This is a genomic window from Bdellovibrio sp. HCB2-146 (genome assembly GCF_047345725.1).
In the GTDB taxonomy this organism is placed as follows: domain Bacteria; phylum Bdellovibrionota; class Bdellovibrionia; order Bdellovibrionales; family Bdellovibrionaceae; genus Bdellovibrio.
The window spans coordinates 457,121-514,408 of record NZ_JBLEQP010000002.1 but is presented as its reverse complement, the minus strand read 5'-3'; the positions used below and the strand labels follow the sequence as shown (position 1 = coordinate 514,408).

55 protein-coding genes and 1 tRNA gene (2 of these 56 only partly in view) are annotated in these 57,288 nt (G+C 44.2%); 41 read left to right on the top strand and 15 right to left on the bottom strand.

What is annotated here, in order from left to right:
- A protein-coding gene (locus ACLWOR_RS13410) for a lytic transglycosylase domain-containing protein (RefSeq protein ID WP_413941260.1) crosses the window boundary here: on the top strand, positions 1-160 show its final stretch. 596 nt of this gene lie to the left of the window's left edge; the window shows 160 of its 756 coding nt (coding positions 597-756); its start codon lies beyond the left edge, outside the window; its stop codon occupies positions 158-160.
- On the opposite strand, the gene ACLWOR_RS13405 is transcribed toward ACLWOR_RS13410, so the two are convergent.
- Complete coding sequence (locus ACLWOR_RS13405; protein ID WP_413941259.1) at positions 150-578, bottom strand: VOC family protein; 429 nt, start codon at positions 576-578, stop codon at positions 150-152. The two genes, ACLWOR_RS13410 and ACLWOR_RS13405, sit on opposite strands and share 11 nt — an antisense overlap.
- Positions 579-794: 216 nt before the next feature.
- Here ACLWOR_RS13405 and ACLWOR_RS13400 point away from each other — a divergent pair, with 216 nt between their 5' ends.
- Positions 795-998 carry a hypothetical protein gene (locus tag ACLWOR_RS13400; RefSeq protein WP_413941258.1) on the top strand — a complete coding sequence of 68 codons (204 nt, stop codon included), beginning with the start codon at positions 795-797 and terminating at the stop codon, positions 996-998.
- A 3-nt stretch (positions 999-1,001) separates the two neighbouring features.
- On the opposite strand, the gene ACLWOR_RS13395 is transcribed toward ACLWOR_RS13400, so the two are convergent.
- From ACLWOR_RS13395 to ACLWOR_RS13385, 3 genes are all read right to left on the bottom strand, one after another.
- The gene (locus ACLWOR_RS13395; protein WP_413941257.1) at positions 1,002-1,550 is read right to left on the bottom strand and encodes a hypothetical protein; all 549 of its coding nucleotides are present in this window, start codon (positions 1,548-1,550) and stop codon (positions 1,002-1,004) included.
- 117 nt (positions 1,551-1,667) lie between these two features.
- A complete protein-coding gene (locus ACLWOR_RS13390; protein WP_413941256.1) occupies positions 1,668-2,501 on the bottom strand; it encodes a hypothetical protein in 834 nt (277 codons plus the stop codon).
- A gap of 81 nt (positions 2,502-2,582) precedes the next feature.
- Positions 2,583-4,763 (bottom strand): patatin-like phospholipase family protein, encoded by a 2,181-nt coding sequence (locus ACLWOR_RS13385; RefSeq protein WP_413941255.1) that lies wholly within the window; start codon positions 4,761-4,763, stop codon positions 2,583-2,585.
- A 124-nt stretch (positions 4,764-4,887) separates the two neighbouring features.
- On the opposite strand from ACLWOR_RS13385, the gene ACLWOR_RS13380 reads away from it, so the two are divergent.
- Positions 4,888-6,327, top strand: a complete 1,440-nt coding sequence (locus ACLWOR_RS13380; protein ID WP_413941254.1) for a YiiX/YebB-like N1pC/P60 family cysteine hydrolase — start codon at positions 4,888-4,890, stop codon at positions 6,325-6,327.
- Here ACLWOR_RS13380 and ACLWOR_RS13375 read toward each other — a convergent pair.
- Positions 6,324-7,592, bottom strand: a complete 1,269-nt coding sequence (locus tag ACLWOR_RS13375) for a phosphoribosylamine--glycine ligase (RefSeq protein WP_413941253.1) — start codon at positions 7,590-7,592, stop codon at positions 6,324-6,326. The genes ACLWOR_RS13380 and ACLWOR_RS13375 overlap by 4 nt on opposite strands.
- 157 nt (positions 7,593-7,749) lie before the next feature.
- Here ACLWOR_RS13375 and ACLWOR_RS13370 point away from each other — a divergent pair, with 157 nt between their 5' ends.
- The 4 genes from ACLWOR_RS13370 to ACLWOR_RS13355 all read left to right on the top strand — a co-directional run bounded on the left by ACLWOR_RS13370 (position 7,750) and on the right by ACLWOR_RS13355 (position 10,556).
- Positions 7,750-8,484: an extracellular solute-binding protein gene (locus ACLWOR_RS13370; RefSeq protein WP_413941252.1), complete on the top strand. Its 735-nt coding sequence runs from the start codon at positions 7,750-7,752 to the stop codon at positions 8,482-8,484.
- Complete coding sequence (locus tag ACLWOR_RS13365) at positions 8,484-9,035, top strand: dihydrofolate reductase family protein (protein WP_413941251.1); 552 nt, start codon at positions 8,484-8,486, stop codon at positions 9,033-9,035. The genes ACLWOR_RS13370 and ACLWOR_RS13365 overlap by 1 nt, the downstream gene beginning before the upstream one ends.
- Positions 9,036-9,158: 123 nt before the next feature.
- Positions 9,159-9,767, top strand: coding sequence for a DUF4337 domain-containing protein (locus tag ACLWOR_RS13360; RefSeq protein ID WP_413941250.1), 609 nt, complete (start codon positions 9,159-9,161; stop codon positions 9,765-9,767).
- Positions 9,768-9,860: 93 nt separating this feature from the next.
- Positions 9,861-10,556, top strand: coding sequence for a substrate-binding periplasmic protein (locus tag ACLWOR_RS13355; RefSeq protein WP_413941249.1), 696 nt, complete (start codon positions 9,861-9,863; stop codon positions 10,554-10,556).
- On the opposite strand, the gene ACLWOR_RS13350 is transcribed toward ACLWOR_RS13355, so the two are convergent.
- Entirely contained in the window at positions 10,553-11,275 is a 723-nt protein-coding gene (locus ACLWOR_RS13350) for a hypothetical protein (protein ID WP_413941248.1), read from the bottom strand. The two genes, ACLWOR_RS13355 and ACLWOR_RS13350, sit on opposite strands and share 4 nt — an antisense overlap.
- Positions 11,276-11,478: 203 nt before the next feature.
- On the opposite strand from ACLWOR_RS13350, the gene ACLWOR_RS13345 reads away from it, so the two are divergent.
- Positions 11,479-11,781, top strand: coding sequence for a hypothetical protein (locus ACLWOR_RS13345; RefSeq protein ID WP_413941247.1), 303 nt, complete (start codon positions 11,479-11,481; stop codon positions 11,779-11,781).
- Here the strand turns inward: ACLWOR_RS13345 and ACLWOR_RS13340 are convergent, their stop codons facing one another.
- A complete protein-coding gene (locus ACLWOR_RS13340) occupies positions 11,782-12,198 on the bottom strand; it encodes a hypothetical protein (protein ID WP_413941246.1) in 417 nt (138 codons plus the stop codon). It lies immediately after the preceding gene.
- A 279-nt stretch (positions 12,199-12,477) separates the two neighbouring features.
- On the opposite strand from ACLWOR_RS13340, the gene ACLWOR_RS13335 reads away from it, so the two are divergent.
- The 7 genes from ACLWOR_RS13335 (at position 12,478) to ACLWOR_RS13305 (ending at position 22,299) form a co-directional block, all read left to right on the top strand.
- On the top strand, positions 12,478-13,128 hold the full coding sequence (locus ACLWOR_RS13335) for a hypothetical protein (RefSeq protein ID WP_413941245.1): 651 nt from the start codon (positions 12,478-12,480) through the stop codon (positions 13,126-13,128).
- 140 nt (positions 13,129-13,268) lie between these two features.
- The gene (locus ACLWOR_RS13330; RefSeq protein ID WP_413941244.1) at positions 13,269-13,982 is read left to right on the top strand and encodes a hypothetical protein; all 714 of its coding nucleotides are present in this window, start codon (positions 13,269-13,271) and stop codon (positions 13,980-13,982) included.
- An 85-nt stretch (positions 13,983-14,067) separates the two neighbouring features.
- Positions 14,068-14,622: a cysteine hydrolase family protein gene (locus tag ACLWOR_RS13325; RefSeq protein ID WP_413941243.1), complete on the top strand. Its 555-nt coding sequence runs from the start codon at positions 14,068-14,070 to the stop codon at positions 14,620-14,622.
- Positions 14,623-14,900: 278 nt separating this feature from the next.
- A complete protein-coding gene (locus ACLWOR_RS13320; RefSeq protein WP_413941242.1) occupies positions 14,901-16,115 on the top strand; it encodes a trypsin-like serine peptidase in 1,215 nt (404 codons plus the stop codon).
- A gap of 12 nt (positions 16,116-16,127) precedes the next feature.
- Positions 16,128-17,180 (top strand): J domain-containing protein, encoded by a 1,053-nt coding sequence (locus ACLWOR_RS13315; protein ID WP_413941241.1) that lies wholly within the window; start codon positions 16,128-16,130, stop codon positions 17,178-17,180.
- Positions 17,181-17,324: 144 nt separating this feature from the next.
- A complete protein-coding gene (locus tag ACLWOR_RS13310) occupies positions 17,325-19,838 on the top strand; it encodes a hypothetical protein (RefSeq protein ID WP_413941240.1) in 2,514 nt (837 codons plus the stop codon).
- A gap of 226 nt (positions 19,839-20,064) precedes the next feature.
- Entirely contained in the window at positions 20,065-22,299 is a 2,235-nt protein-coding gene (locus ACLWOR_RS13305; RefSeq protein WP_413941239.1) for an RCC1 domain-containing protein, read from the top strand.
- On the opposite strand, the gene ACLWOR_RS13300 is transcribed toward ACLWOR_RS13305, so the two are convergent.
- The 3 genes from ACLWOR_RS13300 to ACLWOR_RS13290 all read right to left on the bottom strand — a co-directional run bounded on the left by ACLWOR_RS13300 (position 22,300) and on the right by ACLWOR_RS13290 (position 24,286).
- On the bottom strand, positions 22,300-22,785 hold the full coding sequence (locus ACLWOR_RS13300; RefSeq protein WP_413941238.1) for a hypothetical protein: 486 nt from the start codon (positions 22,783-22,785) through the stop codon (positions 22,300-22,302). It lies immediately after the preceding gene.
- A gap of 89 nt (positions 22,786-22,874) precedes the next feature.
- Positions 22,875-23,387: a hypothetical protein gene (locus tag ACLWOR_RS13295; protein ID WP_413941237.1), complete on the bottom strand. Its 513-nt coding sequence runs from the start codon at positions 23,385-23,387 to the stop codon at positions 22,875-22,877.
- The gene (locus ACLWOR_RS13290) at positions 23,384-24,286 is read right to left on the bottom strand and encodes a TIGR02147 family protein (protein ID WP_413941236.1); all 903 of its coding nucleotides are present in this window, start codon (positions 24,284-24,286) and stop codon (positions 23,384-23,386) included. The genes ACLWOR_RS13295 and ACLWOR_RS13290 overlap by 4 nt, the downstream gene beginning before the upstream one ends.
- A gap of 337 nt (positions 24,287-24,623) precedes the next feature.
- On the opposite strand from ACLWOR_RS13290, the gene ACLWOR_RS13285 reads away from it, so the two are divergent.
- Complete coding sequence (locus ACLWOR_RS13285; RefSeq protein WP_413941235.1) at positions 24,624-25,670, top strand: hypothetical protein; 1,047 nt, start codon at positions 24,624-24,626, stop codon at positions 25,668-25,670.
- Between the two features lie 21 nt (positions 25,671-25,691).
- On the opposite strand, the gene ACLWOR_RS13280 is transcribed toward ACLWOR_RS13285, so the two are convergent.
- A complete protein-coding gene (locus ACLWOR_RS13280) occupies positions 25,692-26,570 on the bottom strand; it encodes a LysR family transcriptional regulator (RefSeq protein WP_413941233.1) in 879 nt (292 codons plus the stop codon).
- A 188-nt stretch (positions 26,571-26,758) separates the two neighbouring features.
- Here ACLWOR_RS13280 and ACLWOR_RS13275 point away from each other — a divergent pair, with 188 nt between their 5' ends.
- From ACLWOR_RS13275 to ACLWOR_RS13265, 3 genes are all read left to right on the top strand, one after another.
- Positions 26,759-27,034: a hypothetical protein gene (locus tag ACLWOR_RS13275; protein ID WP_413941232.1), complete on the top strand. Its 276-nt coding sequence runs from the start codon at positions 26,759-26,761 to the stop codon at positions 27,032-27,034.
- Between the two features lie 24 nt (positions 27,035-27,058).
- Complete coding sequence (locus ACLWOR_RS13270; protein ID WP_413941231.1) at positions 27,059-27,493, top strand: hypothetical protein; 435 nt, start codon at positions 27,059-27,061, stop codon at positions 27,491-27,493.
- 230 nt (positions 27,494-27,723) lie between these two features.
- Entirely contained in the window at positions 27,724-29,214 is a 1,491-nt protein-coding gene (locus tag ACLWOR_RS13265) for a sensor histidine kinase (protein ID WP_413941230.1), read from the top strand.
- Here the strand turns inward: ACLWOR_RS13265 and ACLWOR_RS13260 are convergent.
- Positions 29,211-30,761 carry a pentapeptide repeat-containing protein gene (locus ACLWOR_RS13260; protein ID WP_413941229.1) on the bottom strand — a complete coding sequence of 517 codons (1,551 nt, stop codon included), beginning with the start codon at positions 30,759-30,761 and terminating at the stop codon, positions 29,211-29,213. The genes ACLWOR_RS13265 and ACLWOR_RS13260 overlap by 4 nt on opposite strands.
- Positions 30,762-30,969: 208 nt before the next feature.
- Positions 30,970-31,052 (bottom strand) — tRNA-Leu (locus ACLWOR_RS13255).
- Between the two features lie 251 nt (positions 31,053-31,303).
- Between ACLWOR_RS13255 and ACLWOR_RS13250 the strand changes: the two genes are divergently transcribed.
- The 3 genes from ACLWOR_RS13250 to tsaA all read left to right on the top strand — a co-directional run bounded on the left by ACLWOR_RS13250 (position 31,304) and on the right by tsaA (position 35,658).
- Entirely contained in the window at positions 31,304-31,435 is a 132-nt protein-coding gene (locus tag ACLWOR_RS13250) for a hypothetical protein (RefSeq protein ID WP_413941228.1), read from the top strand.
- Between the two features lie 304 nt (positions 31,436-31,739).
- Positions 31,740-34,913: an isoleucine--tRNA ligase gene (gene ileS, locus ACLWOR_RS13245; protein WP_413941227.1), complete on the top strand. Its 3,174-nt coding sequence runs from the start codon at positions 31,740-31,742 to the stop codon at positions 34,911-34,913.
- Between the two features lie 7 nt (positions 34,914-34,920).
- Positions 34,921-35,658 carry a tRNA (N6-threonylcarbamoyladenosine(37)-N6)-methyltransferase TrmO gene (gene tsaA / locus ACLWOR_RS13240; RefSeq protein WP_413941226.1) on the top strand — a complete coding sequence of 246 codons (738 nt, stop codon included), beginning with the start codon at positions 34,921-34,923 and terminating at the stop codon, positions 35,656-35,658.
- Between the two features lie 129 nt (positions 35,659-35,787).
- Here the strand turns inward: tsaA and ACLWOR_RS13235 are convergent, their stop codons facing one another.
- A complete protein-coding gene (locus ACLWOR_RS13235; protein WP_413941225.1) occupies positions 35,788-36,477 on the bottom strand; it encodes a hypothetical protein in 690 nt (229 codons plus the stop codon).
- A 278-nt stretch (positions 36,478-36,755) separates the two neighbouring features.
- Between ACLWOR_RS13235 and ACLWOR_RS13230 the strand changes: the two genes are divergently transcribed.
- Complete coding sequence (locus ACLWOR_RS13230) at positions 36,756-37,220, top strand: hypothetical protein (protein ID WP_413941224.1); 465 nt, start codon at positions 36,756-36,758, stop codon at positions 37,218-37,220.
- Between the two features lie 360 nt (positions 37,221-37,580).
- Here the strand turns inward: ACLWOR_RS13230 and ACLWOR_RS13225 are convergent, their stop codons facing one another.
- Positions 37,581-37,790 (bottom strand): CsbD family protein, encoded by a 210-nt coding sequence (locus ACLWOR_RS13225; RefSeq protein ID WP_413941223.1) that lies wholly within the window; start codon positions 37,788-37,790, stop codon positions 37,581-37,583.
- Positions 37,791-38,028: 238 nt separating this feature from the next.
- On the opposite strand from ACLWOR_RS13225, the gene ACLWOR_RS13220 reads away from it, so the two are divergent.
- From ACLWOR_RS13220 to queC, 18 genes are all read left to right on the top strand, one after another.
- Complete coding sequence (locus ACLWOR_RS13220; RefSeq protein WP_413941222.1) at positions 38,029-38,733, top strand: MotA/TolQ/ExbB proton channel family protein; 705 nt, start codon at positions 38,029-38,031, stop codon at positions 38,731-38,733.
- A 20-nt stretch (positions 38,734-38,753) separates the two neighbouring features.
- A complete protein-coding gene (locus ACLWOR_RS13215; protein ID WP_413941221.1) occupies positions 38,754-39,209 on the top strand; it encodes an ExbD/TolR family protein in 456 nt (151 codons plus the stop codon).
- Positions 39,210-39,224: 15 nt separating this feature from the next.
- On the top strand, positions 39,225-39,722 hold the full coding sequence (locus ACLWOR_RS13210) for an ExbD/TolR family protein (RefSeq protein ID WP_413941220.1): 498 nt from the start codon (positions 39,225-39,227) through the stop codon (positions 39,720-39,722).
- 63 nt (positions 39,723-39,785) lie between these two features.
- A complete protein-coding gene (locus ACLWOR_RS13205; RefSeq protein ID WP_413941218.1) occupies positions 39,786-42,776 on the top strand; it encodes a tetratricopeptide repeat protein in 2,991 nt (996 codons plus the stop codon).
- On the top strand, positions 42,776-43,024 hold the full coding sequence (locus tag ACLWOR_RS13200) for a hypothetical protein (protein ID WP_413941217.1): 249 nt from the start codon (positions 42,776-42,778) through the stop codon (positions 43,022-43,024). The genes ACLWOR_RS13205 and ACLWOR_RS13200 overlap by 1 nt, the downstream gene beginning before the upstream one ends.
- Positions 43,021-44,157, top strand: a complete 1,137-nt coding sequence (locus tag ACLWOR_RS13195) for an AgmX/PglI C-terminal domain-containing protein (RefSeq protein ID WP_413941216.1) — start codon at positions 43,021-43,023, stop codon at positions 44,155-44,157. Before ACLWOR_RS13200 ends, ACLWOR_RS13195 begins: the two co-directional genes overlap by 4 nt.
- Before the next feature lie 3 nt (positions 44,158-44,160).
- The gene (locus ACLWOR_RS13190; RefSeq protein ID WP_413941215.1) at positions 44,161-45,315 is read left to right on the top strand and encodes a hypothetical protein; all 1,155 of its coding nucleotides are present in this window, start codon (positions 44,161-44,163) and stop codon (positions 45,313-45,315) included.
- Positions 45,312-46,022 carry an outer membrane beta-barrel domain-containing protein gene (locus ACLWOR_RS13185; RefSeq protein ID WP_413941214.1) on the top strand — a complete coding sequence of 237 codons (711 nt, stop codon included), beginning with the start codon at positions 45,312-45,314 and terminating at the stop codon, positions 46,020-46,022. Before ACLWOR_RS13190 ends, ACLWOR_RS13185 begins: the two co-directional genes overlap by 4 nt.
- Positions 46,022-47,611, top strand: a complete 1,590-nt coding sequence (locus ACLWOR_RS13180; RefSeq protein WP_413941213.1) for a tetratricopeptide repeat protein — start codon at positions 46,022-46,024, stop codon at positions 47,609-47,611. Before ACLWOR_RS13185 ends, ACLWOR_RS13180 begins: the two co-directional genes overlap by 1 nt.
- A 3-nt stretch (positions 47,612-47,614) precedes the next feature.
- On the top strand, positions 47,615-48,625 hold the full coding sequence (locus ACLWOR_RS13175; RefSeq protein ID WP_413941212.1) for a VWA domain-containing protein: 1,011 nt from the start codon (positions 47,615-47,617) through the stop codon (positions 48,623-48,625).
- Positions 48,626-48,943: 318 nt separating this feature from the next.
- Positions 48,944-49,615 (top strand): hypothetical protein, encoded by a 672-nt coding sequence (locus ACLWOR_RS13170; protein WP_413941211.1) that lies wholly within the window; start codon positions 48,944-48,946, stop codon positions 49,613-49,615.
- Positions 49,616-49,715: 100 nt separating this feature from the next.
- On the top strand, positions 49,716-50,738 hold the full coding sequence (queA, locus tag ACLWOR_RS13165; protein ID WP_413941210.1) for a tRNA preQ1(34) S-adenosylmethionine ribosyltransferase-isomerase QueA: 1,023 nt from the start codon (positions 49,716-49,718) through the stop codon (positions 50,736-50,738).
- 2 nt (positions 50,739-50,740) lie between these two features.
- A complete protein-coding gene (gene tgt / locus ACLWOR_RS13160; protein ID WP_413941209.1) occupies positions 50,741-51,877 on the top strand; it encodes a tRNA guanosine(34) transglycosylase Tgt in 1,137 nt (378 codons plus the stop codon).
- A 106-nt stretch (positions 51,878-51,983) separates the two neighbouring features.
- Positions 51,984-52,319 (top strand): preprotein translocase subunit YajC, encoded by a 336-nt coding sequence (gene yajC, locus ACLWOR_RS13155; RefSeq protein WP_413941208.1) that lies wholly within the window; start codon positions 51,984-51,986, stop codon positions 52,317-52,319.
- The gene (secD, locus tag ACLWOR_RS13150; RefSeq protein ID WP_413941207.1) at positions 52,319-54,013 is read left to right on the top strand and encodes a protein translocase subunit SecD; all 1,695 of its coding nucleotides are present in this window, start codon (positions 52,319-52,321) and stop codon (positions 54,011-54,013) included. Before yajC ends, secD begins: the two co-directional genes overlap by 1 nt.
- A 17-nt stretch (positions 54,014-54,030) precedes the next feature.
- Positions 54,031-54,966: a protein translocase subunit SecF gene (secF, locus tag ACLWOR_RS13145; protein ID WP_413941206.1), complete on the top strand. Its 936-nt coding sequence runs from the start codon at positions 54,031-54,033 to the stop codon at positions 54,964-54,966.
- Between the two features lie 6 nt (positions 54,967-54,972).
- A complete protein-coding gene (gene recJ / locus ACLWOR_RS13140; RefSeq protein WP_413941205.1) occupies positions 54,973-56,703 on the top strand; it encodes a single-stranded-DNA-specific exonuclease RecJ in 1,731 nt (576 codons plus the stop codon).
- Positions 56,700-57,288, top strand: the 5' portion of a protein-coding gene (gene queC / locus ACLWOR_RS13135; protein WP_413941204.1) for a 7-cyano-7-deazaguanine synthase QueC. It continues 104 nt past the right edge of the window; the window shows 589 of its 693 coding nt (coding positions 1-589); the start codon lies at positions 56,700-56,702; its stop codon lies beyond the right edge, outside the window. Before recJ ends, queC begins: the two co-directional genes overlap by 4 nt.

Here is a 57,288-nt window from a genome sequence, read left to right as displayed (position 1 = left end):
AATTGAAAAGCGCCGTAAGAAGTTAGCCATTAATAATCACTACCTCAAACGCGGTTATTCTCAACGTGTCACCAGCAATTACTCGAAAATCTATGCTGATATTTACGAGCAAAAGAAAAATCGAGAAATTGCTGGCGGCAATTCCGAAGCTACCAAGTGATCTTAACAGACTCGGCAGATTTCTTGGCTGGTCCATGATAGACAGCTTCAATATTATTCCCATCTGGATCAATTACAAATGCAGCGTAATAGCCTGGGTGATAGGGGCGTGGTCCCGGAGCACCATTGTCTTTACCGCCGGCTGCCATCGCGACTTTGTAAAATGCATCTACGGCTTTTTGGTCTTTTGCTTGAAAAGCGAGATGCACTCGTCCTGTTAGTTCGCCTGCAGAGGCTTGGCTTTTCTGTGACGAGACGAAGAGTTCATCAACCCAGAAGTAGTCATCTGCTTGTCCACCAATTGGAATGTTAAGAGATTCAAAAATAGCGAAGTAAAACTTCTTGCTCGCCTCAATATTGCGAACGACAAGTTGTATATGGTCGATCAAGCGACCGCGATGCATTTCATTGATTTCCATGCAAAACTCTCCTCTGTTTAACTATCGAAACAGACGCCTTCGGGATTGTCACCAAGGAAACTAACAGAATTGAATCTGAGAAAGCTGTCTCAGGCTGAAACAGTCCTTCGAAAAAATTCTTCTTTTTTGTATAAGATTTTTTCAAACAAGCCTTTAATCTAGGGTGTTTCAGGCCGATAAGTTCCATAGCTGTTAGTAACGGGTAAGGACATTCAAATGATTCAAAAAACTCTTTTATTCGCACTATGTCTTGGTTTCTGTGGATCTATTGGTCACGGAACTTTCCAAAAACAATCACAAGAAGACTTTGTCATCGGCCCCGCTGAAGAAGTGTCGATGCAAATGGAAGGTCAGTGCATTCCTGCACGCTTGATGAAAAAACCAATGATCCTTCCAAAGCAAAAATGTCGGTTTGGCTAAGCTTTAATCCGCAGACTGGCAATCGCTGCGGCGGCTGTTTGCGTCCCAAGCGATTTCCGTGACTTTGCCTTTAGCTACGACGTGATTTTGCAAATCCACTAATTCAATTTCGAGGCGACAGCTTTCTTTGTCGCCTTTTTTATTTAGATCTTTTTGTGAAATTTCCGTGAGGCGAAAGCGCATCCCAATATTCTGTCCTGAGTGTGTTGCCATCACTTCAAGTTTGGGCAGATCGCGCACTTCTTGGATGCCTTCTAAGTTACCAATGACTTTAAAAACAGCAGCTTTATTGCTTTGAGTGTTGAGCCAAATATAGTTTCCAGATTTATCCAGTTTTGCAGTGAAGGATTTCATTTTTTCGCTGGGAGTCTGGCTTTCCGAAGAAGCGAAAGTCAGCACGGACCGATCAATCGCGCGAAGGTTGAAATTTGTGACGACTGTCGATTCGTTGATCAATTCATTCTGGATTTTTGCAATACTTTTGCTCATCGCATGAGCAGTTGTGCCGCAGATAGACGTGATAGCGAGAAGAAGTAAGAGTGCTGATTTCATGTTGATCCCCCGTTAATGAATAGCAATAGGGGATGCAGCAAGTGTCGTACCAAGTATGCGGTGGCGAAGTGATACTTCAAGTGATGGATTATGATGGCGGTGCAGCAAAGATTCGAACTAGAAACGTCCGCTCAAGAATACCTGGGGACCCCAATATTGGTAATTAAAATTTCCATTCCATTTTGCTCCAGCGACATCGACATCAATTGCAAAAGCATTGATGGCCAGACCCGCACCAACATATTCACTGAACCAGTAATCGGTGTTGATCGCCGCTGAATAAACATTTCCCTGCATGGTCATATTGCCCGCGCCAACTTTGTAAGCGAAGGCTCCGATATTACCACCGACACTCCAAGTGGGAAAAATATAGTATTTTAAATCCACACCCAACAACGGCAGTGGCGCGCTGGCATCGGCTCGAGCTTCTCGGTTGCCATCCAGATTTCCTGCCGAAGCACTTCCTTCGATATCTAAAGTGATCACCGACCACTGAAGACCCAGTCCCGCACCAAATTCCAATTCATCCGATTTATAAAAAGAAAAATAGTACGAAATCGGAATCACGGTGAAGTTGAAGTCGGTGTCGAGTGTTGCTCCAACCGGATAGATTTCATCGCCGATTTCAATTTCTTTATCGATTGTGCGTGTACCGGTTCTTCCAAAGTTGAAATATCCTAGAGTCAGACGATTTCTCGGCGAGATCCGCCATGTGACATCTCCACGGATAATGGTTTCTTGACTGTCGAGTCCCAAATCATCTTCGGCGTTCACATCATCGCCTTGCCCGGCGTCGTTGTTGACACGAAGTTTGGTATCAAAGGAAGGTAAGAAGTAACCTAGATGGAAGATAAACATTTCTTCACCGGGTTCTGGATCTGCATGGCCCAGTATCGGCGAAAGAATCAAAGAAAAAAGAAGCACAAGTTTGACGACGCTTTTATTTTTCATGAGACCATCTTGGCGGAACGCTTACCGAAATCAATTTAAAAAGAGTGACATGCAAAATTGCAGAATGACTCTTTGGTAAAATTAAAATTGCTTTCCGAGCATAAAATAAAACGAGAGTTGGTAGTTGTCACCGTAAGCACCCGCAAGATACATCGGTCCTAAGAAGCTATCATAGGCAAGATAAGCTGTTCCTGAATAATGCCAGTGATCGGCGAGATCTTTTTCAAAGTGGTCGAAGACGCGTCCTGACTCAGCTGCAAGTCCCCAATATGTTCCGCCAATTGTTCCGGTGGGGTGATAGTATTGTAAAGAGCCGTAAGCGAGCTGGTCGCCTATTAATTCTTGATAACGATAACTTGATAAATTTAAGAAACCGCCGAGCCAACTGACATCTGCCAATGTTTCATTATCACCTTCCGTATTTTGCCCGCGTAAGGTGAGTTGAAACGCGCCCGTTCCTAAGCGCATCCCGTTGCGAAAGAGCAGTCCATAAATTCCATAGTTGTCGATTTCTTCTGATCCTCCGATTGAGTAATAGGCATAGGCATAAGCATACATACCTTCCGTCGGGAAAAAATAATTGTTTAATTGATCGTAAAACAAACTCATACGAAGACCGTAATCGTAAGTGTGAGAGTTCGGCAAAATCGAAGAGCCAATTTCTCGGCGAGCTTTATAATCATGGTAGGCGGGACCAATGCGTAACTCTCCGTACTTGGTCCAACCAGATCCTAGATCAATACCCAATGCGTTTTTTGCGTACTCGTATTGGGCCACTTGGTCGCCATCTTGGTACAAAGAAAGCGGGTCTCTTTTAAAATAATAATAAGGTGACACGAACGTGGCGCCACTGAGCTGCAAAGGTTGATAGAATTCGGTAAAAATAAACGATGAGCTTCCGGCTTGCAGAATTGTTTTCCATTCTGCCCCGAGGTCATTAATCCAAGTGCGGCGATACATGGCGGTCAGATTCCATGGGTAGGAGTTGACGAAATCAGTTCCTAGACTCAATCCGAAATTTAAATAATTCGGTCCCCAGCTTTTTTGCACAGGCAGAATCGAAAGACTTTGTCCGTTGCTTGCGTCAATCAACTCATAGTCAAGCTGACTAAAGTCTCCTCGTGCATAAAGATTCGTCAGACGTTTCGCGAAGTCATCACTCGGGAGCTGTTCACCAACTTTGACATCCAGTGATTTTTTTAAAACCTCTGGATTCACCCAGCCACTGGATCCGACCGTCACCCTGGTAATGGGTTTAGGCTTTAGACGTTTGTTTTTTCTGTTTTCAACCCAGGCAGCATATTCGGCGGGACTTACTGAATATCTCTGCAGCTCAGTTAATTTTCCCTTTGCCGCCTTTTCGCCGACAGAAAAAAGATCCTGGCCGCGACCAAAATCAGTCGAACCTAATTCATTAAAGGTGGGAGTTATCAAAGTGTCTTTCGGTGTGAGAGTCGTGGTCTGAGGTTTTACGTTTTGAATCATCATCAAACGCGTGTATTGGTCGGCGACAGAAAAAATATTGGTGATTTCTTCTTGAGTCATGGGGGCAGCGCCAACGTCGACAGCAATCACCACGTCTGCACACAACTGGCGCGCCACATCGACTGGGAGATTGCGCACCAATCCTCCGTCGACTAAGACTTTGCCTCCAGTTGGAACTGCGGGGAACACTCCTGGGACCGCCATGCTGGCTCTCATAGCCGTCACCAAATCTCCGTCTTTAAGCACCACCATATCTCCGGTGACAAGATCCGTGGCAACCGCGCGATAAGGAATGGGAAGCTGATCAAAATTAGCAACCGTTCCACCAAAGGTCAGGGAACGCAAAAATAGTTCGATTTGCTGTGTGCTAATGGCAGAGTGAGGAAGTTTGACCTTACCCTGATCTGACAAACCAACTTCAATATCTAAAAGAGAGAGAGCATCGTCTTGTTTTCGGCGAAAAGGAAAGGATTGGCGGGGGGCTTGTCTATAAAATATTTTGTTCCAGTCTGCTTTGTTGATTTCGTCTTCCAGTTCAGCTGTGGTGCGACCGGCGGCATAGCTGGCTCCGACAAGCGAGCCAATGCTAGTTCCAACGATGCAATCAACTGGGATGCGATTTTCTTCCAGGACTTTTAAAACGCCGATATGTGCAAAGCCTCGCGCACCACCTCCACCAAGTACCAGGCCCACCTTGGGACGTTGAGGAGCGGCATGCGAAGCTTCAAAGATGAATACAAAAGTAAGAGCGATTAAAATGAAAACGATTTTAATCATAGTCAAAGCACAGCATTGCTTTTCTATGACGTCTGCTTGTTTCTTGGATTTCTGCGGATTTACACAAAACGCATAGCTTCTCAGTTACCACGTATTTTGTGACAATAAATTCGAGGGATGAAATATGCTTAAAATCTTAGGGAGTGCACTGTCTGTCTTGATTTTTTCTGTGGCCTGTTTTGCAGAAAAAGATGCCGTGAAGGTCGATCCGTTAAATTCCGGTATTGATAAGATCTATGCTGATCTAGCGAATGCAAAAATATTCAATGCAGAAACTTGCCCTCATTATATCAATTCCGTCACCGATTTTATGTTTAAGCAGCCCGCTGATTATTTTATTCCCAAGACGCTGGATCAAACGGCGGAGTTCAAAAAAAATGGCGATAGTATGATCAAAAAGATCTTTTTAATTCGGCTGCGATTGCGAGATAAGGCCTTGCAGTTTGATAAGCAGGGAAATCTCTCGAATGAGTGCATGCTAAAAGTCCGTGAGGGTTTACAATATGCGCGTTTTACAGAGGAATATCTGCTCGAATGGTTGGTGCATCATAAAGCCGTCACTTATAAAAAATCTCTTATCTTAGAGGGCCCTGAACCCTTTGTTATGCGTAATCCCGAGTTTCCGGATCTGCGTATTTACCCGGGCGATGTATTTCTGATTCGCGGTAAAAGTACCGTATCAGCGATGATTGCACGGATTGGTGATGAGGAAGGAAATTTCTCACATGTCGCCATGGTCGGGCAGAATGAAAAAGGTGAACTTTTTGTGGTTGAATCCTTGATTCAATATGGAGTTGTCATAACTCCACTTGAGGAATGGCGTAAGGCCCAAGACGCGAGGGTCGCCCTCTATCGCTTTCATGATCCCGAGGTCGCCGCGAAGGCCGCAAAAATGCTGTATGCATGGGGACAAGGGCACGCACGATATGACTTTGCGATGAACGATGATGACTATTCTGAGGTCTTTTGCAGTGAGGTTGTGCGTTTTGCTTTTGATGAGGCCACCGTGGGTGCTGTGAAGCTTCCCAAGTACCGTAGCCATGTTTCAAAATTTAAGGGCGGAGCTTATCCCAAGTCTCTGGGAGTTATGGGAAGCAGTTTGTTTGCACCCTATGATTTGGAAGTAGAACCACATTTTAGCTTTGTGGCAGAGGGACGATATTATCCTTTGCTGCGACAAGTTCGCATGCAGGACTCAGTTTTACAAAGCGTATATGAATGGATGATTGGGAAGGGTTATGTCTTTTACGATTCGGCGTGGGTGACGACGCAGGCCTATTTGGGAAAAGGAATTCGTTATTTGGGCTTTATGTCAGAGGATTTTCCGACCTATATGCCAATCAAAACGATGAAATCAGTCTTGCAATTTGAAACTGTGGCCGACGCATTGGAAGCTCATCTTAAAAAAAAGGAAGATGAGTATTATAAGGCCAAAGGTTATCTGCCTTCATTTATGGATATGATGGTCTGGAATGATGAATTCAGAAAACAAGACTGTCAGCTTTTTAAAGAAGGCAATAAGTCGGCTTTTCATTCGATCTATCGTAACGAGACCTGTGATTAGGTTAAGAGTCCCCAGGTTTGTAAGAGGTCGCTATCGCGATTCCAACGTTCGCCGATATCTGTTCGATAAAACATGTTAGGTACTTGAATGTTTTTTATTCGCGAGTAGGCTTCTTTGCGGGCATCACCCATGGTCGATCCAGCACCAGTTACCACCATTGAATATCCCGAGGTTCCAGTGAGCAGCCATTCGCCGTCGACCAATTTAATTTCACAGGGATAGACTCCTTCTGTGCTAGGTTTTTTAAAAACCACGGGCGCATCTTCCGAGAACTTTCGAAAAGTTTCATTATCCGAAAACGGAAAAGGCGGAACGGCGACAACAACAGCGATTTGCAGACCCCTTTTTGTTCGGAGAGGGAAGTCGTGACCAGCGGCGAGGGCGTACATAAATTCGCCCCACTTTGAAAGTATACCTTCTAATTGCAAATTTAAAGTAGGATAGCCAAAGCGTGGTGTGAATTCCAAAGGATAGATACCTCGTGCATTGACGATGCAATTGATATCGAAGTACCCCACATAGCCTTGGATACGAGATTCCATTTTTCCGAGAGTTTCTTTAAAGAGCCGCGTGTCCATCGCCCAGAATCCCGAAGTGCCCATTTCTCCGGTCGAGGGGCCAATATCATTGTTCATCATTTTCTTATGTTCAAAGTTCACAAGGGCGGGAAGAATAAATTTTTTGCCATTATAAAATGCACCAATTGCGACTTCGACACCTGAAACAAATTTTTGAATTTGGAAACGTTTGATTTTTTTTCCCCAGCCCTTGCGGTAGCGTTCCAGGATAGTGATAACGTCTTTGCCGTCTTCTTCTTGCCCGACATAAGAAAGGACTTTGTCGTTTTGGGCTTTGCCGCTTGGTTTGACAACACATCGTTGAGGATTGTCTCTGATAAACTGAATGGCACTGTCAAAGTCTTGAAATTCCCAAGAGGGAATTGTGGTGAGACCGGCGGCCTTCATTTCCGTTGTTCCAAATTCACGATCAAATTCAAGTTTGTCAGAATATCGAGTTCCGCCAACCACTTTGTGGCCTTCTTTGCGGAGGCGTTCGCAGACATCTCCAAAATCAGAGTCATCAAAAATAATGGCATCGGCCCATTTCTTGTACTCTTCCCAGTTATCAATTTTTTCAACAAAGCCGTCACCGACTTCTTTTTCTGTTCGCGATAAAACAGTGTATTTAACTTCGTGTCCTTCTTTCTGGATTTGCGAAGCCAAGGCGTGGAGAGAAGAATATCGGGTCACAAATAGAAATTTCATTTTTAAAGATTAAACGGATTTCGCAAAATCAGGAAATAAGAGAAGAGGAAGCTGTTCAATAGCAACTTTGCGCTTCGTCAGAAATTCTATTTAAATGCGCCAGAGGTTGCGGAGAGTTTTGAATTGGCATTTAATAAATAGATGAAGGGAGATTGGTATGTTGAAAGTTTTTATTTTATCTTTTGCGATTTCGATTTCGGCGCAAGCTCAAGTGTCTTTGCAAGTATTCGGTCCTGGTGGTCCAGCTCCCGCGATGAAGGCTTGTGCCGCCGCTTACGAGAAAGAGAAAGGCGTTAAAGTTCAGATTAACGCGGGCCCTTTTGAAAAATGGAGTGAACAAGCTCCTACGGCGGATTTATTTTACTCAGGTTCTGAAAATATGATGGATGGGTTTGCGGAAAAGATACCAAATCTAGATGCGGCAACGATTCAAACTCATTACCTAAGACCATCGGCTATTTTGGTTCGTCCTAAAAATCCTAAAAAAATTAAAGGCATTAAAGATCTGGTAAATCAACCTTTGAAAGTCATCGTGGTTAACGGTGCGGGGCAAGTGGGAATGTGGGAGGATATCGTAGGTGGGCTTAAGAGTGCCGATGCCTTAAATAAATTTCGCGCCAATATTGTATTCGCTGCGAAAAATACCGGCGAGGCGGAAAAGAAATGGAACGAAGATCCTTCCATCGATGCTTGGTTGGTCTTTAATATTTGGGGCACACGCAATCCTGAGTCGGCACAAATCATTGCCACAGAAAAGAACTTAACTATTTATCGTTCGATGGGAACTGCTTTATCGAAGTCGTCTCAACAAAAGGATCAAGCCACTGAATTTGTGAATTTTGTGAAATCGAAAACTTGCCGCAAGCTTTTTGAAAAAGAAGGTTGGTTTTAATGAGAACCATCTTTTATAGCGCCACCAGTTTGAACGGCTTTATCGCTGATGAGAATAACTCCCTCGATTGGTTATTTCAGTTCGGGGGAGAAGGTGCACATGATTTTGATTCCTTTATAAAAGATGTGGGCGCCATTGCCATGGGGGCTACGACATATCAATGGGTGTATGACAATGCGATCGCTAAAAATCCAGAGCGACTTGAGCCCTGGCCCTATGCTCAGCCAAGTTGGGTTTTTACCCATCATAAGCTCCCGCATATTCCCGATGCAGATGTTAAGTTTGTTCAAGGAGATGTAAAACCGATACACGATGAAATGGTGAAGGTGGCCAATGGTAAAAACATTTGGGTTGTGGGAGGCGGAGAGCTCGTCGGAAAGTTCTATGATCAAGGGCTGTTGGATGAACTTATTTTGCAGGTAGCTCCATTAACCTTAGTGGGTGGTGCTCCGTTGTTGCCTCGGAGAATTCACCCGCCGATGAAGCTATTAGGCGTTTCTACCAAAGCGGCTCCATTCGTCGAACTGCACTATGAAATACCGAAGGCCTAAAATATAGAAGTTCAATGTGAGTTGTAGTGAACTTCTGTAACAGAATATTTCTTTGTCTTTCAAAAATGTGTCGCTGCAAATAAAATATTGAGCAGAGAAATAGTTTTTTATAAAACTATGTCCATGTCTGAAGAGAAGAGTTCAAGTTTTGAAGCACGTTGTGGAGTTATCATTGCAATTTTTGCTGCCATTATGGCGGTGAATGATTTAGTCGCAGGGAAATACGGTGATGATGAAATCATCGGCACGAACGATAAAGCCGCAGCTTACATGTGGTATCAATCTAAAAGTATCAAAGAGACTCTCGTAGATGGAGAAAGATCTTTACTTGAGAGTTTACAAACCGCAGGCGCTATCAAGCCGGGTGCGGAAAAGGCAATTGACGAGCACATTGTGAGTTTGCGCATGAAGAGCGCTCGCTACAAGAAAGAGAAAAATGAAATTCTAAAGGGTTCGCAACAAGTCGGAAAAGACAACTGGGTGCAAGATCTTAATGGCGAGCTGGGCAAGATTATCGGCGCACAAGAAATTGAAAACCATCTGTCTGTATTAGCCAAGGCCGGAGATCGTTTTGATCTTTCCAGTTTGTTTTTTCAACTGTGCCTTGTTCTTGGTGCCCTGAGTTTGATCTTGAAAAAGCAATCCCTTCAGCATCTGTTTTTTTCTGGAATGTGTATCTTGGGTACGATGGGCTTAGGCCTTTCGCTATGGACTCTTTACGTCATCACATAAGATCTTTTTGAAGAGTCCAGTGTCTTTTGCCATCGTCTCTTCGCAAGCCTTTTTGTAAAAGAAAGGCTAAAATCTTTAGAGGCGAGGTTGGAAATGAAGTTCACCCGACTCTTGGCTTTATTAACTTGTCTTTGGGGAATCCCGCGGGCAATGGCCCAATCAGTTCCGTTTTATAGTATTACGACGGAAGATTATCCTCCATACAGTTTTTATGATGAAAGTTCCAAGCGCATTTTAGGACACTCCACCGAAAGAGTGCGGAGATTGATGAAGGCTGCCGGATTTAAGTTTGAAATCAAACTGTATCCTTGGATGCGAGCATATAATAAAAGTTTAACGGGCCCTCGCCACTGTGTTTATTCAACAGCCCGAAATCCAGAGCGCGAACCTAGTTTTTATTGGATTGGTCCGTTAGTTACAGTTGAATGGTCTTTGTTTGCAAAGAAGGGCACGCCTGCCGCGCAAGTGCGAACCTTGGAGGAAGCTAAAGAATACGTGGTCGGAGGTCTGGAGGGTGATGCTTCCTTAGCCGAGTTAAAACGCCAGGGGTTTAAAACCGAATCTGTCGTTACCAATTGGCTGAATAAGGAAAAACTAGTCGGACAAAGAGTTCAGCTCTGGATTGATGATCCTCTTTATATTGAATTTGAAGAAAAAGGTGGGGCGAATCTTTTTGACTACGTCAAGGTCGTCAAAGTCGCAAGCTCCGATCTCTATTTAGCGTGCAATATTCAAACACCACTTAAAGAAATCGAAACTCTTAAGAAAGCCTTTCGACGATTGCGCTAAGGCTCATTAAGGTGGTAAACGCAAGCTGCATGTCGGAGATTTTGATCCTCAAAAAAGTAGAGATGTTGTTCGAAAAAACTAAGACCTGCTTTCGCGAGTTTTGCTGCCGTGAGTTTTACGGAATAATCATTGAAGCGATACTCTTGGGAGTACAGAAGCGGCTTGCGTTCGGTGAGATTTGCAACACCGAGGTGTTTTTCTAGATGGACGGATCTGGCGCGAAAGATCTCTTGTGCATCGAGAGTCGTAAGACCTTTAACTAATATTCCAACATACTGAAGCGTTCCTTTTTCATTAAGCCGAAATTCCAATTCCGCTTTTGCAGGGACTTTGGGTAAACCGATTTTTTCAAGTTCGACTTCAACGCATTTGATCTGATGCTGATATAAAAAACTCTTAGAACAAGCAATGCGTTTTCTTTTTAGCCACTGCGTAAGTTGAAACTCAGTTGTTTGATTGAGATTTAAACTCCAGATTTTGGTTTGCGGAGCAAATTGCGGGTACTCCAGACTTGCGTCCGTTCTTTTAAGTCGCAGTCCTTCAATTTCCTTCGCAGCTGTTTTATCAACCGGGCAGTGAAAGTCAAAAAGGACGAGCAGCTCATGGGTGACGGGATTTTTTCTTCCTTCGGGTGTGTGCAAATAATAAAGAAACCCGGCTATTGGAATCAGGTAAATCAGAAAAGGTAAGACTATTCCTAACATGATCGTCTTCAGCATCGAGAACTCCGTTCGCGGATGTTCTTGGTCTCATTTTAATGCCTGACGGATCTGCTGAGGACATGTTATTTGCACATGATGACGAAGCGACGACGCATGGGCCATGGTCCTGACGGGGTGAGGACGAGGGAGTGTTTTTTCTCTGGAGATTAGAAACTATGTTCCGTATCATTTTTTGAGAGATTCAACTTAAGGAAAATGAAATGAAAAAACGTTCTTTAGTCGCCGTTACAGGTCTTTTGATTTCAATTGCAACGGGTTGCGGATTGAAAGTGATCAATCCCAATGATCAAAATAAAAACGAAGGAACATTGGCCTTAGATGTTAGCGATGGTAAGGTGGGACTAGTGGCCACATACACGTGCAAGCTAGTATCCATGGGAAATCGGTTTTCAGCTTTAGGTAAGACCGAAGAAGATGCTCGCAAAGAAGTTCTGGCAAAGTGCCAAGGACACACTTTATTGTCGTTTTGTAAGGCCGAGAAAATTACCTGTGTGAAGAATTAATTACTGGGCATTACGTAGCATTTTACTGCTAGTCGTGAGTTCGCCATTGGAATAAGTTGAATTGGCGTTGGTTCTTTCCCACAATTGCACTTCGTTGCGATAGCGATAGTTGTCGGATTCGTACATGTCGTATTCTTGCGGGGACTTTCCACCATTTAAGGTGAGCTTGATTTGAACTTCTCTGATTTCACGTCGGAGGTCAGCGGCTCCGTAGTAGTCACCACGGCTTTGCGCCTCACGAGCTTCTTCACGGAGTTTTACAATTTGATTTGAAAGAATGCGATTCTGCGAGGCTTTGATCTGGGCCTCATTGAGATTATCTGAAGCCGACTGATGTTGTACAGATTGGCAAGCCACTGTGAGGAATAGGCCCATGCAAATCGTCATAGTACGAAATTTATCTTTGAATTTGCGCATAACTTCTCCTCCAATCTCACTCTTTATCTGCAAACTGTGCCAGTCGTGGTTTTCTGTTTCAAGATGAGAAGAATTCGTCGAAAGAGCGTTTTCTGCGATCTGAGGCTGTCTAATCTATGGACAGCTGTGAGCCCAATTTTAGGCCTCCATTTTTTGGTCTAAGCCTGTGATTCTTACAAAGCTGAACCTCTCAAGTCCAATTAAAGAAGGCGAGGAGGTGGATTCCTCAGGGCATGATTTGTGTAATCTGACGGGTGAACCTTTCTGAGAGGACCCACTATGAATGCTAAGCTTATGCTCCCTAAATTAATCGCTATGACGGTGCTTTCTGGCTTTATTTCTTCGTCTGTTTTTGCAGCGACACCGACTGAAGCTCTTTACGAATCTCGCGCTGAGCTTGAGTCGGCTCAAGCCAATCGTGATGACGCTCAAGCGGGCCTCGATATGAGTGCTGACGATCTTTATCTCGCAAAAGACAATCATGCGGCTTTGACTTCCGAAGCAAAAGAATCAGCTCGCCGTATTCGTGAAGAGATCGCACGTCTTGAAAAACAACAAAAACAAAATGTAAAAGAAACGCAAAAGCTTTCCACCCAAATCGCAAGCTTGAAAAAACAAGCTCGTAACAATGAAGCTCAAGAAAAACAATTAAATAAAAAATCAGCGCAAATGGACGCTAAAATGGAAAAAGTCCGTAATGCTTGGGCAAAAGCCAAAGACGCTGAGCAAAGAAGCCATGAAGCTTTGAAGAGAGCACAGGCTTCTTATCAAAAATCTTTAATTAAAAATAAAAAAGAACACCAACGCTTATCGGGTGAAACGCGTCGTTCATTGGCACGAGTAGCGGCTAACAGAAAAAAGATTGAAGCTTTAAGAGCTAAGAAGATTCAAAACGAACAACCGACTTTGGGTCGCGTAGGATTGAATTGATCTCTCGATTTCTAATTTCTCTAGTATTGACGGGGGTGACCGTGGCTGTGAATGCCGCGTCCTCCGTTCAGTACCTTCAGTCTCATCCCTCTCAAGTTTCTGGGCCGAACTGTTTCAACTCGGCTCTTTATGCCTCGGGAATGATAAAGAGCATTCAGTACACTTCAGATGTTGAGTTTTCTTTTTATCTCCAAAACTTTTGCCAGCTAAAGTCAGATCAAACGGCTATCCAAAACGGAGATGTTGTTTCTTTCCAAAGTGGTTCTCAGTTTATTCATGCTGCCATGGCAATCAACTCCTCTGAAATCTTAGAAAAAGACAGTCTCAATGGGCTATCGACGGCCTCTGATATAACGGATCCTCAGCCCGGTCACTACGTGGTTAGAAATCTGCGCGAAAGTCTCTACGGAGAAAAAAAGTCAGAAGAATTGTTCGGTGAAAAGTATCAACGGAAAATCTATAGCTGTCGTCCTGAAAAAGCAGCCGCTGTTTTGAAATCTCAAACGCAGCCTGCCATCGTGCAGCAGCTGAAATTACGTTTAGCAATCGGAAATGTTTTAAATTTGTCGACGGATGAGCTTCGCAATCGTAAAACTCATTCGGATATCTTGCCGTTAATAAAGCAGCTGAATCTCAAATCTATTATGCAGTCGGGCCTTGGCAGTTCAGTCTTAAATCACTATTTCGCCGGATTGATTCGTTCGAACATGTATCAAATCTACTTGCTTGCTTGTGGCAAGAGTATTGAACAAATAGGTGAGTGCTACAATCCCGAGATGCGTCGGGTTCTTGATGAACAATCTCGTGTCTATAACGAAATTTATGCTTTTGAAGCGAAGTTTAACATTCCTTAAGCGGATTCTCTGTATTTCTCTCAATTTTTATTAAATTGCTCCCTCCATGGTACTGTGAATTTATAATTGTCAGATAGGAGGGCAATTGCAAATAAAGGAACCTAAAACGGCATTGTTAATTATTGATATGCTGAACACTTTAGATTTTCCTGAAGCCAAACAGTTGCGCCCTCATGCTCTCAAAGCGGCCCGCCAGATTTTGAAACTGAAAAAACGCATGCAGACAAAATCTAAGCCTGTGATTTATGTAAATGATAACTTTGGTCAGTGGCGCTCCAGCTGGCATCAAGTGTACGAAGCTTGTGTGACGGAAGGCTGTTATGGGGCTCCTCTTGCTCAGATTCTTAGGCCTGAAGAATCAGACTATTTTGTCTTAAAACCAAGGCACTCTGGATTTTTTAACACCAATCTTGAAATTCTTCTCGAAGATCTGAAAGTCAAACGACTCATTCTGACCGGAATCGCAGGTAATATCTGCGTTTACTTCACAGCCAATGATGCCTACATGCGCAACTATGATCTTTGGATCCCCGAAGACTGTATCGCTTCGAATACGGAACGCGATAACAAACAAGCTATCGCGCAAATGAAGAGTATCTTAAAAGTGAAAACGACTCCTTCATCAAGAGGCCTCATCTAGATATTATTCTTGCTGGGCTGAGGCAAAATCAGCTAAGGTAGAAATATTCTAATGTCCAGTTTCAATCAAAGGTGTTTATGGTTGCTGCGAATATTCTGTTGATCTATCCGATGTGTGCCCTCGTGCTATGACATTTATCGTTAGTCAGTTGTGTGATTTTAAAGGCGTTCTTAACGTCTCGTTTTGAGATTTCTTTGTTAAGTCGGTCTTGCAATAAGCTTAAATGATTCTAATGCTAGTAAGGCCCCCTGGAACAAACATCGCATAGATTTCCTATGATGATGAAAAGAACTCTGCTTTTTTTATTTGGAATTATGCTGACTGGGTCGGTGCTGGCCGCTGCGGGCGTGCCTCCAGCAACTGAAGCTGTGTGCGCGAACGAAGCTGAGTGTCCAAGTGGTGTGGCTCTTATTCTGGCAAAGAAACCAGACGGAGAGCTGGATCGCTGTTCTTCATTTCTCATCGACTCGCGAACGTTGGTGACCAACCGTCACTGCATTCCTGAGGACCTTCAAGATAAAACTCTTTCATGTGTTGGTCGCATTGCAGCCGTATTCCCACAAACTGCGGGTTATGCTGCCGAACGTGCCGAGTGTGAATCTATATTGAATATTTCTGAAGCAGCGCAAGAGTTTCCGACGGGTCATATGGACTATGCTGTGATTCGTTTGAATCGCCCGGTTAAGAGAGCTGCATTTCCGATCAGCCGTGAGGGCCTTCCTAATAGAATCAAAGTTACGACCTATAGTTTTGATCCCGTTCATGGGAGTCCCGTGAACGCGGTTTTACGTAAGAAGTCCTGTGAAAGTATTCAGAACACAGATTTAATTCCTGGTTATATCGATGCGCTGAGCCCGGTGGCGTCTTTTACGGGTTGTCAGATCATTCGCGGAAACTCAGGTTCGGTTGCTGTGGATGAAAAAGGCCGCGTTCGCGCGATCGTTCATGCGACTTGGCCTATGGATAAAAAATATGCTCCATTGTCTGTGATGACCAATATGGCTTGTGTGGATCTACCAACGGGTTTTCCCGTCAAAGATTCACGCTGTGATGAAAAAAGACCATCTGAATTCAATTTCAAAGCGTTCTACGCAAACGCTCTTGAAATGAATTTTGATTCGCAGTTTCAAGCATTTCAATTATCCAATCGTGCGCAATTCCGTTTTAGCAAGTCTCGGGTGTTTGCAAACGACCGCATGGTTGTCATCCCTCAGATCCAGTGCCTCGAGAAATCCGCGTTAAAAGCATTAGCCGAAGCAGGGACGACTGAGGCCATGCTGGCGTTATCGTTGCCAATCTGGGGTCCTGAGAAGTTTATTACGGCAGATTATCGCTATGATGTGGTACCTTCGCAATTTGCCTCGGCTTACACGACTGTGCAATTTGATGTTGCACAAATGTTAACCCAAGGACGCGCTCTTGCTCATGAAGTTCGTGGTTCTTATTTTATTTATTCGGATCGCGAGTATGAACTCGCGGTTTGTGGAAATTAAGAGAGGATATCCGTGAAGTTTAGTGCATTCATTTTAATTTTTGCACTTTTATCAGGGGTTGCCCAAGGTCAAGCCGTATCCCAAGCAAATCCATTGAGCAATAATTTTTATGAACGCTTGGGTGTCTCATCGTCAGCAACTACGGAAGAAATTAAAAAGGCCTTTAAAAGACTTGCGATAAAATACCATCCGGACCGTAATCCCGAAATGCACCGCGAGTTTTTTCAGAATATCAACGAAGCCTGGCAAGAATTGGCGGATGATTCAAAGCGCATGAAATATGATTCGTCTCTCAAAAAGTACTCTGCTACTTACTCGAACCCTGGTACGCACGCAAGTTATCAACAGCAATCTCAGATGAGTTCTCCTCCGCCGGGTTGGATGGAAAATGTAAATGCTTTTTGGAACAAACAACAAACTTACGAGATGAATCTGTTGCGAAACTTGGTGGGTGTGCGAGGAAATGCTCGCGCTTATTTGTACGCTTTGATAGCTGATTTAAACTGGCATCCACAAAGTAGTGTGTCGTCGTATTTTAGAACGTTGGCAATGAGTCTGATCCAGAAGTTCAATGATCTTGATAAGAACCGTATGCTTCCCGGAGAGTTTCAGCACGCGCGAAGTAAAATTGATTCTTTCATGCTCTTACCTCAGGCGGCTCGTTTCCCAGAGTTGATCGATACGCTCTTGACCGGCCGACATGTTGACTATGTCGTGGGCGAACTTTTAACAAAACCTCATTGGCGCAATCATCCTGATGTGGGTCGTTGGATCACTTGGACACTTAATCATCAATCTCCAAATAGCACGATTGCTCTTGTTGAAAAGTTTTTGCCGACAGTTCAGCAGGGCGAGAAGCAAAAAGCCTTTCTTCGTAAGATCATTGAGTCTGCATCGCAAGAAAGCTTAGATACGCTCGCGCGACATTTTCCTCATTCCGATGCATTGGTTGATTATCGAGATGAATTGGAACTGCTTTTAAAACGACAAAACGGGCAGGCTGCGAAAATCTTTGAAGCTCTTCGTGCTCTTGAGTCGGCCGAGATGTGTCGCGGACTTTTCTAATTTCCCCTCTCAAATTTTCAGAGAGTAATTCATATTTATTGTTCGAACATGAGCACCCGAATGAAAACCGTCTCTCTATAAGAATCATGTGAACTATTTAATATTCTGTCTCCTGTGTCCTGTTAAGAATCCGATAAGAAGGATATGAAATACCGCACGTTCACTATCAAAACTTCTCTTCTTGGATTTCTTCTTCTGTCTCTTTCTGCCTGCGGAATGATGGATTTTAGTTTTCTCCGCTCCACTCGAACTTTGCCCGGCGAGGTGACAGAGCCTTCTTCTGAGTTTGGTAGTCGCGGTGTTTCCCTCTGGAATCGGCTGCGTGATGGTGATTCTGATGATGAGGCGGGAGCTTTTTTGGAGCTGGCGGACGGACGCATTTGGGTGACCGGTAGAACTTCAGGGGCTGGGCCCTCACAGGGATATCTGAAGTCTTTTAATGCGGATGGCTCTCTTGATATGACGTTTGGTTATCAAAAAGGAAACGTCACGGCGATTCGGCCGGGATTCATCAGCTATTTTAAAAAGCTCGTGCAGGTAGGTGATGTAGTCTATCTAGCAGGTCAAACAAATCCCGGTGACGAGGATATTATTTTAGCGCGTTATCATTTGGATGGAACATACGATACAAGTTTCAATAAAAGTGGAACGGCAGTTTTTGATCTGTCAGGCAATTCCGACTATGTATCAGACATGGTCATACAGGCAGATGGTAAGATCCTGATTGCCGGTCAAACTAATGAAAATTTCACCGTCATTCGTGTCAATACCGACGGAAGCTTGGACACGGGATTTGCAACTGCTGGTATGTTTCTTTCTCAATTTTCTCCAGGATCATCCTCTGACCTGGTTAGTAAAATTCTGTTGCAATCAGATGGTAAAATCATTCTTGCGGGCCATACAAATGATGCGGTTGATGGAATCGGCATGATGCGACTTAATGCCGATGGAAGTCTGGATAATACATTCGGTACCGGCGGTAAGGCGAAAACAAACAATGCAAGCATCCATGTTTCTGGTGCGAAACTTTTGAGTGACGGAAAAATTATTGTTGCTGGCAGTGATGGTGCTAACACGGTGATTGCGCAGTTTACCACCACCGGAGCTTTAGACACCTCTTTCAATACGACTGGTTATGTGGTTCGAAAATTTTCCGCCTCCGACAACTTTGTGGTGAGTGTAGATGTGCAGACCGATGGCAAGATCGTAGTTGCGGGTTTTGCGGGATCGTTTTTCAGTGCACAGGCTTTTGTCGCTCGGGTTAATGCTGATGGTTCAACAGATACCACATTTAATACAACGGGATATTCCATTTTTGATTTTGTAGCGGGGCAAGATTCGTCTGTCTTCCAGGTTTCAGTCAGCGGGACGGGGCTTTTCGTCTACGGAGATACGATTGATTCGGGTGTAGGATTAACTTCGACCGGGCTTAAAAAATTCACAAGCACGGGCGCTGCGGATACCAGCTTTAATACAACGGGAACTCGAGTTATCAATATCGGCGATCAGAGCACTGATATCATGTACAGCACCAAGCGGTTGGCAAGCGGAAAGCTTTTGGCCGTCGGTGGATCGAGTTCCGGTGGGTTGCCTGAAGCAGCTCTTATTGTTCGCTACAACTCAGATGGATCGGTTGATAGTACTTTTGGAACAGGAGGGGCCGTTGAGTATGCTCCGTTTGTTGGTCCTATGTGGGAGTTTGGAGATGTTGTTGAACAGTCGGACAAGAGCATCGTTGTGCTTCTTAACTATATGGATGCCGGTGATCCGACAGTCCGCGTGGTTCGTTTTACCGAAAATGGGACCTTAGATTTAAGTTTTAATACGGTCGGCTACCGAGACATTTTTTATGAATTCGGTCTTTATGGCTCCAGTTTGGCGCTCGATACCAACGGCAACATTTACGTGGCGACGGCCGTGATGTTGGCTACAGACTTCGCACTTGGAGTTGTCAAAATCACCACTGCAGGTGCGTTGGATACATCGTTTAATACAACAGGTACACTGACGATTGATTTACCTTCAAATTCTGATGGCGCGACTCATATCCAAATTCTTGAAGGCGGCAAGATCTTACTCGCGGGAAGAAATGACGTTAGTATCGATCTCATTCGACTCAATAGTGATGGATCCATGGATGCCACATTTGCGACGGCAGGTGTGTATCAAGGAAATCCTTCAGGCGGAGCAAGCGGTTACATGTTAAGAAATGTCGTCGTTAAAAATGACAAGATATTGATTGCAGGCTCGGTCGGCGATCCTTTTGTTGGCGTCGAACCATTTGTTCTTCAGTTCGATAAAGACGGAGCTTTGGACACCTCTTTTGGAACGAATGGTTTTGTGCAACTTACATCTTACACTGATGGTGTGGTTGTTGGTGGCGCGCTTGAATCCGATGGAAAAGTAACCTTGGGTGTCGTTACTGATGATAGTGGACGGTTTGAGACTCAGCTGCGTCGCTTGAATGCTGATGGAAGTATGGATGCGACTTTTAATAGCGGTAACCCGGTCACATTTGTTGCTCCCTTTGGCTCGAAATTAGACCTCGCTACGATGTTGCAAATGCCGGATGGAGGTTACCTAATGGGTGGCACAGCCAGTTTCACTTTGCAGTCAGATTTTATTCTTTTGCGATTCACTGAAGATGGTGTTGAGTAGTTATTTTTTGCCTGAATGGGGTTAATTCACTCTATAAAACTCTATAAATGGAGTCTCACGAGGAGGCACTTTCTCCTCCTCGTCATTAGTCGAGATCTGATTATTACAAAACCGCTAAGTACCCCATTTTAATGTACTGTTACAGGGGCTCCGCCTAAAATTATTGTATTCCTTCTTGTTTGGAAACGCCTGATCTGAAGACATTAAATCTTTACGGGGTGTGTTCTTGTACCAAAGATTTTCACGGCGGCATCTATTAGCAAAACTAGCACAAACAGCGGCGGTAGCTTGTATCACAAGCTCTGCACCGAGTGCGTTTGGTTTTGTGAGTTCGAGAATATCGCGCCGACGTCTTCCCGCAATTTATGCTTGGGGAAACAACAAGAATGATCGTTTAGGTTTGAATGCTAACGACAACGTTTCCTCTCCAATTCTTCATTCTCCCAATCAATGGGCGAAAATCGCATTAGATGACAATACCGTTTACTATATTGCTCCGGATAAAACGCTGTGGAGTTCGGGTATTGATACAAACAACGCCGGACTTCCAGGTAATGGCACGGTCGGAGCAAATAATATATTACCAATTCAAGTGAATGGTGAAGCGTGGAAAGATGTTGCGACAAATGATTCCACGACACTTGCGATCAAAGAGAACGGAACACTTTGGGCCTGGGGAGCCAATAACTTTGGACTTTTAGGGCAAACCAATTTAGGAGATTTTGTTTCGTCAACTCCGGTGTTTATTGCGTCCAGTACAACAACATGGCGATCTATTTCGGGTCACAATCACGCGGCCTTTATTAATGCAGCGGGTGAGCTGTATGTCACCGGTGACGGTTCGAATGGAAAACTTGGATTAGGAAGTACCACGAGTGTTTCTTCGCTTACCCGAGTAGGATCGACAACGTGGTTAAAAGTAAGTTGCGGCAACCGTCATACGATGGCGATTCGATCTGACGGAACAATGTGGGGTTGGGGCACTCGCACCGATGGAGCCTTGGGAGATGGTGGGAACTCAGGAACGGTCTCAACACCCAAACAAATCGGATCGGCGACAAACTGGGCGGATGTTGTTTGCGGATACGATTTAACAATGGCGTTAAAAACTGACGGAACACTTTGGTTTACGGGATATAACGGTGATGGAACCGCAGGGCTGGGGCATAAAACTAATCAATCAGCGTTTATACAATCGGCAAGTGGAGTTTCAAAAATTTCTGTAAAAATGGAAAGTTGCTTGGGAATTATTTCCGATGGCACTCTTTGGTCGATCGGTAACTCTGCTGATTATCAAGCGGGTTTGGGAACGACTTCTGATTATGTGTGGGCATCGAATACATCGAGTGCGACGAACTGGCAAAGCGTCAGTGTGGGACATAATCACGTCGTAGCCACACGCACGAATGGAACTGTGTGGGTGTGGGGTAATAACTCCGACGGACAGTTAGGGCGAGGCAATACCACGACTATCTCAACTCCTGTGCAAATGGGAACTTGGACTGATTGGACGGCAGTTGCAGCCGGAGATTGTTTTACGGCGGGAATTCGGAACGGCACACTCTGGGTCTGGGGTTATATCGGATACTGGCATAACACGAAATTCGTTTCAACGCCGGTGCAAATAGGAGCTGACACGGATTGGGCTCCGGTTATCAATGTTGCTTCCAAAGATACTTTCTATGTGCAAAAAACAAACGGCGATCTTTATGGCTTTGGCTATAACGTCACTGGTTTGTTTGGAAAAGATATTCACGCTCGCGTATCTTCACCCATTCAAATTGGTTCTGATACCGATTGGTCGAAAGTTCAAATCAGTGATCACACGGCACTTGCTTTGAAAACAACAGGTACGTTGTGGCAGTGGGGTTGGCAGCAGTATCAGTATTCAGATGTCGACAGTGTTTATTATGATATTTCTCTGGATCGCAAACGTTCCCCAGTTCAAGTCGGCGTTCTGACGACTTGGAGTAAAATTGCAGCCGGACGAAGTGTTCATGGAGCGATTCAAACTGATAATACGCTTTGGATGTGGGGGGCTGGTTCTGCGTTGCTTGGCAACGGGAATGCGACAACTCACGTATCGACGCCAGTGCGTTTGGGAGCGACTTCGACGTGGACGGATATTTCATTAGGCTTGGGAAGTGGAGCTGCTATCCGTTCTGATGGAACATTGTGGACGTGGGGCTTTAATGATGTGGGTCAGTTGGGTATTGGAACGACAGCTGACAAAAGTACGCCAGTTGGAGTAGGCTCTGATACATGGACGGCTATTGCAGCAGGTGCGAAACATTTCGTTGGACTTCGTACTGCGGGAACCGCATTTGCGTGGGGAGCTGGTACATATGGCCAACTCGGTAACGGTGTGACTTCCAATAACAGCTCTCCTGTTCAAATTGGAAGCCAAACAGATTGGAAAAAAATCTGGGCCGGTGGTAACGGCAGCATGGGACGACGTTAATTATTTTACCAAGCGCAAAACTTCAGAGCGGAAGATGATTTCATCTTCTGTCTCGCCCCAGCCAACCACTTTAAATTCAATCGTGATGTCGCCATTCGGTGCAGTTGTTAATACCTTCAAGTAAGAGCGGCCTTCATCTTGAGCAAGGGAGTGTTCAGAGTGAAGCGGCCAAGTAGCAGGGTTGGAACTTAAGTCGCTTTCCCAGTAATACCACGTGCTTGCTGTGATTTGATCGTCAGGCACGTCAATGATTTCACAAATTTGTCCGTAAGCGCTGAGGCCGTCATGATCCCAAACGTAAACGCCGACAACTTGGTTACTTGCACTCACCATATAGTGAGCAGTTGATGGAGCATCAGCGGCGCGTTCTGCAACGAACTCTTGAAGATAAGCAAGGCCCTTTGCCGTACAAGGCTTGATAGTGGGAACATTTGCAAAGGCAGGTGCAGTTGAAAGAAGTGAAAGGGCCAAAATAAGTGCTCTCATAGTTATCTCCATTTGTATGGAGACCTTCTGTCACAGAATAATGGCCCGGTCCTCTTCGTTTAATGAATATTGTTATGCATTTGAACCAGTTAAAATCCAATTGGGTTTGAGCACATATAAGTCTCATTCCCGAGGCGAATGTTTCGTCCGCCACGCTGATCGAAGTTTAAGATTCGTCCATCTTGAAGCTTAATCTTGATTTGCATTCCGCCTTTAGAGATTGCTGAAATTACAGCCTTGTTAGAGGCGATAAGTTTAGACTCTGATTCATCAGAGAAGACACTGACGTTTTGTGTTGTGTATACGCGCTCGTCGATTCGAAGTTGAACGCCAACGGTAAGTTGCGTTCTTGAACTGTCGTACATTGAGGGAATAAAGATCTCAAAAAAATAGTTATCATTTTTATTTTGAGTGCAATCTGCTGTAAAAATAAGTGGATCCTGAACTCCGTCGGCGCCGCTACCAATGATAACACCGGAGCTTGCTTTTGCTGAACTTGCAGAAGTAATTGATTTTTTGCCAACAGATTTGATAACCACGTCTGAAGTTTGTGCTAATACGATTGAGGGAATTAAAAGTGCAAAGAAAATTAGATTTTTCATGACTGACCTTTCGTTTCCGAACGTCCCACTGGCGCGTGATTCATATCACGGAGGATAGGGCCTGTTGCCGGAATAATATTTAAATTAATTTGATAAACTTTTTTGCCGTGACCTTCCGAAGAGTCGAAATCCTGGAGGGTGTTCTCTAATGTGCGGCGTAATTGATTATGTACCTCTTGGAACTGATCTTCGGTTAGCGCCATGACAAGGCTTTGGAAACGACGAGTTTCCTTAGGAAGTTCAAGTGCATTGGCTGCTTCCTCCAAGCTTTTGCGGTGGAAGCTTTGAAGGGCGATGTTGCCCAAGACATCTTGCGTCGCGACCTGGCCTTCTTTTGAATGCCATTGTCCTTGTGAATCTTTATCCGCCAATCCAATTTTTCGAAGTATCTGCAGTTGTTCAGCGACTTCTGATTCCTTGACTCCTAAGAGAGCAGCTAATCGTGCTTCAGTCTTTTCAATATCATTTAATCCCAGTAGAACCTGGAGGCGGGGGATCTTGTATGATGAAAGGAAATCAAAAAGATCTTTTGAGGAAACCTCCAAGATCTCGTGAGATTTCAATTTGTACTTTTCATGTAGCTTCGTGATCTCGCGAATGTGTGTTTCTTTTTGTTCGAGCGTCGTTGCGCGAGCTAGACCAACAAGGTTGTGAAAGTAGCGAGCTTCACTGTTGTTGAGTTTTAGAGATTTTGAAATTAAAGCGGCAACACTTTCAGTTAAACTGCGTTTTCCAACCAATACCAAACGCAAGAAGGAGCGGCTTTTCAGGCCCAACTCATCTGCCCAGACAGCATACGAAAACTCGGGGTTGAGTTTCTTTCTTTGCTCGTAGTAGGCCTTCAAAAACAAAATCGCGTCTGCGAAATTCCAAATTTGAAGGTTGTTTGGTGTGTTCAAGTTTTGCCTCATAAGTGACTAGCTTTATAAATGATGCGACGAATAAAATCAAGATTCGCAAGTGATCTGAGCACGATTAAATTCATAACATGCTGATTATACTAGGTAATATGTATTAAAAATTTTACAATAGAGAGCTATCTGGATACGAGGAATGAATTAGGCCGTGTTCTTGCCGTATACAGTGGATGGCAAAAATGGGTCATTCGTTGGAAAAGGTCGTCCATAAATCAATGGATTTCAGATCAGCCGGATCGGATTTTGCTAGTTAGATATTAGATATTTATAAGGAATTTGAGTGATAAAGGGGCTCTGTGCTTTTTTGATAGTGGGGAGTTTGAGCTTATCTGCGCTGGCAGAGGTTCTTCCGCGTCCGTACTTTGATGAAGGCGGTGTCTTTAGATTAGGTCAGCCACAAGAAGTTCTTTCTTTACCGCTATCAGATTCTTTGAGGGTCTTTGCTTTTTCGGAAGCTCTCCCACACTGTGCAGAGCCTATTCAGAAACTCGATGGCTATTTGAGTGAATTCGTGGTGCGTCCTGAATCCTATGTGCGCAAAGCTTTGTCCAAGTTTGTTGCGAATGTCAGTGACTCTAGTTTTACCAACGTACGAATCTTTTTTGATTTTTTCGGGACGCGCTCAAAGATGTATCGCAGCTTTTACGTGCATCCGCGTGAACTGGTGGATGCCTCAATTTCTTTAGACTGCTCGCGCTTATCAAAATATGCTCTTCCGGTTTTGGTTGGGCATGAACTCATCCACCATTTGAATCACGATCGTGATCTTAGTCCGTGGATAGATGAAATGATGGCTCAACAGGTTGAAGCAGAAATTGCGGAAGGTCCTTTGTTTGATCTTCACGAAAATATCTCTCACGACAGTCAGGTTTTAAGCTTCTTTGCACGTGAAATGCCGTTTAAAAACTCAAAGGAATACGCGATTAACTCTCTTTTTGGATCTTTTGTTTCGAGTCGCTATGGGGCGGCTGTATTTCGTGCCATTCCGAACGGAACTCAATCCTTAGGAGATTTTGCAGTGGTTCTTAAAACAGAACCACGCCTCTTAATCCGTCAGTTCGTCTTAAGTCTCAACTCAGGTTTTGAAATCCCTGGGTGGGGAGGGTTTGCTAAGTCCGCTCTTATTGAAAAGCCTGGCACCTATCATTTAGAATCCGGCGGTTTTTTGCGAATAGACTCTAAATGGAGTTCCAATTTTGTACAGCCAATTAGTACTTCGTCATTGGAAGTTTATCGAGTTCTTAAATCTGGAAAGAATACGAAAATTCAATCAGTGTTGGAGGCAGTTTCTGGAAAGTGGAATGAGAATTTTCTTTTACTCATCAATACCTCTGAAACCGAGCAGTTCGAAATTGAATTCAAATAAATCTAACCATTCGCTGTTAAATCATCCTTCTACAGTTTTCTTTATCTCCGAGATAAGAAGGTGCTTAATTTTCGTTCTATAAGAGCTTTTTCGTTCAACCAAATAAAGAGGCAGAGAGTAGTCGCCTTCATGGATTGATTTGAAGGTGCCGTTCTTTAATTCCGTGCGCACTAAGAAGCGGGGGAGGATTGTGACGCCAAGGCCGTTTAAGACTAAGCTTTTTCGTGCCATGGAGCTGCTGGAAACCGCGACGACTTTCACCCCTTTGTGGTGAGCTTTGTATTTCTCAAAAAGAGGGAGTCTTGAAGACTCATCATCGTCTTGTTCTTTGGAAGCAATGAATGATTCCATAGTTGTTTTATTTTTCGCAAGTTCCTTTGCGATCACGAATTCAAAAGGCACATTGGTGAGTTTTGATTTTTCAAGGTCAGCTGGAAGATCGGGCACATTAAAGAACATGCCGAACTCAATTGTTCCAGAGCGGATTTTGTCGATTAATAATTGAGCGGGTCCCGCATGGTGAATAGGGCGAACCCCTGGATATTTCTGAATCACGTTTTTTAGAACTGAGCCCATCGCATCCGGAGCCAGGGAGTCTGAGGTCGCAAAGCAAAGATCCCCAGATGTCTGCTCATGACGATCTTTGGCGTAAGCGGTGATTTGCCCGGCATTCAGAAAGACCTTTTGGGCAAGTTGATAGACCTCTTTCCCTTCGGTGGTGAGGATGATCTGCTTTTTCTGGCGCTCGAGTAGTTTAAAACCCAATTGCTGCTCTAAAAGCTTAATCGCACGGCTGATGACGGGTTGTTGCACATGAAGAGCTTCCGCAGCCCTTGTGAATCCGTTTGAGTTCACTACATAGAAAAAGTACTTCAGGTAGTTGAGGTCTAAATTATCCATACACTGTATCTATCATATTTATATAAATAATCAATTTGAAGTATTTAGGTATGAAGCTTATTTAGTGCTCCGGACTTAAACGGGCCCTCTGAAGACTTGAAGGCCTTTAAGTGAACCAGCTAGTTCCTTGGGGCGGAGATAACTCAAGGGGCGGGCTTTAAAAAATCGAGTTTATAAAGGATAGCAATATGAAAATCATGATTTCGTTTTTGATTGCGTTAATGAGCGTATCCGCATTTGCATCTAACGAACCTACCGTCTGTGATGCTGAAATTAGTAATTATATGGAGAACGAGCTCGGTGCTCTTGATGTTGTCGGGCCTGTTGCCGTTCTTGCTCGTACAGAAAAAATGACGATCCAAAGAGTGATTGCGGATCAAGCGGGCGGATACGCTATGTACGAAGTCGTAACAAGAAATAGCGACTGCGCAGTTCTTGCGACATCTTTTATTTACGCCGACTAAACCTCTATTGCGAAGGAGTTAAATGTGAAAAAGTTGAACCTGTTTTTTATTGTTTCATCTATCGGTCTTTATGCCTTCGGAGCAACACGCCACCTTGATTGCGTCTTGGAAGATTCGGGAGAAGTTAATCTTTCCTTTGTCTATTCAGAGGCATCTCCTCAGAGATTCAATGCTTTCATAGGCAGAGAGAAGTGGTCAAATCCCTACGCAATCTCAAAGGCTTGTGAGCTTATAAAGGCGGAGCTTGTTGGTGATTTTAAACAACTCCTCGGCGTAAGAGAGTGTTTTGCTTACGGCCAGTCATCAGCAGAAACTCAGTTCACAATCGACCTTACGGAAAAGGGAGCAGAGCTTACCGGAAACAAAGCAAGAACCACACTGCTTTTCCGCCCTATATGGCCGGTGTCCGACGAGTTCCTATCGATTGAAGACGATTCTACTTGCATTGATTACTATTAAAACAAAATTGGCAGCTTGATACGCGTCTAATGCTGGAATGGAAAAACCGTCGTGGCAGCGGTTTTTGTGTGTCGCTAATTCAGAGGTCACGACTTGCGTCCGTTTTGAAAGTTGAGTTCTCTCTACAAATTCATTAGAGATGTTGCATCGGTGTGAAGATATCTTCACATCGTGCCGTTTGGCACTTTTTGGGTTGCGCCGTGGTTTGTGAATGTTGTTAGCTCTTTTTTATGGAAATAAAAAACGAAAACCCAACTATCATCACGCAAGAAGATAAAAAAACAAATAAATGGAACTTAGAGAAAAGATCTCTCTTCGTTCTATTTGTGATTTTCGCCGTTGTTATACTTGGCGCCTGGGGATTTGCCATCAGATTGCAGCAAACCGTGGCAGCTAATAATTCCGCGACCCATGCAGATCCTTCGGCTTTAATTGAAATAGAAAAGTTACGAAACCTTTCTGCGGCACAAATTGACACCAGCCGCGCTTTTTTTCTTTTAGGTTCGTCATCGTTATTTGAGCGCCAAAGAACTTTGCGCGCTGATTTTGGAAGAGCTCTTACGGACTTCCAAGAAAAGTACAATCTTCCGAAAGTCGCTGAGTATATAAAGCAGATCCGCGAACTCACAGATAAAACGCAAAGTTTTTTTGATCAAGGTATGGAGTTCCGAGAAAAGAAAACTGAATCCAAAATCGTAGGACAGTTTTTCCAATCTAAAACCGGTTCTATCAATACTGAAATCAATAAACTTTTCGATGAAGTCAAGAGACTGCATCAGGAAGAGCTGGATAAAAATCGCGAAGAGGCGCGTAAGGCCGCCGTAGGTGCCGAACTTCAGATTCCGCAAGGTATGACTTCATTAACTGTGTCGATGGCGATTATCTTTGTTGCGATGGCATTTCTGGTGATTCGCTTGGTGCGCAAACAAGAATTCCAACTGGCACAACAAAAACGTCTGTATTTAGAAGCGCAAAAAGCCGTGCAAGACCGTGATGAAACTCTTTGGGCTATTTCAAATGATCTGAAGGATTCACTGCATATTATTAATACGACTGCGGATCGACTGGCTGCAGCTCCGCAAGATTTGGATTTTATTGAGAGTAGTCAGCTAATGAAAAGCACGGTCACAACGATTGAGGGTGTGATTGAAGATATTCGTGATAATAACAGCAATAAAATGGAAGGCATTACCTTGCGCATGGATCAATTGCCGATAGATCAAGTGCTTGAGAACGCCCGACAGGTCATGGAGCCCATCGCGAAAGAACATGGTGTTCGTTTGCAAGTGGATACAGTCAATCCGCCTATTTTGGCATTTTACGATAATGACCGTGTAGTGAGAATTCTAGTGAATCTTATTAGTAACGCGATCAAGTTTTCCGCGCGCGGAGAAAAAGTCGTCGTGAAAGTTCGTTCAGATCAGAAGTTTGCGAATATTTCGGTTATCGACACAGGGACGGGAATTCCATCCGATCAGGTTTCTGGAATTTTCGATAACTTCTGGCAAGCTAAAAAGACTGCCGATCAAGGTGCTGGCATCGGCCTTGCGATGGTCAAAACACTGGTCACAGCTCACGGCGGAACGGTGGAAATGCAGAGCCAGTCGGGACGAGGCACAACAGTGACATTCTCATTGCCGCGTCGTCGCCCGGTGGGGGCTGCGATTAAAAAATCGACGGTGACGATCAAACACAGTGATGTTCCTAATTGGAACCTTTAAAGGGTGTCCCGGGTTGGCTTTTGCATTCGGCTCTGAATTAATTCCAGGAGCCTTTTGCAAATCGGATCGTTAGGAGTTTTCGCATTTTTTTGTATAGATTGAACGACCTCTAAAGCATATTGTAGGTCCGGTCGGGGATCGAGATCCAATATTGTTCTAAAGGCGATTTCATACTCTGGGAGATACCAATAGTAGTTTCCACCCCCACCTTGAGATAGAAATTCCTCTAATAAATTGCTGTTAACAGGAACTCCAACAAGAGAAATATAGACCCTCAGGATATCCAGATATTTCGCAGTGTTCTTAATGTCATCAGTTCCAGATCCCCTAAAGGCGAAAGTATTACCTATTCTAGAGCTTATTCTGCCAAGTTCGTTTTCGGCCAGCACTTTTAAACCGTGTGGTTGGTGAGGCGAATAGGCTCGGCTTTTTAACTCTTTCAGAAATGCCGATTTATCTAAAATGTGTTCCCAATGTTTCGATACGATCTCCATTAGAGATGTTCGTTCATTTGAGAAATCGAATCCAAATGAAAGGGGGATATCTAAAAATCTAAAATCTAGGGTTCTTTTGAATTCAAATAAAAATTTTCGTGAATAATCGCCAGTCGCACCTTGAGGTATCTGTAGCTCTAAAAGACGGTTTAGAATATCGGGCTTGCTAGCGTTGTAGAGAGGATCGTCATTTCTGTAGTTCTTAGTTGGTATATCAGTCAGAAGGTTAGGATGGAACTTTACAATTTGATCAAGACTCGTGGGCGATAGATCATTGATGATCGTAGATAGGTGAACTCGAGTAAATTTATACGGGCTGTAATATCGTAACACATAATCCAAAACATCTTCTCTATTAGAAGCTAAGGCCGCTCGTAAATAATTAGGCTCTCTTCTATAGCCGTCCTCCGTGAATCTTAAAAAATCCAAATCGAATCTAAAACCTCTTTTTACGAGACAGTTGAAAAAATCCAGTTGGCCTTGAGTGAGTAAATTAATGACCAGTACATGTAGGCTATAGCTGCTGGGTGAATCATCAGTTATTTCATTCAAATCAAGAGTTGGGTTTTTAGTTAAAAATGTTTCTATGTCTGCGATGGTGGAGGTGTGAGCGGTAAACTTTCTAACCAGGATTTCGAATTCTTTTTTAGCATCATAATCATCATTTGATACGGAAAGTTTGGCTCCTGCTTTTTCCCAATCAAAATACTCAGAGGTTTTCGTAAATTTATCGACGATGGCATTTTTAAAAGAAACGTCCTTCAGATAAGCATCTGTGAAATCGACTCCTCGTAAATCAGCACCTGAAAAGCTCGCCTTAAGAAGATTGGCCGCTTTAAAGCTTGTCCCTTGCAAACTCTGATTTTCAAAAGATCTTGATACAAAACTCAAACTACTGAAGTCTCGGCATTCGCTCGTAGTTTCATCTGTGTTGAAGCCTCGTTCGAGGTTTTGGTTGAAGCACACCCCTGAAGTTGAGTTATAGGTATAGAGAGGCGCAGCATAACCAGAGGAAAAAAGGACAGTGATCATTGAAAATAGCAGCAATTTCATGAAGAACTCCCGGGTTAGCTTCTATAAACGACGGGATTTTCTGTCAATTTTAAACAGGGAATTATAATTCCTTCCTGGTGTTTCCAAATATCACTGAGTATATCGAGAGGGACTGTCTTCACGGCGCATATGAATGGGTAGTGGAGGGCGCTGTTTTTTCTGAGAGAGGCTTTCTTGTAAGGTCTGAGACAGCTAAGAAATTAAAAAGTGGTGCGCGGAGAGGGACTTGAACCCTCACGCTTGCGCATACGCCCCTCAAACGTACGTGTCTACCAATTCCACCATCCGCGCGCACAGCTGAAACGTCCAGTTATCTGGACCGAGGGAAACACTACTTAAACATTTTTAGACCCCAGAGTCAATATACGGCATTTGTACAAAAAATTAGCAATTTTTTACCCCGGCACTAACCCCCGAAGTGTGGTCAGGCATCTATACAGTAAGAGCACGGACGCTCTTAACACGGAAGCGAAGATTGCTAGGATGGCAGCCGAAGCGACCGAGGCCAAGGAAGGCCGACAAAAATAGAAGGGAAGAAGGTTATGGCAGATCTACAAGATGTAGGCTTGTTCTGTCTCTTCTACTCCGGAGTGGTGATCTACTCGCTGTGGGTCACGATCGCAAGAACTCCGGCACGTGTGGAGGCAAGAGCAACAACACGAAGATGGAAATAAAATTTTAGGTGCGGACTCCTTGAAGGTTTGGTGGTTCCCTTCAAGAGTCCCGGGGGGCCCTACAGGCCCCCCATTTTTTTTTGAATTGATGAAAAAGGCCCAGCTGACTGCGTTGTCAGGTACGGTCCTCGCTCCGACGTACTGAAAGTACGCCTGCGCTGCGGGCCGCACCCTCCGCCTTGCATCTGAACCTTTTTGATCAATTCTCTTTCGACAACTCGCATTATGAGTCCGTCTTTTAAAACTCAAAAAGAGTCCTGAAACTCGTGCATTCTCCTCTAGGATTTGATAATTTCTAGAGCTTATGACAAACGCACAAAACACACGCACAAATCCTTATTCAGCCGTAAAACCAGATGTTCAACTTGCCAAGCAAGAAGAAGCAATTCTCGAATTCTGGGATAAGGGTCAAATTTTTCAGAAGTCTCTGACTGCAAATTCAAAAACTTACAGTTTTTATGATGGTCCTCCATTTGCGACAGGTCTTCCGCATTATGGTCACTTGCTTGCGGGTGTTTTGAAAGACATCGTTCCTCGTTATTGGACGATGAAGGGTTACAATGTTTCTCGTCGTTTCGGTTGGGACTGTCATGGTCTTCCAGTCGAATACGAAATCAACAAAGCAAATAAAATCGAAAGTCGTAAAGACGTCTTGAAGTGGGGAGTTGATAACTACAACAACGCCTGCCGCTCTATCGTAAAACGTTATTCGACGGAATGGAAAACCACAGTTCGCAGAGTCGGTCGTTGGGTCGATATGGAAAAGCCATACTTCACAATGGACGTGGAATTCATGCAATCCGTCTGGTGGGTATTCCAACAGCTTTTCCAAAAAGGTTTGATCTACGAAGGCTACAAAGTTGTTCCTTACTCTGTGGGGATTTCGACGTCGCTTTCAAATTTTGAAGCGAATCAAAACTATAAAATGGTTCAAGACCCTGCAATCACAGTGATGTTCAAGTTGATCAATCAGTCTGATACTGCGGTGATGGCATGGACGACGACTCCTTGGACATTGCCTTCCAACTTAGCGTTGGCAGTAGGCCTTGATATCGATTACGTCAAAGTTCTTGAGAAATCTACAGGTCGTAAATTGATCTTGGGTCAAGCATTGCTTCCGTCTGTATTTAAAAAACCAGATGAAGAAGTTGAAGTTTTGCAAATGATGAAAGGTAAAGACCTCGTCGGTTTAACTTACGAGCCTTTGCTTCCTTATTTCGGCGATCGCGCTGATAAAGGTGCATTCCGCATTATCTCTTCTGATCACGTGACAACTGATAGCGGTACGGGTGTTGTACACATGGCGCCAGCATTCGGTGAGGAAGACTACTTTGCGTGTTCTAAAGCTGGCATCCCAATGGTCAATCCAGTGGATGACGACGGTATGTTCACAGCTGAAGTTCCGGATCATCAAGGCAAGCGTGTTAAAGACGCTGATAAAGACATCATCGCGGATCTTAAAAAACGCGGATCATTGTTTAAACAAGATACGATCCAACATAGTTACCCATTCTGTTATCGCTCGGATACGCCGCTCATCTATCGTGCGGTGTCTTCTTGGTTCGTTGCAGTTGAAAAAATCAAAGAGAACTTGGTCGCGAATAACAAAAACACGACTTGGGTTCCAGATCATCTTCGTGATGGTCGTTTCGGTAACTGGCTTGAGAATGCTCGTGACTGGGCGATCTCGCGCAACCGTTTCTGGGGAACGCCATTGCCAATCTGGAGAAATGCGGAAGGCGAAGTGATCGTTGTTGGATCACGTGCTGAGCTTGAAAAACTCTCTGGTCAAAAAGTTGAAGATCTTCACATCGAATTCGTTGATAAGATCACAATTCCTTCACCAACTGGGAAGTCAGCTTTGAAACGCGTTGATGGCGTTTTGGACTGCTGGTTTGAGTCGGGTTCTATGCCGTATGCTCAATGGGGATTCCCTGAAGCCAACGTTGAAGAATTTAAAAAAGCATTCCCAGCTGATTTTATCGCCGAAGGTTTGGATCAAACTCGTGGTTGGTTCTACACATTGATGGTGATCGGAACAGCATTGTTCAATCAAGCGCCATTCAAAAATGTGGTCGTGAATGGATTGGTCTTGGCTGAAGACGGTCGTAAGATGTCAAAGAGCCTTAAGAACTATCCAGACCCAATGGAAGTTTTGAATCAACATGGTGCCGATGCTTTGCGTTTGTATTTGATCGACTCTCCTGTCGTAAAAGCGCAAGAGATTAAATTCACCGAAAAAGGTGTTTACGATATCGTTCGTAAGATTTTATTGAGATGGTGGAACTCTTATTCGTTCTTTGCCAACTACGCGAACATCGATGGTTTCGTACCAAAAGGTGACGCGAAAAAATCGCCGAATATCTTGGACCAATGGGTTCTTTCGCGTTTGAATGGTTTGATTGCAAATACACACAAAGAAATGGACGCGTATCGTCTGTATAACGTTGTGCCGCAGCTTTTGCAGTTCATCGAAGATTTGACGAACACATACATCCGTTTCAACAGAAGTTTGTTCTGGCAAGAAGGCATGCCGGAAACGAAACGTTACGCTTACGAGACTTTGCATGAAGTTCTTGTGACGTTGTCACGTTTGATGGCGCCGTTTGCTCCATTCATGGCGGAAACGACTTACTTGAATTTGGCACAAGTTCTTCCGAATAAAAAAGAATCTGTTCATTTGGAATCTTTCCCTGCGGAAGATCTTTCTATGCTTCGCCCAGAATTGGAAGAAGCTGTGAAGGCAATGGATACCCTTGTGACATTGGGACGTAATCACCGCGAGAAAATCGGCGTGAAAGCGAAAATCCCATTGAACGATATCCGCATCATCCACAGAAGCTCTTCGCTTCTTGAGACTTTGAAGAAATTCGAACCGTTCTTCGTAGACGAATTGAATTTCCGTAAAGTGACTTACGATTCTAATGAAGACAACTTCGTTCAAATTTCTGCTAAGGCGAATTTCCCAGTGTTGGGTAAACGTCTTGGTCCAAAAATGAAATCAGTAGGTGCTGGCATCATGGCCTTGCCTCTTGAAAGCATCTTGAAACTTGAAGCAGGTGGCACTGTCACTGTTGATGGTGAAGAGATCTCGTTGTCAGATGTAGAAATCCGTCGTGCGCCGAAAGGCAACAACGCGAACTTGTCTGTGCACCAAGTTGTATCGATCGAAGTCGATCCTACAGTGACTCCAGAGCAAGAACGTGAAGGTTTGGCTCGTGAGATCATGCGTAAGATCCAAGTGGCTCGTAAAACAGCGGACTTCCAAATGGATGATAAGATCACTCTTGAAATCGCGTGTGAAGGTTCATTGCTTGAAGCCTTGAATGCGCACAAAGAAATGATCGTGTCAGAGACTTTGACTGGTAAGTTGAATATCTTGGCATTGAGTGCAGAACCAAAAGGTAAGCACGTTGATGCTTCTGATATCGATGGCGATCCAATCAAAATCGGTGTGACAGCACTTCCGCGCGCGTAGGTTGTAGGTGAAAAAGCTCGGGCAGGTTTTTGAATTTGCAGCAATTGGTGAGGTGAGAACTCCGTTCGACGATAAGTTCGGAATCCCTCGCCAACCGGGCCTCGTATCAAAGGCAAAAGGGGTGATTAAAATTCATCCCGATCCTGATCTCAAAACGGCTCTTCGCAGTTTAGAACAATTCAGCCATCTTTGGATTGTTTTCGTTTTTCATGAACATGGTGGCAGAAATTGGAAACCGAGCATTCGTCCTCCGCGATTAGGCGGAAACGTGAAGGTCGGTGTTCTAGCTTCGCGCTCTCCACATCGTCCAAATCCAATTGGGTTGTCGGCAGTTGTTTTAGATAAAGTAGATTTGGAAGCAGAAGGTGGTCCCGAGATTCACGTTTCAGGTGTCGATCTGTTAGATGGAACGCCCGTTTTGGACATTAAACCGTATATCCCATACGCAGACTCAATCCCTGACGCAAATGCAGGGTGGGCTTCAGCGCCGATTCCAAGATACCCTGTGCACTTCACAGAGGAAGCCGATAGAAAAATCGAGAACAACGATAAAAATGGTGAGAGAAATCTAAGAGCTTTAATAATTGAAGTTCTAGAACTCGATCCAAGACCCGCATTCCAAAAACGCCAACTCCCACCAGAAGAATCCAAAACCTGGGGTACAACCTACGGCTTCGATCTCTTAGGCCACGACGTCAAATACGAAATCTGTGAAGGCTACTTCCTCGTCTACGATCTCTTGTAGGTACCTGCTTCCTTTCGTGTCGATTTGGTACCAGGTTCTTTTTCGAAACGAAAAGAAGCAGGTACCTTCAAAAAAAAAGCCCCGATCGGTGAGACCAGGGCTTTCATGGGATTGAACTATTCTAAAAAACTAGCGTACGAAATTAACGCATTCTTCTTTAGTCGAGAATGTTTGGTTGCCCGCACGAACTTGCATGTTCTCTGTATCAAGCTCAAGTGCAACCCATGGAGCTCTGTCATCACCGTCGCGTGGTGCGCAGAATAGTGCGTTGCCAGAGCGAGTAACGCGACCTGCTTTTACTAGGTCATTACATGTACTCATTGAACCGTAAGTAACTCCGTTAATGCGCTCAACTCCATTACGAGAAACAGCATTTAGCACGAAAGGTGCGCGGCTGTCACCATCGCGAGCAGAGCAGAATACTGAAGAGCGGCCTAGGCGAATGCTTGAGTGAAGAGCTGTCGTACATTCATCCATTGTTCTAAACATCGCATTCGTTCTACGAGAATCAACACCATCACGGATAACGATGATAAATGGAGCTCTGTTGTCGCTGTCGCGTGAAATACACGCAAGGTCACTTTGGTAGCGGTCTGGGCGATTCGGACGACCTTGGTTTGAGCCACCTTCGTTACGCAATGTACGACGGATTGATTCAAGGTCACGAGCGATTTCATATCGTTGGCTTTCAGTAAGGTAAGGACTTCTTTGTTGGATTTCGCGAGCGATATCCAAAGCCTTTTGTTCGATATTAAAAGATTGCGCGATAGCTGAAACAGCAAGAAGGCAACCAGCAGCAAGTACGATCACTTTTTTCATACATGTACCTTTCCGGATTAGGCCGAGAATGGCGTCCTCGACATTTTTGTTTATTTTGACGAGCGCTTGGAATGCGAGAACTTTGCCACTCTTATAAGGATATTACGCGGGGAAGGTGGGATTTCGCCTGTCTAAAGATTTGTCGATAAGGTAAAATCCTCAGGGGTGACTGTGACTAGGAGAGGGTACCTTCAATTTGTAATTTCCCAAGTTAGGTGCACTGATCTAGTCTTTAAGCTCTTGGGTATGTTAGAGAAGTAAGCTTGTTGGAGGTGGTTATGAAATCAAAGCTGCAGCATTTACTGACAATTCTCTTCCTCATCGGGGGATTTATATCGACAGGATTAATTGCTGAAGCTTGTACCGATTTTTCGGGAGAATATCGCTCTATAGAAGAGGGGCATAACGAACTCTTTTTGACGTTTACGCAGATTGGGTGCGAACGTTTGATAATGGACTATAAATACGCAGATGGCAGTGCTTTTCGAAAAGACATTCTGCTTGATGGCGTATCACGTGTGATTTTTGATGAATTCAATTTCAAAACTACAGAAGCTTTCTCGTGGGGTCTGGAGGATATTTTCTTTACAGCACATCTTGAAAATAAAATGTCAGGCCGAAAACACATCATGAAGGGGAGCTTCATGAAAGACATCGAAGGTAATATCATCGAAGACAAAACGTTTTATAACTTAAACGGAAAACGACTTTACAAAGTAATAGTAGTCCACACCCCACAGTAAGAATCTTGAATAAAATTATTGACGGAGTCACAGCGCGAAAAGATACTGGTACCAAATCAACACGAAAGTAAGCAGGTACCTTCAAAAACAAAAGACCCAGCAGAGTATTCCTGGTGGGTCTTTTTGTTTTATGTGTCAGTCTTGGTAGATATAGCCCATTAAGTGGCTTGTGTTACTTTTCTACCGACTGAACTATCATCCTTTGGAGCTTTATCGTCCAAAGTGCTTTTTGCGGTCTCGGTCGAATGTTGTTTGCTTCGACCTCTTTGGTGTTCTTCTTTCAGAGCACCATCATATCTTTTACTCGTTTGACTAAAGCCTTTATGGCGATTGTGACCTGATGACATAATCATCACCTCTTTATACGCGTCTGTTTATTTTGTTTTTCCATTCGCTGTATTTTTCATGCGCTTCATCTTTACTGATGCCGTAGCTTTTTTGAATTTCACCTTCAAGCTTGTCGAGGTTGCCTTCGGCCATATCAATTTGGTCGTCGGTTAATTTTCCCCAGGCTTGTTTGATTTTGCCTTTCATGATTTTCCAATCACCTTGGACAGTATCTTTATTCATAAAAACCTCCTGGTAGGAACACCTCTATCAAAACGCCGTTTCATTTTTTTCGGAAGACCAAATCTACATTTCCCTGTTGAATTGCATCGCCTGTCTCTCGCGCTAGTAGAGGATTTCATAACAAAATCATGACCAAAAAATGGCTTGTGGACAAAAAATTAGCTGAACGTGTCAAAGATCAATTGTCTTTACATCGACCTAGACCTTGATCTGTAATTATCTGTATTGGAGGGGTTTTATGGAATTTCTAACTAAGATTGCATTGGCTTTTGAACATGGTGGCTTTTGGATGTGGCCTATTTTGCTTATCCAAATCTTTTCAATCGCTATTATCATCGAGCGCGTTTACGCACTCTATATCCGTCGTAAATTGGATCAAACATCTATCGCGTTGGGTTTTGAAGAAAACATCCGTCGCGGCGAAATGGACAATTTGATTTCTAAAGCTCAAGCGATGATGGCGCAAAATCCGGTAGCTCGCGCTGTAGCAGCTGGTGGTATCGCTGCTAAAAATTTCGGCGGCAAAGATGAAATCCAAGGTAAAATGGATGAAGTTTTACTTGAGGAAAACGCTCATCTTGATCGTCGTACAGCTTTCCTTTCTATGCTTGGAAACGTAGCAACTCTAACAGGTCTTCTTGGAACAATCACAGGTATGATCAAGTCTTTCGCGGCCGTTGCGTTTGCGAACCCTGCTGAAAAAGCAAGCTTGTTGTCAGCTGGTATCTCGGAAGCGATGAATGCGACTGCCTACGGTTTGATCACGGCAATCCCGGCACTTGTTGCTTACGCCATCTTGCAAAACCGCGCCAATCGTTTGGCTGAAGACTTGAACCAAGGTGGTTTGAAAGTTTTCAACTGGTTGAGCTACTCTTATGAGCCTATCACTTCTTACCAAGTGAAGACTTCTAAAGCAGATCGCCAAGCCGAAGTTAACTCTTAACAAAAGAGAGTCGGTGTTGAATGAAACACTCGAAAAAAGTATTAGATTTTGAAGTGAACTTGATTCCATTCATCGACTTGCTGTCGGTTTCGATCTGCTTTTTGTTGATCACGGCAGTTTGGTTGAATGTGGGCTCAATGAACGTGAAGCAAGCTGTCGGCGGCCAAGCCAAAGAGGACACTAAAAAGACTCCGCAAGTTTGGGTTCGTATGACAGCAAAAGGTGATTTGGATCTGGAAGTTCAACAAAGCTCTCTTGTGCCGGCGGCTCTTCGTAAGCTTCGTGTTGCGCAAGTTGATAGCAAAGTTGACTGGGCAGGTTTCGAAAAGGCGCTCGCTTCGTTGAAGCAAGTGGAGCCTTCTTTGAACACTGGTTTGATCCAACCAACGGCTTCAACATCCTATGAAGATATTATCGATGCCATGGACCGTTTGAAAAAGAACGGCATGACAGATTTAGGTGTGTCTCCACTCTAGAAAGGACGGGGTTTTATGCTTTCCAATGGTATCTTAAAACAATCCGTTTTAATGGGAACTTTGGAGTCCAATTCGATCATCAATCCGCGCGGAGCAAAGTTGAAACGCCACGTGCATGCAGATTTGCTTTTGACGGCTTTGATCGACGCCTTTTCCATTCTTGTGATCTTTCTTTTGATGAATTTCTCCTCGACAGGTGAAGTTCTGTTCATGGGTAAAAACATGGAGCTGCCAAAAGCTCATTTAGCCGATGTTCTTGAAAGAAATCCGGTGATCAAGATCGATGAAGGAAAAATCTTTGTCGAAAGCAAACTTGTCACTGCAGATTCGATCACAGCAGAATTGCTGGAAATGCGTAAGAAGTATCAAGAAATTCACCCAGGACAGGAATTCCCGGGTATCGCGACAATTCAAGCAGACCGTCGAGTCAAATACGATCTCTTGAATCAAATTATCTTAGCCATGAATCAGGCTGGATACAGCGACATCAAGTTTGCTGTCGTCGCTAAATAGTTACCATGAAGGTACATGGCCGGTGGTTGTCACGCCGGTCATGACTGAGACGAGGGGGTCTCTATGCTTTTAAATGGATTTATGGTTCTAGCTCTGAGCGCTGGAACAGTTGTTCACGCACAAACAGAAGGTTCGGGCACAACTCAGGATCTTCTCATTCAAAAACTCACACAAGTGCAAATGAATTTGGCTCCGGCCGATCCTGCACGTGCAGCAGTTTTGATGCGCCTTGGGGATTTGCATGCCGAGCGTGCTCGCCAAGCCACTGTTAAAGAAATGGGTGAAGGCTGCACGGTTTGCGAAGCTGGTAAAAAGGATCGCGAAAAAGCGTTGTCTTATTATACGGAAGCTCTTGCAAAAATTCCGACAAATGCTTCGTCGAAAGTTCTTTTGCAAATGGGTCACATCCTTGAAGTTCAAGGTGATGCCGTCAAAGCAGAAAAGAACTACGAGAGCGTTTTGCTTTCTTCGAACTCGCCACTAGAAAAGGCTGAAGCTTATTTGTCTTTAGCTGAAATGGCCTTTAGAAAATCAGATTATAAAAAAGCCCAATCACTCTATGAAAAGGTCCTTGCAACAGAAGGCGCTGGCTCACAAGGTTTGGCAGCTTACCGTCGTGCGTGGTGCTCTTTCCGTTTAGGTGAAATGGAAATGGCTTTATCTCAATTGCAGCAAATTCTGCAAAATCCGAAATTGCAATCTCGCGCAGCGCTTTCTCGCGGTGCTGCTGATATGCAATTCTTAGAAGAAGTTTCCCATGACCTTGTGACCTTCATGGCTTCCCGTGGAATCAAAGAAGGTGATGCGGAGACTCTCTACAACCTGACTCCACAAGCGTTCAAATTGCAGCAAGTGACGTTGCTTGCGCGTGAAGGTTTGCGCCTGGATCAAAAAGAAATGGATTTGAAAGTTTGGGATTTTGTTTATCAAAAACAAACGGATCCTAAAGCTCGCCTGGAAGCTCAAGTCCGTATTGCTCAGTTAAACTTTGACCTGAAACGTATGGAGCCTGCTTCAAAAGCTTACACAATGGCTTTGAATCTTTGGGGCGGCACGGGCTGTGACAAAACGTCTTGCGAAGATTCTTTTAAGGGACTTCGTAACTTCGTTATCGGCTGGAATCGTATTGAGGCAACAAAAGCTTCACCTGGACTTATCGCAGCTTACGACGATTATCTTAAAGTATTTTCTCAAGATGAGGATATGTTCGTTTGGGCTGCACAAGCCGCAGCTCAAGTGGAAAATTACTCTCAGTCAGCTCAGTGGACAGCGCAAGCAAACGGCTTGATGCTCGCTCACTATCAAACAGAGAAAGATGCTTCTGCGAAAAAGACCTTGGCAGATAAGCTAGAGAAAAATCTTCTTTTAGGTATCGAAGTAGCTGAAAAGTCTAAAAACGAAAAGCTTTTGATTTCAGCTCAAGACGATTACTTACAACAATCAGTTCTTCATACGAAAACTTTGGACGTTCAGTATCAAAAAGCTTACGCCGTTTATCAAAAAGCAGACTATGCGGCAGCGGCTGATCAGTTGAAAGCTTTAGCTATGATGAATGAAGGTTCTCAACAAATCCGCATTCAAGCCGCTGATTTAGCGCTCGATGCTGTGGGATTGCTTAAAGACGACACGCGCTTGCAACAATGGGCAAGCGAGTTCGCCGTGAAATTCCCATCTAAAAAAGCGGATTTCCAAAGCGTTCAACAAAAATCTATCTTGGCGCAATCTGCGAAGTTAGCTGAAAAGCAACCAGATCAAGCTTTGGCTGTGTTGGCAGGTTTTATTCCAGCTGAAGCCAGCGCTGAAGATCGCAAGGTTTACTTGAAGAATAAAGTTCTTCTTAGCGAAAAGCTAAACCGAATCACCGAAGCTCGCGTTGCGGTTGAAGACTTGCTTCGTGAAAATAACCTGACTCCTGACGAGCGCGAGTTCGCCTTGGGACGCAAAATGTGGTTTGCAGAGTTAGAACTTGATTTCGCTTCTGCACTTAAGGCCGCGGAACAAATGAAGTTTGCTGGTTTGTCTCAAGACGAAAAGGTTTTGAAACTAGCTTTGTACACGGAACTAGCTGAAAAAGATCCTCAAGGGTACTACCAACAGTATTTAAAAGAATCTAAAGACGCTGAGAAGAAAGCTCTGATCGCGGCTCAATTGGTTCGTATTTCAAAAAATCCTATTAAGGATCTTGAAACATACAAACCTTATATGAAGTCAAACCCTGGTCTTTACGCTCGTACCGTGATGACAGTGTACATAGCTTCGCAAGATCGTAAAGTTCTTGAAAAAGCGGTCAAAGAGCGCGGTTCGAACAAACAAGATGCCTACGTGATGGCTGAAAGAATCTTGATCCTTGAGGATTTGAAAGCTCTTTCAACAAATCTTTCAACTCATCAAGTTGATGGCAAAAATCAAAAAGTCATGGCGGCAACATTGAAAGCTCGCGTCAGCATGCTTGATAAAATGGATGCTCTAACGAATCGTGCAATTGCTTTGGGTGATTGGACATCGCAATTGATGACATTGGATTTGGTAGCAAAAGAAAATCAACGTTTCTACAATGAAGTGTTGTCTCTTCCAATGCCAGCAGGTCTGAGCCCAGAACAAGAGCAAGAGTATTTGATGTTGTTGTCGCAACAAGTGGCACCAAATCAAAACAAAGCGCAAATGGCTGAAATTAAAGTGAAAGAGTTCTGGTCACAAAAATCAGCACTCGACAATTACCGCCAATTCGCAAATCAAAACTCCGAGTGGATCGCAGTGATTTCTAAAGAAGTCTCTTCCATTGCAGCAATCGCACCAGATGACCACAAACCAAACTGGACAGCACTTGCAGGCGATTTGCAGAAAATCACGCCAGCGGGTCAAGAACGTCCAACATTGGCTGAAATGGAAAAGGCGCGTTTGAATTTGAAACAAAATCCATTTGCGCCAGCTGCGATCCAAGACGTGATCGCACTTGAGAAAAAAGCTCAACGCCAAAGTATGGTGGATTATCTCGAATCACGTTTGGCGACAGTCGCAAAAAAAGATTCTGAAACGAAGGAGAAACAACAGTGATGAAATACGCAGCTCTTTTGCTTGTATTTATTGGTTCTGTCTCAGGTGCCGCACCTGAAACGAAAAAAAACACTCAAACTGATGTGAACTTCGAAGACCTTTTGGTCGGCGGTCAATACCACTTTAATGACGAAGCGGTGACGACAGTTGAAGAAGATAAAGTCCTAAATAGCTTGATTGGTGTGCGTGGTGATTTCAAAGATCGCATGAAGCAATCAGCGACTTTGGGTGAGGTGGAGTCGAAATGAGTTTAAGATTAGTTCTTGAAGACAAACAGGGAAACGTCTTTCGTCAGATTCCGCTGAATCAAAAGCGGGGGCAGTTGATTCACCGTCAAGATACGAAACGTCTTGAAGTGGTCAGCAATGTAGAAGGTCTTCTTCAAAAGAAAATCAAATTCTCGAAAATCGCGGATCTTGATTTTGATGAAATGGGTACAAAGAAAGTCGCAATCGGTAACTACGGTTCACTTCGTCTTGTTAACGAAGTCAACGCAGTTCCAACAGACGGATATGTTAAAGAAGAGGCGACAAATGATATCCGTATGTCTATTGCAGCGGCAGGGGCTTTGTTTCTTCTGCTTGTTTCAATCTTTATGTTTGCTCCTCGTGAGTCGGTAAAAGTAGAACAAGAACTTATTCAGCAAGTCGTTAAGATTGTAAAACACGTTGAGCAACGTAAGGCTGTTACGCCAACAACAATGGCGACAAACATGGCGGATCCAACGGCAACAACAATGCCGACGAAGAAAAATGCAGAGATGGTGAAACGCTCTGGCGCATTATCAGTTCTAGGCAGTTTAAAGTCTGGTAAAAATCGTGGTGGTTTGAATTTAGGTGCCGTGAATACGACTGCGGGCGCAGGGCTTGGTGGCACAGGTGGCAGCGGTGGGGTGCAGACTTCATTATATGGAAAAGGTATCAACTCTGCTCCTCTTGGGCCTGGACAAAATATTTCAGGTGGTGGCGGATACGGAACAAAAGGTAAAGGCGGTGGCCAGGCGGGTTACGGAAGTCTTTCTTTAGTCGGTTCTGCTGGTGGTGCTCCAGTTCCTCTTGGAGCGGAAGCCGAAGTGGCAGCGGGTCTTGATAAAGCGCAAATCGATGAAGTGATTCGTCGTAATTTGGGTCAAGTTCGTTTCTGTTATGAGCAAGCATTGCAGGGAAATGCAGGCTTGAGCGGTCGTGTTGCAATGGCATTTACCATCGGTGGAAATGGTCTTGTTAAAGCAGCTAACGTGGAGAGTTCTTCGTTAGCAAATAAAGGTGTTGAGGACTGCATTACCATGCGCCTTAAGACATGGAAATTCCCTCTGCCACAAGGTGGAGTGGATGTGAAAGTTACTTATCCGTTTGTACTACGTAGAACAGGTCAGGGGTAAAATATGAAATTATTAATCGCTCTTATCGCAAGTGCTTTAATGGTGTCTGCTTGCAGCCTTCAACAAGATCCGTTGGACGGTGTTGATGATCAAGTAGCTGAAGGTGGTTTGCCAGATCAAAACAAACCCATTCAACCAAAACCTCGTCCTAAAGAGGGATTGCAAATCGATTCTCCAAATCAAGTGGACGGTCAAGTTGGACAGCCTATTGAATTTAAAATCAGTGGCCGCGTGATGTATCCCGGTGTTGATTTTGAATTGATGGTGGATAATTTGGCGGACTTTCCAGGGGCGACATTTGATGCGGCAACTGGTGAATTCCGTTGGATTCCGACACATGAAATGCTAGCAGGAGCTATTTCAGCTCAGTTTACACTTCGTGTGGGAATTCGCACGCTGTTGGGGCCTAATGAATCTGTTTCTAATTCAGAAGCAAAAGTGATCACGTTCAATGTTATGAATAGCTTCCGCCGCCCAACAATTAAAGCCTTCACGGGGAATGATATTGTCGAAGGTGGAAAGTCATTCAGCTATAAATTTGAAATCGAAGATCTTGATGCAAAATCAAAAGATGACGTTGATATCGTGACAAGAGCTTGTACTTCAAATTCTGCTTACGACTCTTTGAGTTCTTATGCGTATATCGATCGTACGTTCCTTAAAGACATGAACAACGGAACATTTGAAGGTGTGGTTGCATTGAACCTTCGCCAAGTCAGCTCACTGCGCGCAGGTAAGTACTGCTTTGCAATTGCTGCAATTGCAAAGTCCGGCCTTACATCAGCAACTATCGAAAAAGTCGTGACTTACGATCCAGAACTGAAATCTCCGCGTTCAACAATGGATAAAACTTTGCAAATCTTCGTAGGTGAAGTGAAGACGGTTGCATTTAGCGTTTATGATCCGACTGCGGTAAATAGCATTTCTGTTAAAGTCGTTGAAGATTTGGCTAAAGATATGCCAGGAAGCTCGATTCAATGCACATCTGACGCTTACAATCAGTCTTTGGCATATTGTGAAGCTGTCGTCGATGCACGCAACGCGAAGTCTGGTTACTACAAAGCTCGTCTTGAGGTTGAAACAACATCAAGAACGTCGACAAGAAAAATTACTTCGACAAACTATTTCAGCGTAAATGTTAAAGAGGTGAAACCATGAAAAATCTTGCACTTATTTTCGCACTTTTGGTGACACCAAGTGCTTTTGCAGACGTTGAACAGGAACTAGATAGTTTCGGTGGTAATCAGGCTTTGTATGAAAAAGCCAAAGCTTTAAATCCAGAAATCGAAAACAATGTCGTGCAAAACCGCTTTGTTGAGAGATCTCGTCGCTTTGAATTTGCTCCTGAGTTCTCAGGCGTGGCAAATGGTGGGGATACTTATAATCGCACAACAAGTGCTGGTATGAACGTTCACTATCATATCAATCCAAGCTGGAGCGTAGGAGCGAAGTACAACTATTCGTTCAATGCCTTGACTCCAGAAGGTAAAGAAATGGTCGAGCGTGCGAATCAAGCTGCAGATGCCAATCCAAAAGATCCAAATTACCTTTACCCTCAAGTCGTTTATCAAAAATCTGAAGTCTTAGGTTTTGTGAACTGGTATCCAGTTGTTGGTAAATTGAGCTTTGGTAAACGTGGTGTTGCGCACTTTGATACTTACCTGACTGCGGGTTACGGCACGATTGAACTTTCAAATGGTTCATCTCCGCTGGCGACTTTAGGTGTCGGAATGGGATTCTGGTTGGGCCGTCATATGACGACTCGTGTGGAATACCGTGGCGAGCAATACACCGCTCAATACTATGACAAGTCTCAAAACATGCTAACGGGTGTTGCATCCGTGCAAATGGGTTGGATGTTATGATGAAATCACAAGTCTTGATCTTGGGCGCCTGCCTCCTTGCATCGCAAGGAGCATTTGCTGAAGATGATTTGATGCAAATCCTAGAAGGGAAGTCTGCGACTCACGCAGTTCCCTATGTGGAAAGTGAAGAAGTGCAAAAGCTGAAAAAGGCCATCATGCCTTCGACAGCTGAACAAAATATTTTCTTTCAACAACTGACTGAAAAAAACTACGAAAAAGCGTTGTTTCAATGGTCCATGGCTTACGGTGCTTCTGATTTTGCGAAGTCGCCAACAGGCAAGGCCCTTGAATCGTGGTTGTACTATAAAAACGGCCTTCGTATCACGGGCGTTGAATCTTTGTTTAAAATTTCAGAGCCACAAAAAATCGATGCGACAATCGTGAGTCTCTGGAAAGAAAGTCTTGGTAGTGATGACTCTGTTTGGAGTCTAGCTGAGGTCACTTGGAATCCATATTGGAATCAAGTCTTCGGTGATAAAGCTGAAATGGCAGTTCTTTTGCAAAAGAACTACGTGGATGCCGATCTTGCTACGTTGACGGAGCTCATTAAGAAAACGGCTCCCGATTCTAAAGAAAGAGCCACTTTGCAATGGCAACTTGTTTTGAATCTGGGAATCAAAGGGGATTCTGCGAAGGCAGCTCAAGTTCTTGCGCACTTGATGAAAAGTCCAAATAACCCGATTGATCCAGATTTGATGACGATCACAGCAGGACGTCTTTTATACCAAAACGGTTTCTTGGATGCTTCAACCCAGTACTATAAAAAAATCAGAAAGAAATCTGATTACTGGTTTATGGCACAAGAAGAACTGGCTTGGGCATACATGAGAAAAGGTGAGCCACAAAATGCCCTTTCAGTGACGAAGACACTAACTTACCCGCAGTTTAAAGGTTGGGTTGGTATGGAGTCCCACTTATTGGGTGCATTTAGCAGTCTTAAAGTCTGTGATTATCCAGGTGTGATGAAGATCATGAAAGGTCTTAAAGGTCAGTACGGCGAGCACCTTGCAGCTCTTGAGAAACTTTCGGCGAATCCTCACCAGAAATCAGTTGAGACTTTAATGACAGCGATGAACGCGGGTCCTCAATCTGTTGAAAAATTGGGACAAAGTGCTCACCTTTTGCCAATGAATGTTTCTCGTGATGAGCAACTGACATTGAGCCTGAGAAAACAAAACGCGCTTGTAAAAGAATCAGAAACTGCTGAACAGCTCTATGCTCGTTCTCTGGTTTTTGGTAACTTGCAAGGTCGTTTTGATACTCTGAAACAAGAAGTGATCGCACGTTCGCAAGTGAGCAAAGATGCAGCTTATTCGCGAGTGCAAAATTTGGCGAAAGCGGAACTTGAGGACTCAAAACAGGTCCTGCAACGTCTTCGCATCGTCGAAGTTGAAATGATTCAACAAGTGGATTCTTCAGACAGAATTATGAAAAACGCAGGAGCCGCGGAACTTAAAAAAGGAACGACCGGTTCTGCTGATAAGTACGCTATGAATTTTGCAGACAGCAACGAAGTTTGGTTCGACGAACTTTCAAACTTCAAAGTGGATATTAAAAAAGGCTGCGCTAAAACGGCAGCAAAGGAATAAGAGATGAAACTGTTTCAGCGATTTATTGCGACATTTGCTGTGCTCTTTATTCTTGCAGGATGTGACACTAATTCGGCGACTAAGCTAGTGCCGAAACCTGTTATTCCTGATGTTGAATATTCAGAAAAGCCGACAGATGTGGCTTATTTCTCTCCAAAGGTGGATATTCTTTTCGTGATCGATAATTCAGGCAGTATGTCCAGCGTTCAAAAAAGCTTAGAAACGAATGCTTACATGTTCGCGGATGCTTTGTCGAAAATGCCAGTCTTGGATTATCATGTGGGCGTGATTTCAACAGATATGGAGAGATACACAGAGTCGGGTAAGCTTCAGGGTTATCCGTCATACGTTGAAAGAACAACTCCAAACCTCGTGCAATCTTTGTCGAGACGAATGGTACTTGGAACAGGTGGTTCGGTGACAGAAGTGATGTTCACACCGGTGATGGCGGCTTTGAGCCCTGCACTTGAGGCGGGTGAAAATGCAGGTTTTTATCGTCAAGATGCCTACCTTGCGATTATCATCATCACGGATGCGAATGAGCAATCTCGAACAAGTCCTAAAGAATTTATGGACTTCTTGATCCGCAAAAAAGTCGATAAAAGAAAAATTTTGGGTTATGGCGTGATTCGCACAGTGGCCAACGCCAAAGTTTGCACTGCTGGCGAAGATGTAGACTCGAAACTTGAAGAGTTCTTAGCGATGACTGCGAACGGAAATGCGAAGCAAGATAATATCTTGAGCTTGTGTTCAACGGACTATGGCACAAAGCTAGCTGAATTCGCACAAGATATCGTGGAGCGCTCTGCTGGTTCTGTGAAGTTGGGCCGTATTCCTAAAAGAGAAACGATTCGTGTAAAATGGGGTACTCAAGAAATTCCAAATGATTACCATATGGGTTGGACGTATCGTGATGCCACGAACACAATTGAGTTCGGTCATCAGATTCAATGGTCGCAGCAACCCGATGGAACTCAGCTCAGTATCGTTTACGATATTATTGATTTGAATTAAACTTAATGACTATCAAGTCAATCGCTCTCGCCGTGATCTTAGATTGCGGCGTTTTCTTTTAATCCGGAAACATATTTTATCTACTTGTTGTGACGATCATTCAGAGAGTAGAAAATAAGTTCGACAGAAGTGCAGTCCTCTAATTCAATTTATTCTATAAGATCAATCTTGTCCTGATTGTAATTTCCGCGGTCTCGGTCTGAGGCGGGTTCGAATTTGCTGTCGAACTCTTCGCTATTTTGTTTTTCAAGCGAAATCCCTATTCTGATTTTGTTAATCAAGAAGAACGCAACAGCCTTTCACAACATGGGGGAACAAATGAAGACAGCTCAGTTATCACGAGTAACGATCGCAGGACTATGTGCACTTGCTTTATCAGTGACCGCATTAGCCAAAGGAGGATCCTCGTCAGCAACGACAAGTGTCGCACCGATCTTGTTAAGCTATCCATCGATTTCAGCTCCCGCAGGATCGATTGCAATGACCGCTATCGGAAGTACAAATATCACAGGTACAGGTGGAACAACGTCAGGACAGGCATGGAACGATGCTACTCGCTACATGTATTTTGATGTCAGTAACATCTATCAAGAATGTCGCCTTAGAATTTCAGGTGGGCAGTTGGTCCCTAATGGCAGCGCTATGAAAACGTCTGCCAATAACGTCTATACTGTTAAGCAAAATTTCTATTGTTACTCCGGAGCCTACCGAGGTTGGATAGCTAGTCATAGAACCATGGCGGTGTCGATGCGTGTGGGGCAAACAGCTTCTTCGGAAGTTTGTCTGACTCAGGCAGCGGGAGCAGGTGGCGTCGTCGTAAAAATGGTGGGAGCCTACGGTCGCGTATCCGTACCATCCTCTGTGACTGTCCCAGCGGGGAGCACTTGTGTAAATGTGACTTTCTCGGGAGTTAAGGGCTCAGGTACTGAGCAGGTTTTTGCAATTCTAAATGGCTATGCCCAATATATTGTAGTCGACGTCTATCAATAGAGGCGAAAAACACTCAAGTCCTCATAAAATGGATCTGACGGGCGGGCGGGGGTAAAATTAAGCTCCCGCCGCCCTTTGAAATGTGTTAGAACGCCTTGTCATGAAATTGTCCGATCTCGATTTCCAATATCCAGAAGAGCTCATCGCGACCTCACCTCAACGCCCCTCTCGGGTGATGTGGGTGTCTGCGCAGAATCCAGAGCCGCGCGAGATCACACTTCAAGAACTTCTTGAAAAAATCCCAGCAGGTGATGTGCTTGTTCTAAACAATACGCGCGTTCTAAAGCGCCGCGTATTTTCAGGCGATGTTGAGATTTTATTTTTAAAACAAGTTTCTGGAAAACAGTGGGAAGTTCTCTTCCCTTCAAAAAAATACAAACTCGGTTCAAGTCTTGAATTGCCGTTAGGTGTTTCAATGACTCTTGTGCAAAAGGGTCGTCCGCAAATAGTGGAACTCGATCGCGAAGTAGACGAAACTTATTTCCAACAAGTCGCTGAGCTTCCATTGCCACCGTATATTCAAAAAGCGCGTGATGCTCGACACACAGTTGACGCCGATGAATCTTGGTATCAAACAGCCTGGGCTGAAAAGCCGGGGAGCTTTGCTGCGCCCACAGCTAGTCTGCATTTTTCGGCTGAGGATTTAAAGACTCTGAAAGCGCGTGGGGTTCATATCGTCGAAGTCACACTTCATGTTGGTTTGGGAACTTTCTTGCCGGTGACTGCTGAAGATCTCGATCAACACGACATGCACGAAGAATACGTTGAGGTCTCGGCGGATTCTTGGCAGCGCATTCAACAGGTGCGCGCAGAAGGTTGCAAGGTGTGGTCATTGGGAACGACAACAACTCGTTCACTTGAAAGTACAGCCTTGGGGCTTCTTAATGGAAATGCGCAAACTGGTTTTTCTGGTTTTTCAAAATTATTAATTCAACCCGGTTACACATTCAAAGTGGTGGATGTTCTCTTAACGAACTTCCATCAGCCGCAATCGACGTTGCTGGCTTTGGTTTCTGCCTTTTCAAATCTGGAAAAAGTAAAAGCTTGCTATCAATGGGCGATTGCGAGAAAGTTCCGGCTCTTTTCCTATGGGGATTTGAGCTGCTGGTCGCGTGAGGACTAAACATGTTAGATGGAAGTAAAACAATGACGTTAGGTGAATTCAAAGTTCATAAAACAGAAGGCAACGCTCGTCGTGCGACCTTGATGACAGCTCACGGTCCCGTACAAACTCCTGTTTTTATGGCCGTTGGGACAAAAGCGACTGTGAAAGCGATGACTCCGGAAGAGCTCAAAGAGTGCGGCACTCAAGTTGTTTTGGGTAACACCTATCACTTGCACTTGCGTCCTGGTGAAAAAACCATCAAAGCCATGGGTGGTCTTCATAAATTTATGAACTGGCATGGTCCGATCTTGACGGACTCTGGAGGCTTCCAAGTTTTCTCTTTGTCGCAACTTCGTAACATGTCTGAAGAAGGCGTGGAGTTCCGTTCGCATTTAGATGGTGCAAAACATTTTATCTCGCCAGAGAAGAGTATGGAGATCCAAATGGATCTGGGCTCTGACATCATTATGGCCTTCGACGAATGCTTGCAGTACCCGGCAACGGATGAAGAAATCGAAAAATCAATGGCTCTCACATACCGTTGGTTGCTTCGTTCAAAAGCAGCGATGACTCGTAAAGAAAGTTTGCTCTTTGGTATTGTTCAAGGTGGTTTGAGTCTTAAGCATCGTTTGAAAAGTATGGAGCAAGTGTGTTCAGTCGATCTTCCCGGGTATGCTCTGGGCGGCTTCAGTGTCGGTGAACCGATTCATTTGATGCACGAATTGCTTCCACATGTAGCACCTGTAATGCCGGCAAATAAACCTCGTTACTTGATGGGTGTGGGAACGCCGACAGATTTGATTATCGCGATTGATTCGGGCATTGATATGTTTGACTGCGTCATTCCAACTCGCGTGGCCCGTAACGGGACGATTTATACTTGGCAGGGTAAGGTTTCGATCAAACGCAGTGAGTACAAAGAAGATCCGTCTCCATTGGATCCAGAATGTGACTGCTACACTTGTACAAACTATTCGAAGGCTTATCTTCGTCACTTGTTCTTAAGTGGTGAAATTTTAGGCTCTCGTTTGAATACCATCCACAATATTCATTTCTATATGAAATTGATGGAGCGTGCGCGCGAAGCGATCTCTGAAGGACGCTGGGCTGCCTTCCGCGACGACTGTTTGACACGATTCGTAAAGAAAGAACGCTAGAAGTCGCAACTCGACTTAAATATTGATTCTTACTGACAAAGATGGTGAATTTTATTGTCTTCGCTCTGAGTCCAAATCTCAGGGCGTGCTAATCTTTGGAGGAATCATGCTAGGACTTCTTGTATCAACAGCTCAGGCGCAAACTGCAACGGGTGCTCAACCATCTGCATTCGAAATGTTCGTGCCGTTCATTTTCATCTTCGTTATTTTCTACTTCCTTATCATTCGTCCTCAATCAAAACGCCAAAAAGACCATCAAAAGTTTTTGGCTGAAGTAAAACGCGGTGATGAAATCATCACTTCAAGCGGGATCTTGGGCCGTGTAGAAGGCATCACAGATCAATTCGTGACTTTGGAAATTGCCGACGGAGTGAAAATCAAAATGCTTCGTAGTCAAATCGCAACATCTCAGAAAGCAGCAACAGCAGAGGAAAAGAAATAATGGAAGGACTTCGTTGGAGATCTATTCTCGCAGTATTGGGCGTCGCGGCTGCCATCATTATGGTGGTACCGAACGTGGTTCACTTTGGTGAAAAAACATGGTGGCCAACAAAATCTAAATTGAACTACGGTCTTGATATTCAAGGTGGTTTGCACCTTGTAATGGGCGTTGACGTGGACGGCGTGATGAAAGAGAGCACATCTCGTTTGATCACTTCAATGAAGGCTGAGATGCAAAAGGAACAAGTTCCATTTGCAGACATCAAGTCAGAAAATCCTTCTGCAGGCGAAGTGGTTATCACTGTTGCCAATGCAGCTGATAAAGCAAAAGTTGAAAAATATATCAGCGATAAGCATGGGACGGTATTGCAAGTTGTAAGCTCAACAGATACGACAGTTACTGCTCGTTACTTTGATGCTTATCTTTTGGACTACAAAAATCGTGTGATTCAACAAGCGATTGAAACAATCCGTAACCGTATCGACGAATTCGGTGTGGCGGAGCCTTCGATCTCTCAACAAGGTGCCAACCGCATCTTGATCCAACTTCCGGGTATGGCCGATGCTGAAAGAGCAAAACAGTTGATCAATACAACTGCAAAACTTGATTTCATGATCGTGTCTCATGAGAAATCGCAACAGGAATTGTCTGCGATGATCGCTGACGCTGAAAAAGCGGGTAACTATTCATTGGCAACAATGAAGTACAACGATTACGTGACAAAACTGAACGAAGATTTGAAATCAAAACTTCCAGAAAAATCTGTGATCTATTTTGAAAAGGCAGAAAACGCGACTTCGATCGACGTGGGTGCGATTCCATACCTTCTTAAAACAGATACAGACTTGGGTGGTGGATCTTTGGATGACGCCTTTGTTGGTTACGACCAATACGGTTCTCCACAAGTTTCATTGGTGTTCAACTCTGCAGGTTCTGCAAAATTTGCTGATCTAACAGGTAACAACGTTGGTAAGCAAATGGCGATCGTCCTTGATAAGATCGTAAAATCAGCGCCAAGCATCCGTGACCGTATCGCGGGTGGTTCAGCAGTTATCACTTTGGGTGGTGGTCGTGACCGTAATAAAATGATGGACGAAGCGAAAATGATTTCTACTTCTCTTCGTGCCGGTGCTTTGCCAGCTTCTCTTGAGCAGTTGGAAGAGCGTCGTATCGGTCCTTCATTGGGTGCTGATGCCATCGATAAAGCAAAATTGGGTTCTTACGTTGGTGCTTTGATCATCGTGATCTTCATGGTGATTTACTACCGTATGATGGGTGTAGTTGCGAGTATCTCATTGGGTTTGAATATCCTGTGCTTGTTCGCGCTTCTCACGAGCTTCGGTGCAACTCTGACATTGCCGGGTATTGCCGGTATCGCTTTGACAGTGGGTTTCGCGGTCGATGCGAACGTTCTGATTAATGAGCGTATTAAAGAAGAGCTTCGTTTGGGTCACGGTATTAACGTGGCAGTTAAAGAAGGATATCACCGTGCGATGTCTGCGATCATTGACGCCAACATCACAACAGCGGCTACTGCGGTCGTTCTCTTGTACTTCGGTACGGGTCCGGTGCGTGGTTTCGCGGTTTCATTGTTGATCGGTATCGTGACTTCAATGTTTGCGAACGTATTCGTATCTAAAGTTATCGTAGATACAATGGTTCAAAAATTCAAATTTAAGAAAATCTCTGTGTAGTGGTGGATAGAGGAAATATGGCTAACAATAAACAATCTTTCGGCCGTTTTGATTTCGTTGGAAAAGCGTGGCTTTTCGGTGGAATCTCTCTTGTTTTGACTGTGGCTTCTTTGATCTATCTAGCTGTTGCTGGATTGAACTACGGTATCGACTTTAAAGGTGGTACTGAGATTCAAGTGAAGTTTGATCAAGGCGTGACAATCGACAACGTTCGTGAAGCGATCACAAAATTGAACTTGGGTGATGTCGGTGTTCAGTCTTTCGGTGAAGGTAACGAATACATCGTTCGTTTCCAAGGTCGCCAAGGTGCAACTGATAAAGAAACAAATGAAATCTTGAATGCAGATATCGCAAAAATCCGTGAAACAATCACGACGTCTTTTGCACAATCAAATCCAGATATCCGCCGCGTGGATACAGTAGGACCTCAAGTAGGTTCTGAGTTGAAACGTAACGGTTTGCTTGCGGTATTCTATTGCTTGCTTGTGATCTTGATCTATGTGGCATTGCGCTTCGACTACAAATTCGCACCAGGTGCGGTTCTGTGTTTGTTCCATGATGCTGTGATCACATTGGCTGTGTTCAACCTTGTGGGTAAAGAAGTGAACGTAGCAATCCTAGCTGCGATCATGACTTTGATTGGTTTCTCTCTGAATGACACGATCGTCGTATTCGACCGTATCCGTGAAACAGATCACCAAGCTCACGAAAAAGGTTTCAGTTTCATCATCAATAAATCCATCAACGACATGTTGATCCGTACATTGATCACTTCTGGTACGACTTTCGTATCAGCTTTGTGCTTGTACATCTTTGCTGATGGCACTGTTGAAGACATCGCATTTGCAATGTGCGTGGGTATCTTCTTCGGTACTTACTCTTCTATCTACGTAGCAGCTCCGCTTGTTTTGTTGATGGAAAAGTTCGGCGTAAAGAAAACAGCGAAAGCATAGGTTTTAATGAATCCTCTTTGGAAGTCGCGCGAATCTGAAATGGAAGTCCAAACCCCTTCGAATGTCGAGGGCGGTCAGTGGCCTTCCATGATAGGTAAGATTCTCGCGGCCCGAGGATTTGTGGAATCCGACAAAGTTGAAAAACTGTTGTTTCCAAAACTAGGGGATCTTAAGGATCCTCTTCTTTTAAAGGGAATGGCCCAAGCGCTTGAGCGCATTGGACAAGCTCATATCAATAAAGAAAAAATCTGCATCTACGCTGACTTTGACTTGGATGGAACTTCAGGTCTGGCTCTCCTAAAAAAAGGAATGCTGGCTTTAGGTTTTCCAGAAGTCCTGCATTATCAACCCAAACGTTTGTCGGAAGGTTACGGCTTTCACGCATCGGCTGTTGAGGAATTGCATAAACAGGGTGTGAGTCTGATCATCACAGTCGACGTGGGGATTACGGCCAATGCGGCGGTTGCTCGTGCCAACGAATTAGGTATCGATGTGATTCTAACGGATCACCATTTGCCTGCAGGTGAATTGCCTCCGGCATTTGTGATTGTGAATCCAAACCAAGGAACTTGCGATTCAGGTCTGGGTTATTTATGTGGAGCTGGGGTTGCGTTTTATCTTTTAAGAGGACTTAAAAGATACTTTCAAGATCACCCCCAACTGCCTAAAAATAATTGGGATTTAAAAGAAGTTCTAGATTACTTTACGATCGGAACATTAACGGACATGGTTCCGTTGGTGGACGACAATCGAGTTCTTGTTAAGCACGGGCTCTTAAAGCTCGCCGAAACCAAGAGCGCCGGACTTAAAGCTCTTCTTGAAGAGTTGGATTTAACAGGGCGTCCTTTAACGAGTCAGGATGTGGCGATTCGTTTTGCGCCGAAGCTTAATGCTTTGTCGCGAATGGAATCGGGCATTTTACCAATTGATATTTTCCTAATTGAAGATAAAGCCCAGGCGAAAAGCATGGTCGGGCAGGTTCTTAAGAATAACTCCACACGTGTGCAGTTACAAAGTGACGCCGAAGCAGAAGCTCAAGAGTTACTTAAAGGCTGGCCACATAAAGACTTTGTTTTCGTGGCTTCTAAGAACTTCCACCGTGGTGTTGTCGGATTGATCGCAACCAAGCTGACACAGGTTTATAATAAGCCTGCGTTCGTAGGGTCCGTCGGTGATGACGGAATGATTGTGGGGAGTGCACGCTTGCCACAAGGTCAGGAAGCTTGCTTGGTTGAAGCTATGGGTTCGGCCGAAAAGCTATTGAATCGTTTTGGCGGTCACTCGGCAGCAGCTGGATTTGAAGTGGCTGAATTCAATGTACCTTCCTTTATTGGTTCCTTGGATCAGCATTTTTCTGAACTTCGCGAAAAACCAAAACCGCTTGAGATCTATTACGATGTTGAAGCGGCTTTGCCGGAAGTCAGTGCTGGTCTTATGAAGTGGTATGACTTTGTAGGTCCGTTTGGTACGGGATTTACAACGCCTTTGATTCACTTCACAAATGTTCAAGTGATTTCTAAAAGAGATCTTAAAGGTGGGCATCTTCGTTTGAAATTAGTAGATCAAGATGGTCAGCATTCAACCGAAGCTTTGTTGTTCACACCAACTCCTCGTCAAATTGAAAGTCTCTCTGTGGTGCCAGGGTATTATCATATCTTGGGCGAGCTTCAGTGGAATTACTTTGCTGGGCAGAAAACCGTCCAGATCTTGATCCGCGATATAAAGGTTGCAACATGAGTCGTAAAAAAGTTGTCGTCTTGCTTTCAGCAGGACTGGATTCGACGGTCAATGCTTTTGACGTTAAAAAGCATGGTCGTGAGATTGCTTTAGCTCTGACGTTTAACTATGGACAAAGAGCTGCGAAAAAAGAAATTGAATGTGCAGCAAAGCTGGCTGCTTATTTGGAAGTTCCTCATAAGGTTGTCGATCTGCCTTGGTTTAAAGATTTCAATAAATCTTCATTGTTGGTTGAATCAGAAAAAGTACCAACAGGTTCTGAAGTGCAAATCGACAACAAGGAACAATCCGAACAAACAGCGAAGTCGGTTTGGGTTCCCAATCGTAATGGGATCTTCTTAAATATTGCTGCTGCCTATGCAGAAGCCTTGGGTGCGGATGCTGTCATTCCAGGATTTAATGCGGAGGAAGCTGCGACCTTCCCTGATAATACGAAAGAGTTCCTCGATCAAACGACCAAGGCTCTTTACTACTCGACATCCAATCACGTGACGGCGGGTTGTTATACAACTCACTTAAAGAAGCCAGATATCGTGCGTTTAGGGCATGGACTGCAAGTTCCTTGGGAACTGATTTGGCCATGTT

Bases quoted from the DNA above. Each gene is read 5' to 3' on its own strand.
- ACLWOR_RS13340 (WP_413941246.1), bottom strand. From the start codon at position 12,198: ATGCGCAAATTCAAAGATAAATTTCGTACTATGACGATTTGCATGGGC.
- ACLWOR_RS13335 (WP_413941245.1), top strand. From the start codon at position 12,478: ATGAATGCTAAGCTTATGCTCCCTAAATTAATCGCTATGACGGTGCTT.
- ACLWOR_RS13195 (WP_413941216.1), top strand. From the start codon at position 43,021: ATGAGTTTAAGATTAGTTCTTGAAGACAAACAGGGAAACGTCTTTCGT.
- ACLWOR_RS13385 (WP_413941255.1), bottom strand. From the start codon at position 4,763: ATGATTAAAATCGTTTTCATTTTAATCGCTCTTACTTTTGTATTCATC.
- tgt (WP_413941209.1), top strand. From the start codon at position 50,741: ATGTTAGATGGAAGTAAAACAATGACGTTAGGTGAATTCAAAGTTCAT.
- ACLWOR_RS13280 (WP_413941233.1), bottom strand. From the start codon at position 26,570: ATGGATAATTTAGACCTCAACTACCTGAAGTACTTTTTCTATGTAGTG.
- yajC (WP_413941208.1), top strand. From the start codon at position 51,984: ATGCTAGGACTTCTTGTATCAACAGCTCAGGCGCAAACTGCAACGGGT.
- recJ (WP_413941205.1), top strand. From the start codon at position 54,973: ATGAATCCTCTTTGGAAGTCGCGCGAATCTGAAATGGAAGTCCAAACC.
- ACLWOR_RS13180 (WP_413941213.1), top strand. From the start codon at position 46,022: ATGAAATCACAAGTCTTGATCTTGGGCGCCTGCCTCCTTGCATCGCAA.
- ACLWOR_RS13350 (WP_413941248.1), bottom strand. From the start codon at position 11,275: ATGCTGAAGACGATCATGTTAGGAATAGTCTTACCTTTTCTGATTTAC.
- ACLWOR_RS13275 (WP_413941232.1), top strand. From the start codon at position 26,759: ATGAAAATCATGATTTCGTTTTTGATTGCGTTAATGAGCGTATCCGCA.
- ACLWOR_RS13190 (WP_413941215.1), top strand. From the start codon at position 44,161: ATGAAATTATTAATCGCTCTTATCGCAAGTGCTTTAATGGTGTCTGCT.
- secF (WP_413941206.1), top strand. From the start codon at position 54,031: ATGGCTAACAATAAACAATCTTTCGGCCGTTTTGATTTCGTTGGAAAA.
- ACLWOR_RS13400 (WP_413941258.1), top strand. From the start codon at position 795: ATGATTCAAAAAACTCTTTTATTCGCACTATGTCTTGGTTTCTGTGGA.
- ACLWOR_RS13250 (WP_413941228.1), top strand. From the start codon at position 31,304: ATGGCAGATCTACAAGATGTAGGCTTGTTCTGTCTCTTCTACTCCGGA.
- queA (WP_413941210.1), top strand. From the start codon at position 49,716: ATGAAATTGTCCGATCTCGATTTCCAATATCCAGAAGAGCTCATCGCG.
- ACLWOR_RS13355 (WP_413941249.1), top strand. From the start codon at position 9,861: ATGAAGTTCACCCGACTCTTGGCTTTATTAACTTGTCTTTGGGGAATC.
- ACLWOR_RS13405 (WP_413941259.1), bottom strand. From the start codon at position 578: ATGGAAATCAATGAAATGCATCGCGGTCGCTTGATCGACCATATACAA.
- ACLWOR_RS13230 (WP_413941224.1), top strand. From the start codon at position 36,756: ATGAAATCAAAGCTGCAGCATTTACTGACAATTCTCTTCCTCATCGGG.
- ACLWOR_RS13220 (WP_413941222.1), top strand. From the start codon at position 38,029: ATGGAATTTCTAACTAAGATTGCATTGGCTTTTGAACATGGTGGCTTT.
- ACLWOR_RS13375 (WP_413941253.1), bottom strand. From the start codon at position 7,592: ATGAAATTTCTATTTGTGACCCGATATTCTTCTCTCCACGCCTTGGCT.
- ACLWOR_RS13200 (WP_413941217.1), top strand. From the start codon at position 42,776: ATGAAATACGCAGCTCTTTTGCTTGTATTTATTGGTTCTGTCTCAGGT.
- ACLWOR_RS13225 (WP_413941223.1), bottom strand. From the start codon at position 37,790: ATGAATAAAGATACTGTCCAAGGTGATTGGAAAATCATGAAAGGCAAA.
- ACLWOR_RS13320 (WP_413941242.1), top strand. From the start codon at position 14,901: ATGATGAAAAGAACTCTGCTTTTTTTATTTGGAATTATGCTGACTGGG.
- ACLWOR_RS13235 (WP_413941225.1), bottom strand. From the start codon at position 36,477: ATGAAAAAAGTGATCGTACTTGCTGCTGGTTGCCTTCTTGCTGTTTCA.
- ACLWOR_RS13265 (WP_413941230.1), top strand. From the start codon at position 27,724: ATGGAAATAAAAAACGAAAACCCAACTATCATCACGCAAGAAGATAAA.
- ACLWOR_RS13260 (WP_413941229.1), bottom strand. From the start codon at position 30,761: ATGAAATTGCTGCTATTTTCAATGATCACTGTCCTTTTTTCCTCTGGT.
- ACLWOR_RS13380 (WP_413941254.1), top strand. From the start codon at position 4,888: ATGCTTAAAATCTTAGGGAGTGCACTGTCTGTCTTGATTTTTTCTGTG.
- ACLWOR_RS13175 (WP_413941212.1), top strand. From the start codon at position 47,615: ATGAAACTGTTTCAGCGATTTATTGCGACATTTGCTGTGCTCTTTATT.
- ACLWOR_RS13170 (WP_413941211.1), top strand. From the start codon at position 48,944: ATGAAGACAGCTCAGTTATCACGAGTAACGATCGCAGGACTATGTGCA.
- ACLWOR_RS13295 (WP_413941237.1), bottom strand. From the start codon at position 23,387: ATGAAAAATCTAATTTTCTTTGCACTTTTAATTCCCTCAATCGTATTA.
- ACLWOR_RS13300 (WP_413941238.1), bottom strand. From the start codon at position 22,785: ATGAGAGCACTTATTTTGGCCCTTTCACTTCTTTCAACTGCACCTGCC.
- ACLWOR_RS13360 (WP_413941250.1), top strand. From the start codon at position 9,159: ATGTCTGAAGAGAAGAGTTCAAGTTTTGAAGCACGTTGTGGAGTTATC.
- ACLWOR_RS13365 (WP_413941251.1), top strand. From the start codon at position 8,484: ATGAGAACCATCTTTTATAGCGCCACCAGTTTGAACGGCTTTATCGCT.
- ACLWOR_RS13345 (WP_413941247.1), top strand. From the start codon at position 11,479: ATGAAAAAACGTTCTTTAGTCGCCGTTACAGGTCTTTTGATTTCAATT.
- ACLWOR_RS13210 (WP_413941220.1), top strand. From the start codon at position 39,225: ATGCTTTCCAATGGTATCTTAAAACAATCCGTTTTAATGGGAACTTTG.
- ACLWOR_RS13185 (WP_413941214.1), top strand. From the start codon at position 45,312: ATGAAAAATCTTGCACTTATTTTCGCACTTTTGGTGACACCAAGTGCT.
- ACLWOR_RS13390 (WP_413941256.1), bottom strand. From the start codon at position 2,501: ATGAAAAATAAAAGCGTCGTCAAACTTGTGCTTCTTTTTTCTTTGATT.
- ileS (WP_413941227.1), top strand. From the start codon at position 31,740: ATGACAAACGCACAAAACACACGCACAAATCCTTATTCAGCCGTAAAA.
- ACLWOR_RS13395 (WP_413941257.1), bottom strand. From the start codon at position 1,550: ATGAAATCAGCACTCTTACTTCTTCTCGCTATCACGTCTATCTGCGGC.
- ACLWOR_RS13215 (WP_413941221.1), top strand. From the start codon at position 38,754: ATGAAACACTCGAAAAAAGTATTAGATTTTGAAGTGAACTTGATTCCA.
- ACLWOR_RS13370 (WP_413941252.1), top strand. From the start codon at position 7,750: ATGTTGAAAGTTTTTATTTTATCTTTTGCGATTTCGATTTCGGCGCAA.
- secD (WP_413941207.1), top strand. From the start codon at position 52,319: ATGGAAGGACTTCGTTGGAGATCTATTCTCGCAGTATTGGGCGTCGCG.
- ACLWOR_RS13330 (WP_413941244.1), top strand. From the start codon at position 13,269: ATGATAAAGAGCATTCAGTACACTTCAGATGTTGAGTTTTCTTTTTAT.
- ACLWOR_RS13310 (WP_413941240.1), top strand. From the start codon at position 17,325: ATGAAATACCGCACGTTCACTATCAAAACTTCTCTTCTTGGATTTCTT.
- ACLWOR_RS13205 (WP_413941218.1), top strand. From the start codon at position 39,786: ATGCTTTTAAATGGATTTATGGTTCTAGCTCTGAGCGCTGGAACAGTT.